The organism is Brucella sp. GW823-FHT04E01, from assembly GCF_058796175.1.
This window is the reverse complement of sequence record NZ_JBXAIK010000005.1, coordinates 1-55600: the sequence shown is the minus strand read 5'-3', so window position 1 is coordinate 55600 and position 55600 is coordinate 1. Positions and strand designations below refer to the sequence as shown.

Below are 55600 nucleotides of genomic sequence, written 5' to 3'. Positions count from 1 at the left end.
TCGGCATGACGCTTGAAAAGATGGACAATCGCGATGTCGCCTGCGCCACCTTCGCGCAGATTCCAGAACGTTACCCCAAGGCAGCGCCCGCGATATTGAAGCGCGTTGCCGATGAGCGCAGCCGCGCAAAGTGCTGATTGCGGAGTTATTTCGTGGGGCTTAGCCCAAGCAATATTTCCAAATTATTCGAGCCATTCGGATTTGAGCAGGCCAAGGCCGTCATAGCCGCCGTTTCGGGCGGCAGCGATTCTCTCGGCCTGCTTTTCCTCCTCCGGGATTATATGGCCATGCTCCAGAACCCACCCCGGCTGATTGCTGTGACGGTGGATCATCAACTGCGCGCCGAATCGAAGGCCGAAGCCGAAAATGTCGGGCTGCTTTGCCGGCAATACGGGATTGAACACCGCATTCTCGTCTGGGACGAGGCCAAGCCTACAAGCGGGCTTGCCGCTGCTGCGCGGACGGCGCGCTATCGGCTGCTGGTGCAGGCCGCGCGGGATGTTGGCGGAGCCTTCATTGTCACCGGCCATACGCAGGACGACCAGATCGAGACCTTTCTGATGCGCAAGGAGCGTAGCGCCCATGCTGAGGCTCGCGGGCTTGCGGCCATGTCGTCGCGCTCGTTGCTGGACGGTCTTGGGCTCGAAGGCTCGGTTGAACTTGATCGTCCTCTGCTTTCTGTTTCCCGGCAGACACTGCGCGATGAATTGCGGGGCAGGGGTATCAATTGGGTGGATGATCCCAGCAATGCGAACACTGAATATGAACGACCGAGAATTCGTCTGGGCATTGCCGCCGAGGCTGACAGACAGGTGGTTCTCGATCAGATTGCCGAGGCTGGAGCGGCGCGTGAGCGGGACAATGCTGCCTTGATTGCTGCGCTGGGCGACCCGGCGAGCTTGCGTGTAGATGCTACCGGGGCCTTGCTTATCGATCCGCAGCTCTACGCCGTGCTTCCTGACAATGTGAGACGTCTCTTCGCAGGATTGCTTGCGGCCATCGCTGGCGGACGCCGTTTCCTGCCGGGTGATAGCGAGCGGTCGCGCATTGAACGGGTTCTGTCCGGAGATGATGACACGCATCGCTTGACTGTATTTGGCGCCCTCATCGAGCGGGGCGACAGCGGCTCACCGCATCGGTTTCTTCGTGAAAAACGCAATCTGCCAAAGCTCCATCTGGAGCCGGACAAGCCAATTGTCTGGGACGGTCGATTCCGTTTCTTGAACGAAGGCATGATGGATTTTGAGCTCGCTGCACCGGGACGGCAGGAACTTGCCGACTTCCTGAAGTCGCAGAATATCGAAATCGAATCTCGAAAACGTGAGGCCTTGCTGGTTTCGCCGGCTCTTTACAGAGATGGCAGGCTTTTCGCTCTACCTTTCCTATCCGACGGAAACTTTCTGCAAGACATTCATATCGAACGGCATTTTGCGATCTTCGATCACGTGTTGCCGGGGCATGATTTCGACCTTGCAAGGGCCATGGAAGCCCGCATCGGACGTATCTGCGCGGAAATGTCCTAATTTTTGTAAACCAGAGTGAGAAGAATCGAGGATGTGGGGTCGAACGCGCCTTGGCAAGGCCATCCTTCGATCCTATGTTAGACCGAAACATCGTTCCGTGCCCGCGGAATGGCCGTGGTATCGATTGGACCCGATATGAATCCGAACTATCGCAACTTCGCCCTTTGGGCGATCATTGCTCTTCTTTTGATCGCGCTGTTCAACCTGTTCCAAAGCCCAGGTCAGCGCTCCAATTCCCGTGAAGTTTCCTATTCGCAGTTTATTGACGACGTTTCCAACGGTCGCGTGAAATCGGTCACGATTACCGGCCAGCGGATCAGCGGTACGTTTGCTGATAATGGCTCGACCTTCCAGACCTATTCGCCGGGCGATACGGGTCTTGTTTCGCGCCTTGAAAGCAAGGATGTCGCGATTACTGCGCGCCCTGAAACCGACGGTTCCAGCTCGCTGATCGGCATTCTCCTGTCGTGGCTTCCGATGATCCTGATCCTCGGCGTATGGATTTTCTTCATGCGCCAGATGCAGGGTGGCTCGCGCGGTGCGATGGGCTTCGGCAAGTCCAAGGCCAAGCTTCTGACGGAAGCACATGGCCGCGTGACTTTCCAGGACGTCGCCGGTGTTGACGAAGCCAAGCAGGATCTTGAGGAAATCGTCGAATTCCTGCGCGATCCGCAGAAGTTCCAGCGCCTGGGCGGCAAGATTCCGCGTGGCGTGCTGCTCGTGGGCCCTCCCGGCACCGGTAAGACGCTTCTGGCGCGCTCCGTAGCAGGCGAAGCCAATGTGCCATTCTTCACCATTTCCGGTTCGGACTTCGTTGAAATGTTCGTCGGTGTTGGTGCAAGCCGTGTCCGCGACATGTTCGAACAGGCCAAGAAGAATGCGCCTTGCATCATCTTCATCGACGAAATCGATGCCGTCGGTCGTCATCGCGGCGCTGGTCTCGGCGGCGGTAATGATGAACGCGAACAGACGCTCAATCAGCTTCTGGTCGAGATGGACGGCTTTGAAGCCAACGAATCGATCATCCTGATCGCGGCGACCAACCGCCCCGACGTTCTCGATCCCGCGCTCTTGCGTCCGGGCCGTTTCGACCGTCAGGTTGTGGTTCCGAATCCGGATATTGTCGGTCGCGAACAGATTCTCAAAGTGCATGTGCGCAATGTGCCGCTTGCACCCAATGTCGATCTCAGGGTTGTCGCACGTGGCACGCCGGGCTTCTCCGGTGCCGATCTCGCCAACCTCGTCAACGAAGCTGCCCTCATGGCCGCGCGCCGCAACAAGCGCCTTGTGACCATGCAGGAATTCGAAGACGCCAAGGACAAGATCATGATGGGTGCGGAACGCCGCTCCGCCATGACGCAGGAAGAAAAGGCCAATACGGCCTATCATGAAGCCGGTCATGCCATCGTTGCGATCAACGTGCCGAAGGCTGATCCGGTCCACAAGGCAACGATCATTCCGCGCGGTCGTGCGCTCGGCATGGTGATGCAGCTTCCGGAAGGCGACCGTTATTCGGCGACCTATACCTGGATGGTATCGCGTCTTGCCATCATGATGGGCGGTCGTGTGGCCGAAGAGCTGAAGTTCGGCAAGGAAAACATCACTTCCGGTGCTTCCTCCGATATTCAGCAGGCCACCAAGCTTGCCCGCTCGATGGTGACCCAGTGGGGCTATTCCGACAAGCTTGGCCGTGTGGCCTATGGCGACAATCAGGAAGAAGTCTTCCTTGGCCATTCGGTGTCCCGCACGCAGAATATTTCGGAAGAAACCGCGCAGATCATCGACGCCGAAGTGCGTCGCCTGATCGACGAGGCCTATGCCGAGGCGACCCGCATCCTGACCAAGAAGAAGAAGGACTGGATCGCGCTTGCCGAGGGTCTGCTCGAATATGAAACGCTCTCCGGCGACGAGATCAAGGAACTGATTGCGGGCAACAAGCCGTCGCGCGATCAGGGCAACGATACGCCGTCGCGTGGTTCGGGTGTGCCGAAGGCTGGAAGCCCGCGCAAGCGCAAGGGCAGCGAGCCTGGCAACGAACCGGGTATGGAGCCGCAGCCGCAATAAGCTGCCTGAAAGCGAAACCAAGAAAGCCGGGCTTGTCCCGGCTTTCTTGTTATCTGGCTTTGTTTGGGCTTACCGCAAAGGCTCATTAAGGATTTCGGCGCATCATATTGCGTCAGATTACGACTTAGGACGTGGGAACGTTAAACCTGCCGCAAAAGGCGAAATTGCATTTGTGGGTGTTTTCGCGTTAAGAACAGCGAAAATCTGCTGTCCGGCAACCGGCAGCCATTGCTCGCCGATCAATTCAGGCGGCATATATTTGAAGACATAGAGAGCGGTTCATGGCTCAGCGCAAGGCGAAACAGATGACACGGAAATATTTTGGAACCGATGGCATTCGCGGACAGGCAAACAGCTTCCCGATGACACCGGAAGTTGCCATGAAAGTCGGTATGGCTGTCGGTCACATCTTCCGCCGCAAGGGCCAGACTTCGCGCGTTGTGATCGGCAAGGATACGCGCCGTTCGGGCTATATGCTTGAAAACGCGCTGGTGGCCGGTTTTACCGCTGCCGGTATGGATGTTTTCCTGCTTGGCCCGATCCCGACGCCTGCCGTTGCAATGCTCTGCCGCTCGCTGCGTGCCGATATCGGCGTCATGATTTCCGCATCGCACAATCCATTCTATGACAATGGCATCAAGCTTTTTGGTCCGGATGGTTTCAAGCTTTCTGACGAGATCGAGCTGAAGATCGAGGCGATGATCGATGGTGATCTGACCCCTTATCTGGCCAGCCACGGTGATGTCGGCCGCGCCAAGCGCGTCGACGGCGATATCTATCGCTATATCGAATTCGCGAAGCGTACACTGCCGCGCAATATCGACCTGAACGGCCTGCGCATTGTTGTCGATTGTGCCAATGGTGCGGGTTACAAGGTTGCCCCTGCCGCCCTGTGGGAGCTGGGTGCGGAAGTCATCACCATCAACAACGAGCCAAACGGCATCAACATCAACGAGGATTGCGGTTCGACGCATCCGATCGGCCTGATGAAGAAGGTTCACGAAGTGCGCGCCGATGTCGGCATCGCGCTGGATGGCGATGCGGACCGTGTGCTGTTGGTCGATGAAAACGGTACCGTCATCGATGGCGACCAGCTGATGGCCGTGATCGCTGAAAGCTGGGCTGCAAGTGATCGTCTCGAAGGCGGCGGCATCGTGGCAACCGTCATGTCCAACCTTGGACTGGAGCGCTTCCTTGCCGACCGTCATCTGACGCTGGCCCGCACCAAGGTGGGCGACCGCTATGTGGTCGAACATATGCGCGAACATGGCTTCAATGTCGGTGGCGAGCAGTCCGGCCATATCGTTCTGTCCGATTATGCGACGACTGGCGATGGTCTCATTTCGGCATTGCAGATCCTTGCTGTCGCGCAGGAGCAGGGCAAGCCAATCAGCGAAATCTGCCGCAAGTTTGATCCGGTGCCGCAGCTTTTGAAGAACGTTCGTACCTCGGGCGGCAAGCCGCTGGAGAACAAGCGCGTGAAGAGCGCAATTGACGAAGCTACCGAGCGTCTTGGCGTTCAGGGCCGTCTGGTTATCCGCCCATCCGGCACGGAGCCACTTATCCGCGTCATGGCAGAAGGTGATGATCGTGGTCTGGTGGAAAAGGTCGTCAACGATATCATCGACGTGATCTCGTCCGAGGGCAGCGCTGCGGCCTGATGCCTTTAAAGATAATGCGAGCAAAGGCGCGGGTTTTGTCCCGCGCCTTTTGCGTTTGGAATGCATTTTGTACATTAGCGAGTGTTAATGAACTTGGTAAAAAAACAAGGTTAAGTTGTATTTAACTTTTGCCGAATAGTCTCCCCTCAAACATCCGTACCCGTCGCTTTCAGCGGCGCGATTCTCCGATGGGGCAGACATATGAAAAGTTTTACGAAAGCTCTTTTTGCCGGTGTGGCGGCATCGGTTGCCCTGATGGCTGCAGCGCCCGTCGCTTCTGCGGCCGACATACTGGAGCCAGTTCCAGAAGTTCCGGAAGTCGTTGTCGCTCCGCCCGCCGTTGGTGGCTGGTATTTGCGCGGCGATATCGGTTACTCCAAGGCCAAGTTCAAGGACGCTGATTACGCGACCATCGATAATTGCGCGACCTGCGGCGGCGGCTCGCCGACCTTCGGCAGCAACACGCTTTATGGCGATCTCAAGGGGTCGTTCCTCGTGGGCGGCGGTGTCGGTTATCAGGTGACGGATTATTTCCGTACCGATCTGACGGTAGACTACATGACCCGCGCCAAGTTTGATGGCCACACTTATGGTTCGGCCTGTAACGGTGACATCAACTGCGCTTCCGACGAGCGCGGTCGCTTCTCGGCTCTCTCCATTCTGGCCAATGCCTATGTTGATCTCGGCAATTTTGCCGGCTTCACGCCTTATGTCGGCGCTGGCATTGGTGGAACGCGGGTGAAGTGGGGCGATCTGGACGATGTTCGCTATGGTGGTACGCAGGAAGGCGCTGCCAACTGGCGCTTTACCTACGCGCTCATGGCCGGTGCGTCGGTCGATCTCACACAGAACCTCAAGCTCGATGCGGGCTATCGCTATCGCCATATCAATGGCGGCAAGATGTTTGAAGGCAATCAGTGGATCGGTGACGGATACGACAACGGCATGAACGTGCATGATGTGCGCGTCGGCCTGCGCTATATGTTCGGCGGTGCAGGCCCGGCCTATGCTCCGCAGCAGGTTTCGACCATCGTAGACGGTCCCGTTTACAAGTAATTGCAAATCGCGCGATGAAAATAAGGCCCGGTCATCCGGGCCTTATTTGTTTAGAAGTACAGTAAACATATCCCTATATTTATGCGATCTTAACCATGTTCATTCATACATGATGATACATTCATAAGCGGGGATATCATCATGTCTATGCAATGGCGTGCTTTCTGTTCGTCGGCTGCTTTGCTGGCCGGATTATGCGTCGCATCGCAGTCTTTTGCCGCCGATCTCGATATGATCAGCTACGAACCGGGCGCTCCGGTGCAGCAGCCGGTCGAGGTCGGGTCCGGTTGGTATCTGCGCGGCGATATCGGCTACAATCTCTCCTCCAAGGTCAAGGTTCAGACAGAGACATCTTTCTGGAGCGCATCGCAAAGCTATGATCTGGACAAGAATGTCGTGCCGTCCGTCGGTGTCGGTTATCAGTTCACGGATAATCTGCGCGGCGACGTGACGCTCGGCTATTCCAAGCAGAGCTTCGACGACTTGGACGTCGATGTTCGTAGCTGGGACATGATGGCCAACGCCTATGTCGATCTCGGCAATTATTACGGCTTCACACCTTATCTCGGTGCAGGCCTTGGCTTCGCCAATGTGCGCTATTCCATTGATACGGCCTATGGTAACTACAAGACCGACGATGAATATCGTCTCGCCTGGGCGCTGATGGCGGGTGTGGGCATCGACGTGGCATCCAACATCAAGCTTGATATCGGCTATCGTTATGGGGTCATCGAGGGTGCTGATATTGCAAGTGCTGCAGGCCTCACGCTCAGCGACAAGGATATTCAGTCCCATCAGCTGCGCGCCGGTGTGCGCTTCACGACATGGTAATACCAAGTCTCATTGAGTTTGACTCATCGAGACCTGGTTAAGCCCGTGCGGTAATTGAGCATTTTCAGGGTGTGATGCGTTAGCATCTTAGCGCCCTGCTATAATTGCAGCGGGTCTTTCGGCCCGCTTTGCAGTTTATTGTTTTAGTTGTGTCGAATTTTTCGTTTTCATATGCGACCCGAATCCTTACAGGTGAAAGAACGCGTCGAGCGCGTTTCCTGAAAAGGGGAGGGTTATGAAAGCAATTGCAGCATTTTCAGATTTCGTAGGCCGGACTTTTGCCATCTGGGTCATTGTCTTTGCCATTCTCGGCTTTGTTCTGCCGTCTACGTTCAGCGTATTTGCGCCATGGATCGTGGTTCTGCTCGGCATCATCATGTTCGGGATGGGCCTGACCATTTCCGGCAAGGATTTTGCGGAAGTCGCCAAACGACCTTTCGAGGTCGCCATCGGTGTGCTGGCCCAGTTCATCATCATGCCGCTTCTCGCCGTGTTGCTGACGCGTATCATCCCGATGTCACCGGAAGTGGCTGCGGGCGTTATTCTGGTCGGTTGCTGCCCCGGTGGAACGGCCAGCAACGTCATGACCTATCTGTCGAAGGGCGACGTGGCACTAAGCGTGGCCTGCACGAGCGTCACGACCTTGCTGGCGCCTCTCGTGACGCCTTTCCTGGTCTGGTTCTTCGCCAGCCAATATCTGCCGGTCGATGCGATGAGCATGTTCATCAGCATCGTGAAGGTGATTCTCCTGCCTCTGGCGCTGGGTTTCATCCTGCAAAAGCTGGTGCCGGGTTTGGTCAAGGCGGCTGTGCCCATGTTGCCGCTCGTGTCAGTCATCGGCATTGTGCTCATCGTTTCCGCCGTCGTGGCTGTCAACAAGGCCGCTATCGCCCAGTCTGGCCTGCTGATCTTCGCGGTTGTCGTTCTGCATAACAGCTTCGGTCTGGTTCTAGGCTACTTCGCAGCGCGCTTCGCGGGTCTGTCGCTTGCCAAGCGCAAGGCGATCAGCATCGAGGTCGGGATGCAGAACAGCGGCCTTGGCGCGGCGCTCGCCAATGCGCATTTCTCGCCGCTGGCGGCTGTGCCGAGCGCCGTTTTCAGTGTCTGGCACAATATCTCCGGTGCGCTGATTGCGAGCTATTATGCGCGCATGGAAGAAGAGCTGTCTGAAACGAAGACAGCGACCCGATAACGAAATTCTACCCGCCCGAAGCAATTCGGGCGGGTTGGGTAAAAATATTCCCAGAAAGGCGTATTGATGAAAAATGCGCTTTCAGCTATCCCAGTAAGTGGGCCACGTCTCCCCAACGAGACGCGTGCTATCTGAGAGGATAGAAACAACATGACGACGATTGCGAAGCCGGCAGTTCGCCCGGCTAATCCTAATTTTTCATCCGGTCCCTGTGCAAAACGTCCCGGCTGGTCGCTGAATGCGCTGGTCGATGCGGCGCTTGGCCGTTCGCACCGTGCGAAAATCGGCAAGACAAAGCTCAAAGAGGCCATTGATCTTACCCGCGAAGTGCTGCAGGTGCCTGCCGATTACCGTATCGGTATCGTGCCTGCTTCCGACACCGGCGCTGTCGAGATGGCGCTGTGGTCCATGCTCGGCGCACGCGGCGTCGATATGGTCGCGTGGGAAAGCTTCGGTTCGGGCTGGGTCACGGATGTGACCAAACAGCTCAAGCTCGAAGATGTTCGCACCTTCGACGCGCCTTATGGTGAGATTGTCGATTTTTCGCAGGTCGATTTCGACCGCGATGTGGTCTTCACCTGGAACGGCACCACGTCCGGTGCGCGCGTCCCGAATGGCGATTTCATTCCGGCAGACCGCAAGGGCCTGACCTTCTGCGATGCAACATCTGCCGCTTTCGCGCAACGCCTCGATTTTCCGAAACTCGACGTCGTAACCTTCTCCTGGCAGAAGGTTCTGGGCGGTGAGGGTGCACACGGCATCCTGATCCTCAGCCCGCGTGCTGTCGAACGTCTGGAAAGCTACAAGCCTGCTTGGCCGTTGCCGAAGATTTTCCGCATGACCAAGGGCGGCAAGCTGATCGAAGGCATCTTCGTCGGCGAAACCATCAACACGCCGTCCATGCTCTGTGTGGAAGACTATCTCGATGCGCTGAAATGGGCGAAATCGCTCGGCGGTCTCGATGCGCTGGTTGCGCGTGCCGATGCGAATTTTGCAGTTCTCGACGGCTTTGTCGCAAAGACGCCGTGGATTGCCAATCTGGCGGTGAAGCCGGAAACGCGCTCGAACACCTCCGTCTGCCTTACGATTGTCGATCCGGAAGTGACGGCCTTGTCTGCCGACGAGCAGGCCGCTTTCGCCAAGGGCATTGTCACTGCGCTCGACAAGGAGGGCGTTGCCTATGACATCGGCGCTTATCGCGATGCACCTTCGGGTCTGCGCATCTGGGCCGGTGCCACGGTGGAAACTTCCGATCTGGAAGCGCTGACGCATTGGCTGGATTGGGCTTTTGCAACGCAAAAGGCTGCGCTGAAAGCTGCTGCCTGAGCATTTCGTGCATGACGCCGTGGTCCGCGTTGGGGCGGCCACGGTCCGCATCCCCCATTATTCATAGCATTTCCTGAAGCAGATCGGTCTGTGTTTACGGGAAATGTTTGGTCTGAAAATGTTTGAAGGAGGCCTCCATGGCACCTCGCGTTCTCGTATCCGATAAGCTTTCGCCCACTGCCGTCCAGATTTTCAAGGATCGCGGCGTGGAAGTCGATTACCTGCCTGATCTCGGCAAGGACAAGGAAAAGCTTCTCGAAGTCATCGGCGATTATGATGGTCTGGCGATCCGTTCGGCCACCAAGGTCACGGAAAAGCTGATTGCAGCTGCCAAGAAGCTCAAGGTCGTTGGTCGCGCCGGTATCGGCGTGGACAATGTCGATATTCCGGCGGCTTCGCGCCGCGGTATCATTGTCATGAATACGCCGTTCGGCAACTCGATCACCACTGCCGAACATGCCATTGCGCTGATGTTCGCCGTGGCGCGGCAATTGCCGGAGGCAGACACCTCCACCCGCGCAGGCAAGTGGGAAAAGAACCGCTTCATGGGCGTGGAAATCACCGGCAAGACGCTGGGTGTCGTCGGTTGCGGCAATATCGGTTCGATTGTCGCGACCCGGGCCATCGGCCTGAAGATGCATGTGGTGGCTTTCGATCCGTTCCTGTCCGAATCTCGTGCGCAGGAACTGGGCGTTGAAAAGGTTGAGCTTGACGAACTGCTTGCCCGCGCCGATTTCATCACGCTGCACACGCCATTGACCGACAAGACCCGCAATATCATCAATGCGGAAAACCTTGCCAAGACAAAGCCGGGTGTGCGTATCGTCAATTGCGCCCGCGGTGGCCTGATCGTGGAAAAGGATCTGGTGGCAGCGCTGAAATCCGGCCATGTGGCCGGTGCCGGTATAGACGTTTACGAAACGGAACCGGCGACGGAAAACGAACTTTTTTCGCTGCCCAATGTCGTCTGCACGCCGCATCTCGGTGCATCGACCTCGGAAGCGCAGGAAAATGTTGCGCTTCAGGTGGCCGAACAGATGTCGGACTATCTCGTGAAGGGCGCCGTTTCCAACGCGATCAACATGCCGTCGATCACGGCGGAAGAAGCGCCGCGCCTCAAGCCGTTCGTAAAACTTGCCGATGTGCTTGGCGCTTTCGTCGGTCAGGTCACGGATGAGCCGATCCAGGAAGTGGAAGTGCTGTTCGACGGTTCCACCGCCACGATGAACACGCGCGCATTGTTGAGTGCGGCTCTGGCCGGTCTCATCCGTCCGCAGGTCGCCGACGTCAACATGGTTTCCGCACCGATCATGGTGAAGGAACGCGGCATCATCGTTTCGGAAGTCAAGCGCGACAAGTCCGGTATCTTCGACGGTTATATCAAGCTGACGGTGAAGACCACCTTGCGTGAACGCTCCATCGCCGGAACCTGCTTCTCGGACGGCAAGGCGCGTTTCATCCAGATCAAGGGAATCAATCTCGATGCCGAGGTCGGCCCGCACATGCTTTACGTCACCAACAAGGACGTTCCGGGCATGATCGGCCTGCTTGGCACGATCTGCGGCAAGCACAATATCAACATCGCAAACTTCTCGCTCGGACGTGACCATCCGGGTGGCGATGCGATCGCCATGCTCTATGTGGATGAACAGATTCCACAGGCAGCACTTGACGAACTGACGGCTCAAGAGGCAATCAAGGCGGCAACACCGCTTGAGTTCAACGTCGGAGAAGTTTGAGAAAATGGTTGAAGAGATGGTACAGCCGGAATGGCGGCGCATGCACGAGCAGGATATTGCGGGCGTGACTGCGGTTGCTAATGTTGTCCATCTCGACTTCTTTGAAGATGAGGCGGTCTTCCGGGACCGCTTCAAACTCTATCCGGCGGGCTGCTTCGTGCTCGCCCGTGATACTGAAATCCTTGGTTATGGCATCAGCCATCCGTGGAAGCTCGATACGGTTCCGGCTCTCAACGCCGTTCTGGGCGAACTGCCGGATGATACCAACACCTACTATATCCACGATATCGCGCTTCTGCCTGATGCCCGTTCCAGCGGTGCTGCCACACGTGTCGTGGAACTGATGGCCACGCAAGCCGAACGCGACGGCTTCGTTACCATGTCTCTCGTTGCAGTCAACGGCTCGCAAGGCTTCTGGGAAAAGAAGGGCTTTGTCGTCCGCGATCTTCCGGCGCTTGAGGAAAAGCTCAAGAGCTATTCGGATGATGCACTCTATATGGTCCGCGCCGGCTAGGTCGCGGATATTCCGTTTCTGACGGTCTGCAAATGGCGTGATTTTTCGCTTCCGGTGCTCATGTACATCTCCTGGACGCATAGTCTTGTCCGAAAAATCTGCAACTTTTCGGGACTATGCTTGAATGTACATTCCGCTCCGGGTCTCAAATCCCACCATTTTCGCCACGCAATAAACGGAATCTCAAGCGACCTAAGCGCCCTCCGTTTCCGACGGCTGTTCAAAAATAGCAAATTCTTGCACGAAAGAGTCGCGCAATCCCGTTTCAATCTGTATAGAGACGAGGGATCAGCACCCTGTAGCCTCAACTGGCGATGACCGGGCCGCTTCGATCCTTGGATTTTCAAATAGAAGCCAAGGAGTTTCTTCAATGGCAAATGTGGTTGTCGTCGGATCGCAATGGGGCGATGAGGGCAAGGGTAAGATCGTTGACTGGCTGTCCGAACGCGCCGATGTCATCGTGCGCTACCAGGGTGGTCATAACGCAGGTCATACGCTTGTTATCGACGGCGTCAGCTACAAGCTTTCGCTGCTGCCATCCGGCCTCGTGCGCGGCAAGCTGAGCGTCATTGGCAACGGTGTCGTTGTCGATCCGCATCATTTCGTTGCTGAAACCGAGAAGCTGCGCGCACAAGGTATCGACATCAACCCGGATGTGCTGCGTATTGCTGAAAACGCTCCGCTCATCCTTTCCATCCATCGCGATCTCGACGCCATGCGCGAAGGCTCCAATTCGGGTCTCAAGATCGGCACGACCAAGCGCGGCATTGGCCCAGCCTACGAAGACAAGGTCGGCCGTCGCGCCATCCGCGTGATCGATCTGGCCGAGCCGGAAACGCTGCAGCCAAAGGTCGAACGTCTGCTGGCGCACCACAATCTGCTGCGTCGCGGCATGGGGCTTGAGGAAATTGCGGTCGAAACCATTTTGACCGAACTGACCTCGGTTGCCGATCAGATTCTGCCCTATATCGATCAGGTCTGGCGCGTTCTCGACGAACGTCGCAAGGCGGGCGACCGTATCCTGTTCGAAGGCGCGCAGGGCGCACTGCTCGACAACGACCACGGCACGTATCCGTTCGTGACGTCCTCCAACACGGTTGCCGGTCAGGCTGCCGCCGGTTCGGGCCTCGGCCCGACGGCCATCGGTTATGTGCTTGGCATCACCAAGGCCTATACGACCCGCGTTGGCGAAGGTCCGTTCCCGACCGAGCTGAACGACGAGATCGGCGAATTCCTCGGCACCAAGGGCCATGAATTCGGCGTGGTAACGGGTCGCAAGCGCCGCTGCGGCTGGTTCGATGCCGTCATTGTGCGCCAGACGGTTCGTACTTCCGGTATCACCGGCATTGCGCTCACCAAGCTCGATGTTCTCGATGGTCTGGACGAAATCAAGATCTGCGTCGCCTATGAACTCGACGGCAAGCGCATCGACTATCTGCCGTCCTCCATGGGCGCGCAGGCACGCGTCAAGCCGATCTATGAAACGCTGCCGGGCTGGTCCGAAACGACCGCCGGTGCGCGTTCGTGGAATGATCTTCCGGCGCAGGCTGTCAAATACGTCCGTCACATCGAAGAACTGATCGGTGCGCCGGTGGCGATGCTCTCCACCAGCCCGGAACGCGAGGACACGATCCTCGTCACTGATCCGTTCCACGACTGATTGTTTGCAGTCAATGAGCGATATGTTCGGAGCAGCTTTTCCGGAAGCTGCTCCGATTTTGTTTCGACCGTTGTACAAAGAACGCAATGGGCCGTACAAAGCTTCGCATCAGGGTGAATTTTGCCACTATTTCACCGCATCATTTTGAAAGTCTTCGCTAAATCGTAGCCAGAGACTTTGCTTTCCCTTGATTATTGTGATTATTGGGACATTTATTGCATCCTGTGCTTATTGTTCATCTGGACGGGCGGAAACCGGGTAAGACGGAATGGCGGATTTTGTAGCGGTACTGAAAAAGACGATCGATGCGCAGGCGGACAAATCGCCCGAATTGCGCCAGCGCGTTTACGCGAAAGCGCGCGCAACGATCGAGCAAAAGCTTGTTACGGCAAATGCCTCGCAGGCTGTAGCTGTCCGCCAGCGCAATATTCTCGAAGATGCCATTGCCGAGGTTGAAGCCTTTTATGCGCCGCCAGCCGCCGTACCGGAAGAGCCGGTTGAGGATGCGCTGGAAGATTTCCTGCAGGAGGCGAATCAGGACGCAGCAGAGCGCGCGCAGGCGCATGAAGATGATGACGAACCCGCATTCTCCAGTGCACCGCGCGACGAGCGTCGCGACAATTTCTCCAGTGAAGATGATGACGCACCGGCCTTTGCAGCCGAGCGCAGCGACGACTGGAAACTGGACCGCGCCAAGGAAAAGGCGCAGGCCCGCCGCAGCGAATATATCGAACGCACCTCCAAGAAGGAGCAGCGTTCCTATAAGGGGCTGATTGCAGCTCTGGTCGCCGTTCTGGTTCTCGGCGGTGCTGGCTATGCGGTCTGGGCCAACAAGGACAAGATTCAGGAACTGGCGTCGAGCCTTGGACGCAGCGATGCGCCTGTGACCGGTTCCGATACCGGGACGCATCCCGAAGATTCGACGACTCCGCCAGCCGACACCAACACGGCGACAACGGGTGGCGAGCAGACACCGGAACAGCCGCAGCAGCCTGCAGGCGAACCGAAAATGACGCAGCGGCTGATGCCGGATGGCAGCGAAACCGATAGTGGATCTGCCGGTGCTGCAAACGGAATCGGCGAGGGTACGTCGACCGCTGCTTCCACGCCTGCGCCCGCTGAAACGAATACGCAGAACGGAGCGCAGCCCGGACAGAACCAGACCGTTGCCGTCGGCCAGCAGGCGCTTCTTTATGAAGAACGCGGTGGCGCCGGTTCGGATTCGGTCGAGCGTGGCAATGTGGTCTGGTCGACGATCGAGGAAAGCCCGGAAGACGGCAAGCCTGCTGAACCGGCAGTCCGCGCGACCGTTACAATGCCGACCAGCAAGGTCGAGCTGAAGATGACCATCCGCAAGAATACGGATCAGTCCATCCCGGCGAGCCATCTGATCGAGCTGGTCTTCACCGTGCCAGAAGGGTTTACCGGTGGCGTCGTGGACAATGTACAGCGCATTACCTTCAAGGACACGGAACAGGCGGCAGGCAATCCGCTGATCGCCGTGCCGTCGAAGATCGGCGACAACTTCTTTATCGTGTGGCTGAACGACGCCCGCACGGCGCAGGACACCAATCTTTCACTGATGCGCCGCCTGCAGTGGATCGATATTCCGATCTCCTACCGCAACGGTCGCCGCGCCCTTATCAGCCTTGAAAAGGGCGTGCCGGGCGAGAAGGCGTTCAACGACGTGCTCGGCACGAACTAGTCTTACATATCAAAACAGAAAAAGGCCGCTTTGAGCGGCCTTTTTTATTTTGACGCGAGCCGAGATAGTGCCGGTTACTTCTTTTCAGCGAAAGCCTTGATGGCCTTGGCGATTTCGTTTCGGGCTGCTTCGGCGCTGTCGAAACCGCCCAGTTCAACGACCTTACGGCCTTCCGGCAACTGCTTGTAGACGCGGAAGAAAGCTTCGAGACGCTGCTGTTCGATCTTCGGCAGATCGGTGATTTCCTTGATGTTGTCATAGGTCGGATCGATGTCCGTGGTCGGGACGGCGACGATCTTGTCGTCCTGGTCGCCACCATCGATCATCTTCAGGACGCCGATGGGACGAACCTTGATAATCGCACCCGGAACAATCGGCTCACGCGTATAGATGAGCGCGTCGAGCGGATCGCCGTCGCCAGCAAGCGTGCTGGTGATCGAGCCGTAATTGGCCGGATAGATCACAGGCATGGACTGGTAGCGATCGACGACGATGTGACCGGTCTTGTCATCGATTTCGTATTTGGTGAAGCTGCCTTGCGGGATTTCGATGGCTGTGAAGAACTCCGTCCCGTCCTGTTCCTTCTGCGGATAATCGAGGAAGGAGACATATTCGGAAGCAGATGCGGCGGTGGCAGCGGTAAGCGCAAGAGCTGCGGCGAGCAGGAGCTTTTTCATGGGATGACCTTCGGGCTGGAGCATGTCTCCCGAAAGTGGGAACCGGTTTCGGGACAAGACATGCGTAAAAACAAAAGGCTGGAGCGGTTCCGACGAATCCGTTTCAACTGGCCCGCTCCAGGGTGAAACACACCCTCGTCCCTAAAGCCAATCCATTACAGTTGTTTGACGGTTTTATATTGCTTGGATGACAGTTTCCGTGAGGAACCGCCTGCGATATTCCGCCGGACTGATCCCGATCTTCTGACGGAAATGATGGCGAAGCGTGTGCGCGCTTCCAAAGCCGACTGAAGCAGCAACATCGTCAATACTTGCCTGTCCCTGAGAGAGCAATTCCCTGGCAGCCGCGATACGCTCCATGGTGAGCCAGTCGCCGGGCGTGGCGCCGGTTGCCTCAGTAAAGCGCCGCAGGAATGTGCGTGGGCTCATCCGGCACGCAGCCGCCATGCGCTCGATTGTCCATTCCGCGGCAAGATCGGCACGCATCCTGTCCAGAACCGGGCTGATTGTGGTGCCTTCGCGCCTTGTGACCGGACGTTCGAGAAACTGTGCCTGTCCACCCGTGCGGTGAGCGGGCATGACCAGCCGCCGGGCAACGGAATTTGCGGCGGCGGCTCCGAAATCCTGTCGAACGATTTCGATGAGGAGGTCTATTCCGGCTGCGCTGCCGGCCGAAGTGAAGATGCGATCATGTTCGCGATAGAGCGACGCATCATCGACATCTATTGCGGGATGTTTGTTACGCAGCGCGTCGGCATAGCGCCAGTGCGTGGTGGCGGTGCCACCGTCGAGCAGTCCCGTCGCAGCCAGGACGAAAGCCCCTGAACAGATGGAGGCGAGGCGCGCTCCGCGCTGGTGCGCGTGTCGCAGCCTTTCGCTGATGGCTTCCGGCACCGGAACGTCTGCACCTTTCCAGCCCGGAATAATGATGATGTCGGCCTCGTCAATGAGATCGGGACCGCCATCGGGCGTGATGACGAACCCGCCATGTGCACGCAACGGGCCGTCTTCAATCGGGCAACTGGCGAAGCGATACCATCCCGGTCCCATTTCCGGGCGGGGCAGGCCAAAGATTTCGGCGACTATGCCGAATTCAAAGGTGCAAAGCCGGTCATAGAGAAGCGCTACGACGAGTGGGCCTTTAAGGTCTGGTATCTGGTTTGTCATTATCTTTACGTATATTGTCAATCACGCCAATTGCAAGTGAATTGGAAAATGGGCGACAATCTTTCCGAAGACAAAGGAGATCGCCCATGGATAGTGTGACAAAGACCGACAGGAAATCAGCCGTAACTGCCATCCCGCCAGCGCCTAGCGCATTGGCGTGGGATCATTTCGCAGCCGAATTCACATTCGAGACGGATTGCTGGGACGTGCACGATGCCTTGTCCAAAGGAGCCGATTTCGTGCTTCTCGACGTGCGTAGCCCTGTGCATTTTGCAGAGGCGCATATTCCGGGCGCAATCAATCTGCCGCACGGCAAGATTATCGCGTCCAAGATGGCGGAATGGTCGCAGGAAACGATTTTCGTCACTTATTGTGCAGGACCGCATTGCAATGGCGCGGCGCGTGGCGCCTTGCGGCTCGCCAATCTCGACCGGCCGGTCAAGATCATGGCGGGCGGGCTGACAGGCTGGATAGATGAAGGATTTGAACTCGCCAAAGGCGAGGGGGCTCAGTAACGCCCAAATAATTCTGCCGCAGAACGGTTGTCCGTCTGCGGCAGAAAGAACTTGTCAGCGTCGGTTTGGTGCCTTGTGACTTTAGGCGTGCGCTTCCTCGACATGGTTCAGCGCCTTCTGCTGCTTGTAGGCAGCGGCCTTCACCGCAGCCTGCACCTTTTCAAACGCACGCACTTCGATCTGGCGCACGCGTTCGCGGCTGATACCGAACTCGCTGGAAAGGTCTTCCAGCGTCATCGGGTCGTCCGAGAGGCGGCGCGCCTCGAAAATGCGGCGTTCACGGTCATTCAGCGTATCCATCGCCTGTTCGAGCATGGAGCGGCGGTTTTCCAGCTCGTCCTGCTCGATCAGAACCTGCTCCTGGCTGCTGCTGTCATCGACCAGCCAGTCCTGCCATTCGCCGGATTCGCCTTCCGAAGCGCGTAGGGGCGCATTCAGCGACGCGTCACCGGACAGACGGCGGTTCATGGAAACCACTTCGTCTTCGCTGACCTTGAGCTTGGTCGCGATCTGCTTGACCTGATCCGGGTTAAGATCGCCATCATCGAGCGCCTGAATCTTGCTCTTCATCTTGCGCAGATTGAAGAACAGGCGCTTCTGATTGGCGGTCGTGCCCATCTTCACAAGGCTCCACGAGCGCAGGATATATTCCTGGATCGAGGCCTTGATCCACCACATGGCATAGGTGGCAAGACGGAAACCGCGTTCAGGTTCGAAACGCTTCACGGCCTGCATGAGGCCGACATTGCCTTCGGAAATTACTTCACCAATCGGCAGGCCGTAGCCGCGATAGCCCATGGCGATCTTGGCCACGAGACGCAGGTGGCTTGTCACCAGCCTGTGGGCGGCCTTGGGATCGGTATGTTCGTGGTAGCGCTTGGCCAGCATGTATTCTTCCTGCGGCTCAAGCATGGGAAAGCGACGAATTTCTTCCAGATAACGGGTAAGGCCACCGTCACCGGACGTGATGCTTGGGAGATTCATCTGGGCCATAGAGCACCCTCCTTTATAATTTCAGGTTCCCGTTTGGCGAACCTGTCGCGGGGGCTGCCTCCTGCACTTCCCTCTCGCGAGCCCTCATATATAGGCATGATTTTGGCGAAAACACGATCCTTTAACTCATGAAACAATCTGTCACTACAATGTGAACGCTGCTCGGGGCCAAAGGTTGCGTGGCTGGAGTATCTTCTGCATTTCCCGAAACACAGAAAATACCCTGTCTTTTTATTTTGCGCGCATCTTGTCCCGAAAACCGGTTCCCACTTTTCGGGATGCGCTTTGGTCTGAAATGAATTGTTTTTTGCGGCAAGAGAGCGGCTTTCACTGCAGCCGCGCCCCCGATCTTGATGATGGAAACAGCCTGTTGTTTATCAGCTATCCATCCTTTCGGCCAACCACGATAGTTGCCAGTATTATATAGAATGCTTCCGGAAATTTTCCAGAAGGTGCTCCATATCTTCCGGTACCGGCGCTTCGAAACGCATCAGTTCCTCCGTGGCCGGATGGGTGAAGGCGAGCAGCCAGGCATGCAGTGCCTGCCGGTGGAAACCGCGCACGGCCTCTTTCAACGGTTCCGGCAGCTTGTTGGCCTTGGTCTTGTAGGCGCTGCCATAGTCCATGTCGCCGACAAGCGGATGGCCGATATGCGCCATGTGCACGCGGATCTGGTGGGTGCGACCGGTCTCAAGGCGGCATTCGACGAGCGAGGCCAGTGCGGTTGCATCTTCAAGGGGGGCGAATTTTTCGACCGTCACATAATGGGTGATGGCGTGTCGGGCATCCTCGCGCTCTTCATTGACCACGGCCTGCTTGGTGCGGTCGCGATGCGAGCGTCCAAGATGTGCATCGATGAAGCCCTGCGGGCGCTCTGTCATGCCCCAGACGAGTGCGAGATAGGCGCGTTCCAGATCGCCGGTGCGGCCATGGTCGGCAAATTGTTCGCTCAAATGCCGATGCGAACGGTCATTCTTGGCCACGACCATGACGCCGCTCGTATCCTTGTCGAGACGATGAACGATGCCGGGGCGGCGAATTCCACCGATGCCCGACAAGCTATCGCCACAATGATATATAAGGGCATTGACGAGTGTTCCCGTCCAGTTGCCGTTGCCTGGGTGAACGACAAGCCCGGCGGGTTTGTTGATCACGATGAGATCATCATCCTCGTAAAGAATATCGAGCGGTATGTTCTCGGCGATCGGTTCGGCTGGTTCCGGCTCAGGCAGTACGATGGCGATTGTCATGCCTTCGCGCAGCTTCTGCTTGGTTTCACGGGCGGGCGCGCCGTCGATGGTCACATGGCCATCGGCAATAAGGGATTGAACGCGGCTGCGCGAGAGTTCCGGCCCCAATGCTGCGGCCAGCCACTGGTCGAGACGCTTGCCTGTGGCGTCGGAGTCGGTCGTAAGCTCTTTCAATCGTGTCTTTCCTTTAAGAGAATGGGCCTCTATGAGAGCGAGCCTGTTTTAACGAAATCGTCAGAACTGCTCTATCTCTTGGTTTTACCGCATTATGCGACGTCAAATGTTTCCATTTGGCTGCAAAATGCTCTATCACGCGCCACACGCCATAACATGGCGAAGTTCGAACCGGAGTCGTTGAATGCAGGATCCACACTATCCGAGATACCAGAATCATCAGGATTCAGGCTATCAGGACTATCAGCAGGGCTATTACCCGGATGAACAGGCTGAGCCCGCGCTTGATCCAGCCATGGAACGTGTGCGCCGCAAAATGATCCGGCTTCTGGCCGTCTCCATCGGTGTCATGCTGATCGGTCTTATGGCCGTGCTTGTCGCCGTTGTCTACAAGATCAATCGCGCGCCGGAAACCCCGCCAGCGGAAGAAGCCCGTTCCGATATTCCCGGACAGGCCGCTTCCGCTCCGGTAAAGCCGGAACCGCCGAAGCTGATCGAATCGCAGATCAACCTGACGCCGGGCACCCGTCTTCTCTCGCAAAGCCTTTCCGGCAATGAACTTTCGCTGGAAACCCTGCTGCCGGATGGCGGTACGGAACTCATCATCTATGACTATCGCGAGTCGCGCATCATCGGGCGCATCAAGCTCGGCAATGTCGAATAATACCAAGTCGCGTTGAGTTTGACTCACCGAGACTTGGTTAAGCCCGTGCGGCGATTGAGCATTTTCAGGGCGTGGATAGCGTTAGCATCTTAGCGCCCTGCTATGAAGCGGATAGAGGCTGATCAGGGCGGCATGATTGCCGCCTTGTTTGTTTCTCCCTTCGAGGATTGCACTTTTTCTCTTTGGCGATTATATCAGCGACATGGCTTAAGCGCCCATCGTCTAGCGGTCAGGACGGCGCCCTCTCACGGCGCAAACAGGGGTTCGATTCCCCTTGGGCGTACCATCACTTCTTCCGGAGACAGTATTTTACACTTTCGCGGATGCGCGTTAGGGTCGATCCCGACAAGAGATCAATCAGGCGCGGAGGAACGATGAGCGTTTCAATCAAGACCGGATCGGCGAACCTCATCTGTGATGGTATCGATAAAGGTGCGGTGGAATATAGCGTCGCTATTCCCGATGACGGCGTGGACCTCACAAAGCGCGGCAAGTTCTGGGGCAGCAAGGATGCAATATCCGATGCGATGGGGGCATCGACGGTCGGCCTCCAATCACATGAAGGCGACATCTATCCGGTAGCAGTCGAAGAGCTGGATCGCGACGGAGCAGCGCTCTTTACCGTGCTTGCTCCAGCCGACTGACAATCACTGGCAATGGCTCTGAATAAAGCGGGTACGCACCGATTAGTGCGCAAGCGGGACTGGTGTTTTTCTGCTGTGGTGTCGCTGGCTTTTGGTGCTGCGACGGCACTCATATTCTTCTATATCGTGCTTTTCGGCGTCGGCGATGATGGATATCTTGTCATATTCAGCATCTATACTGCGCCTGTGGCGATAGTCTTCGGCCTTTGGGGTCTGTTTTATCGGCGCAGTTTTGTTGCGTTCATCGCCCTCTTCCTCTGTCTGTCCCCGCTCATCTATCTGAGCATTTTCTGATTTTTCCATGCCCTTCATTCGTGGATTTGGGAGAAGAGTTCCGCAATGGCGGAACTCTAAACAGGGGATCACTTCTTGCGGGGAGGCGGATCAAATTTAGTACATGCGTAATAGCCATTCTTGCATTTCACACACATGCCCATGTCACATTGCTTTGTGCAGTCAGAACCGCTGGTATAATAGCATTGGCCGGACTGCCCGGGTGCTATCAGCAGACTTGCGGTCTTGTATGGTGTCGGCAATTTCGTTTGGTTTTGAGTGATACTGTCGTTGGATTGGGCCATCGCACCGAAAGACGTGAGAGCTGCAATTGCCATTCCAAAGAATAAGATTTTTGCTTTCATGAATTTCTCCATAGTTACCGGATAAGCGTATTTCACAATCCGAAACAGCGCATTCGCAATAGAACGGGAGACAAAAAGTAGCGCTAGATCACAGATGATTACATGAGCGTTTTGGCGGCGAAGTCTGGACGTTACATTCGAAAAATCTGCAATTATCCCGTGTTCGCGGGATATGAATGTTGCGTGTGCTGGTGATAAAGTTAATGCATGTGGAAAAATGGATCGAATATTTATCCTCAAATCCATAATGCTGTCCGGGTGAAAGGTATTCTTTCCGAACCTTTCTCGCCTAGAGATGTGCGCCGGGTTGCTCCAGGCTGGCCTTATTCCAGATACTTCTCGTTCCTTGCCGAAAACTGCACAGACAACCAACCGGAAGGCAACGCGCTTTTCGTGCGGGTGGGCAGGGGACAATACCATCTGAACGACAAGGCTGTCGGGTTCGATTTCGAACGGTTAGTGGATCTTAGTCACTAAAGTACATTCACAGGAATGGGTTGGGGAGATCGCGGTCGGTCCAGTTGCAAAAATTTGCAACTGGCGGTGCGACGGTGCATAATCGGGGCATGAGTGAATCATACAAGAAACCCGATTATGAACAGGAACTGCGCCAGGCAGGTGTCCGCATCACGCGACCACGCCGGATCATCCTGAACATATTGACCGAGACGGAAGATCATCCCGACGCGCTGGAGATTTTTCGCCGCGCGGTCGAGATCGACAGCAGCATCTCGCTTTCGACTGTCTATCGCACGATGAAGCTTCTCGAAGAGCGCGGTGCCATCCACCGGCACGCCTTCGCCGGAGGGCCTTCGCGTTTCGAACAGGCGAGTGGCGCGCATCATGATCACATCATCGATATGGATTCCGGCGATGTGGTGGAATTCCGCTCCGACAAGATCGAAAAACTGCAGGAAGAGATCGCCCGATCGCTCGGTTACGAGATTGTGCATCACCGGCTGGAACTTTATTGCAAAAAAATACGAAACTGACGGAACCAAGTTTCTTCTGCGGCGTTAAGCGCGCATGAAGGTCGTGACCCCGCCCCCACAACGCGGCCTTCAGAGTTCGCCTCAACCTCCCCGCACGAGGCGAGCGGCGAGAATGCCGCGCTAACCGTCAAACGTTATGCAGCTGGCGTTCCGCAAATTCAGAGCAAGCCGCCGTGGTTCAGGCTCAGGTCTGACCATGGCGGCTTTTTTTGTGGCTGTTGAGGAGCTACCGCCTGATCAGGCGTCGAACTGTTCGGTCGGGATGACGAGCGAATAAACGGCCCCGGTTCCGTCGATACGATAATCGGCGTGACCATTGACGGAGGCGGGGACGATGCGTTGCAGCACCGCGCTGCCGAAGCGCGGATCGTGCTCGAAAACCTCGGGCATCGCCGGATTGGTTTCTTCCCAGCGGAATTCCAGCCTGTCATCGCCGCTGGCGACATGGATGACCTTCGCCGAAATCTTTACCCGGCCATAAGGGATCGAAAGACCGCCGAAGGAGGTCGCATTGACCACCAGCTCATGCAGCGCAAGGCCGACATGCAGTGCGGCACCGGGGAAAAGATAGGGATTGTCGCCATCGATGCTCAGGCGTTCGTCGCTGACGTCGATATATTTTTCGACCTGTGAATGCACGAGATCGCGAAACAGTGCGCCGCGCCAGTTCGAATCGGTCACCAGATCCTGTGAATAGGATAGGGACTGGATGCGTCCGCGGAACTTCAACAGAAAGTCGTCGATGGAATCGGTGAAGCGTGCCGTCTGGCTGGCAATGCTTTGCACGATGGCCAGAAGGTTCTTGGAGCGATGACTGACTTCACGCAAGAGGGTTTTCAGCACCTGCTCGCGTCGCTTCAGTTCGCTGATTTCAATAGCCGTGGTGACAAGGCCCAGTATATTGCCGTTATCGTCACGATCGCAGTCGATGTGAAATTCGATCCAGCGCAGCTTGTCGCCATCATTGATGGCGATCTCCACATTCTGCGCTTCGCCGGTATCCAGCGCCGCGCGCTTCGCGCCGTCGAGTTTGTGCAAGGTGACGGAGAAAATGAAATCGCAGTCACTTCCACCGATTTTCCACTTTTCCTGCCAGTAGAGCGGAATGTTCTCCCCCCAGGAATAGATCAGATCGGGTGTCTGGTAGAGAACGCAGACATTGCTGTTGCGCACGGCCCTCAGCAAGGCTCGCAGCCGGGCTGCGTCAGGTTCCGTTTCTTGCAGGGTAACTTTTGCGCCAGCGGTCATGTCTGCCCCGATTATCCCGCAACCGAATTCAGAGCATTTCCAGCAAAAGTGCGAAGCGGTTTTGCGTAGGAGAATGCGACGAAACAAATATTTGGGTCGCGCATTGGCAAAGCGGCAAAAGCTCCGGAAAAGTTATGCGGAAATTTGCGTGCCATGGCATCCATTTCATCGACTGGTCGGCGGGTCTCGATCGAGTGATCGTCTTGTGATCCTTGAACTGGCCCGAATTCTGGAACCGATAAACCGCCGCATGACGTGATGCGGCGGCGAATTTCATTAAGAAGCAATATAGGCTGGTGAGTCAGAAGGTCAAAAACAGCCTTTGATTTTATATCTGTTACGCCTTGCGGATCGCCGAAGCGATGAGCGAAATAACGAGCAGAGCAAGGAACACGAAGAACAGAATCTGCGCTATACCGGCTGACGCACCAGCGATGCCGCCGAAACCGAGCGCACCTGCTACGAGTGCCACCACAAGAAATACGAGCGCATAATAAAGCATGTCCGGTCTCCTTTTTATTGTGTGAAGGAGAAACGACATCCAGGCCAGGTTGGTTCCGTGCTTCCGGGGAAATTAAGGCGCTCACAACTCTAAATACTCATGTCAGGACCTAAGGCGGTGTGATTTGGCGGTGTATTGAAGCGCCAACATTAAACTCCCGAAAGCTGTCGCTTTTCGGGAGTTTATGACCTTTGGATTTAAGCTGCGACCTGCGAGGCTTCTTCGAAGAAGAGTGCCTGGCTGATCAGCGCCTTCACCATATCCGGATTGAACGGCTTGGTGACGAGGAAGGTCGGTTCCGGGCGCTCGCCCGTCAGCAGACGTTCCGGGAAAGCGGTGATGAAAATGACCGGGATCGTGTCGTTCTGCAGGATTTCATTCACTGCATCGATGCCCGAGCTTCCATCGGCCAGCTGGATATCAGCCAGAACCATACGCGGCTTTTCCTGTTTGTAGAGCGCCAGGGCCTCATCCTTGGTGCGCGCAATGCCGACGACTTCATGGCCGAGACTTTCTACCATCTGCTCGATATCCATCGCGATCAGCGGTTCGTCCTCGATAATCATGATGCGCGTTGCCACCTGACGCGAAATCTCGGTCGATGCAGCCGAGAGAACACGGCTCAGTTCAACATCGTCCAGTTCGAGAATTTCGGCGGCTTCCTTGTCGGAAAAACCTTCCACCGCCACAAGCAGGAATGCCTGTCGCGGAAGGGGCGCGATATGCGAAAGATTTCTTGCAGCCTGCTGTTCCCATGCAAATTCCGATGCTGGTTCCGGTACGCGAACCGAGGCCGTCTTATAAAGATCGCAGAAAAGGCGATAGAGGCCGATCCGGTCGGACGAGGCGTCCGGAAAAATGCTCACATCGGCAATCAGGGCTTCAAGGGCAGCCGCAACATAAGCGTCGCCGGAAGCCTGGGAGCCGGTAAGAGCACGAGAAAAACGACGGAGATAGGGAAGATGCGGCGCGATACGCGTCGATAACGTCATGGTATTGGAACTCCTCAACTGCCGCTTTCGTTCATTGAATGCACATTGGCGGACACGGTTCTAGAACCCTCCCGCCCATGCTTTGAGCGCAGCATTATGGTACTCTAAACGGGGCGTTTTGAAAAAAGTTCCGAGATTGGGAGATATATTAGGGAACTTTTTGGTAAGCCGCGCATTTCCCGGACAAGCAGGGGCTTAGATTAATAGGGTAGGGCATTTAGCCCGGAACGATCAAGATATGGCAGAAAAAGAGAACCTTCACATGAACGGAGCCGGGGTCAGGTCGTCTCGTCGCGTTCAGAAGGATATACTAGGACCAAATTGTGAAGTCGGATTGAAACTAAAGGCACTGTACACCTCGATACAGGATGAGACGATCCCGGATCGCTTCCTCGATCTTCTCCAAAAACTCGATCAGGCTGAACAGGAGAGTATGCGTGAACACAGCACCCGGTCCGTCGGTTGAGAGTAATGCACAGTTCAAGCGAGAGCTTCTGTCATCGCTGCCGAGCCTGCGCGCCTTTGCGGTGTCGCTGATTGGACAGCACGACAAGGCGGATGATCTCGTACAAGATACGATCATGAAAGCATGGGCCAAGCAGGAGTCCTTTGAAATGGGGACCAATATGAAGGCTTGGCTTTTCACCATCCTGCGCAATGAATTCTACACGCAGATGCGCAAGCGTGGCCGCGAAGTGCAGGACACGGATGGCGTGTTCAGCGAACAGCTCGCCGTGCATCCTTCGCAATATGGCACGCTTGATCTGCAGGATTTCCGCGCAGCATTAGAGCAATTGCCCGACGATCAGCGCGAAGCGATCATTCTGATCGGCGCTTCGGGCTTTGCCTATGAGGAAGCTGCGGAAATCTGCGGCTGTGCTGTCGGCACGATCAAGAGCCGTGTCAGCCGTGCTCGCACGCGCTTGCAGGAAATCCTCAAGATCGAAGGCGAAGGCGACTACGGTCCGGATGCCGATTCATCGCGGGCGACCTTGAGAAGCTTTGCATAACACTTGATCAATTGCCCCTCTTTCCCATGAAAGGGGGGCTTATCACGCTAAAACCTCAAACCTTCGCCTGTTTTCGCCCACAACGATTGCTTTTTATCCTGCCACTTGTAGGTTAGCAGCTGCTGATATTTCCTGTCGGCAAAGTGATCGTTTGTTTGTGGGTTGCGTTCTTGCCATCAGCCTTGTTGCAAAAACTGCTTCAATCGTCATCGAAGCCGGTTGCGGTTATCGTTTCGCTCGGCCTTGTGCTGCTGTCGGCCATCATGACGTTGTTTCTGTCGTCCGGGGTCAATCATCAGGTCGTCGATATTTCCCGCAATTATGCCTTGCGCCAGCAGGTCGACAAGGTTGCGCGCCTTGCCAGCAATATCGAGATGAGCCGTCGCGGCTATCTTCTGACGCTGGATGAGACTTATCTTGATCTGTATCGCAACACGATTCTGAGCGTCGACAAGACGCTTGCCGACCTCGAAGCCCTGACAGACCAGAGCCCGCTGCAGGATGCGCGGGTTCAGCAGATCCGCGCGCTGGTCGAACGCGAACAGGAAGATGTGCGCGAGACGGTCAATCTTGCCCAGTCGGGTGATGTGGCGGCGGCGGTTGAAAAAGTGCGCGGCGATGAGGGCAAGGTGCTGATGGATCAGCTTGCCAATACAGTCACGCAATTCATCGATGCGGAAGAACAACAGCTTCTTGAACGCAACAAGCGGATCAACCGCATGCGCTACTGGATGACGGCGACGTCTATCGTGGCGCTGGCTTCCGCTGCCATGCTGGCGCTTCTGCTGTTCAGCCGGGTTCAGCGTTATGCGCGGTCGATGTTCGAGGGGCAAACGGCGCTGCGTTCGGAAAAGCAATTGCTGGAACAGCGTGTGCAGGAACGGACCGCCGAGCTTGAGCACGAGCGCCGCATCGCCGAGCGGGAGCGCCAGCGGGTCGAGCTTCTGCTGCAGGACACCAATCATCGCATCGGCAATTCATTGGCCACCGTTTCATCCCTGCTTGGCCTTCAGATGCGGCAGACGCGCAGCGAGGATGCTCGCGCGGCTCTCGCCGCCGCTCGCGATCGCGTCCAGACGGTATCGACAGCGCACCGGCGCTTGCGTCTCGGCGAGGATATGGAATCGGCCCGCGTCGACGATTTTCTCGGAACCGTCATCAACGATATCCGAACCGCTATCGGTCAGGATCGCAAGATCGAATTTTCGACCGATTTCGCGCCGCTTGATCTGAAGGCGCGCGATGTGACGACAATTGGCATCATTCTGGGCGAGCTTGTCACCAACGCGATCAAGCATGCTTTCAAGGGACGTCCGGAAGGGCATATCCGGATCAGCCTGAAGCCGGGTGAAGATGCTATCCCGGTGCTGGTCGTGGAAGATGACGGTGTGGGCTTCGACAAGGACCAGCAGAAATCCGGCGAGAAGAACGGTCTCGGTACGCTGGTGATCGAACAGCTTTGTATGCAGTTCGGCGAAAAGCCCGTCTACTGCAAGACCGATGATGGTGTCGGAACCAGAGTGATTGTCCGCTTGTCGTCGCTAGTGGATTGAATTTGACGTTTGATACCCGTCCGATACGAATCTCGTTTCAAACGTCAAATTCGAAAAATCCACCAGAATCATAAGATTACTAGTGGTCTTTTTGATTCCGACATTTGCTCAGCGCTCATATCCGAGGAATTCAAATGTCGGAATCAGACCACTAGCCGAAGAAGGCGAAATGCCGGTTGGCAAATAAAGCTGGCGGTGAAGGGGAAAACAAAACGCCGGCTTGAAAGCCGGCGTGTTTGCGTTTGCGTGAAGCTATCAGCTCTGCGGCGGGCGCTTTTTCTTGTCAGAAAGCAGCGAGACCAGAGCAATGCCTGCAAGCGGCAGGGCGGCGGCGAGTATGGGCCGTTTGAGGATGGCAGGCACGGTCGCGATTGCTGCCGCTGCTACCATCGCTGATTTGTCCGCCTCCATTTTCTGCTTGCGCTTTTTGGCCTCGGACGCAGCCTGAATTTTCAGGACTGCGAGAATGAGAAGCGCCGCGATCAGCGACAATGCAGCCAGAATGAGAGCCGCCAGCGGCCCGCCATAGTTCTGCGCCAGTGCCAGAAAGGCGGCGACGCAGAAAAAGGTGATCGCGATGATTGCGAAGACGGCGATGGCCGCACCGAAAATCGCTGCACGTTTCGTTTGACCCGCGACGAATTTCAGTTCTTCGCCTGCCATCGCAGACAATAGGGGCATGAGAGCTTTCAGCATGATCCGCCTCAGCGGCGCGAGAGCAGGGCCAGCAAATAGCCGACGCCGAGTGCAGTGGCGAGTGCGGCAATCGGGCGTTCGCGCACCGTTGCCGTCAGCTGGGCTTCAACATCCTGCGCCTTGTTGCGCAAATCGTCGATGGCGTCCTCGCCCTGAATATAAGCGCTCTTGTAGGTTTCCTTCGCGCTGCGTTTTGCGTCGCGGACGGTCTGCGAACCGAGATTGGCAAGTGTTGCCGCAATGGCAGCGATATCTTCCTTCAGCTGCTCGACCTGGGCCTGCAGGTCTTCCGTGCTGGCATCGGTCAGCGCTTCCTCGATCTTTTCTTCGATCTTGCTCGTTTTCGCAGATGCACGCGCCATATCAGCTCTCCTGTTCAGTCTCTGGTTATCGTTTGGATAACGTGCGGCTGGCTTAATGGTTGCATGCCAAGCCATCAGCGGCAACAAGACCGGCCGGTTGTTGCAAGTCATGGTAAATGGCGGGGTAAATGGCGGGAAAGTGCGGAAGCACTACAGATAATGCCTCCGCAAATATCGTGAAGCCTTACTCCGCTTCGCCATGAAGGATCGTGCCTTCCGGGTCCTTCTTGTAGGCTTCGTCCGAATAGGCGGACTGTGCCTGCAGCTGTTCCTTGGTGAACTGCGTGAAGACGTTCAGCTTGTCGTCCTTGCCGGTCGCAACGTCGAGATTGGCGATGGAAACGGCCACCGGCTTGGAATTGATGCCAAGGAAACCGCCCACGTCGACAACGAATGCCTCTGTCTGCCCGTCGGCGGTCATCAGGACATCGCCGACCGTTCCGATCTTCGTTTCATCCGCACCGAAAACCGTGGCTCCGATGAGCTTGTCCGCACTTAGTCCCTCGGAGGGAACCGGCTTCATGCCATCAGGCATGATCCTGTCCGCCTTCTGCGTGGTAATGGTCTTTTCGGCGGCTGGCGGTTCGGCGCGCGGTACGCCATCTGCTTCGAAAGCTGCGCTGCGGTCGAATGCCGGTGCCTTTTCGAGCTGCTCCTTGGTGGCATCCACGATCAGCCAGCGCTTGCCGTCTTCGCGAACCACCCATGACACGTGATCGAAGCCGATTGCGACGTTCTTCTCCCCGACACCGAGAAAGCCGCCGACCCCGATCACCACCGCTTGCGGACTGCCATCGGCACCGAGGATCATGTCATTGACCGTCCCGATATTCGCGGCATCGTTGGATGGGCCGTTATAAACCGCCTGTCCGATGAAGCCCGACACCAGAAGCTGGCCGGGGGATGCCACGAAATATCCGTTCTCGCTGGCAATCGGCTTTTCCTGTTTCTCGTCGGAGAAGATCGGTGAACCACCCTGCGCGAAGGCGGGCAAGGCAATCAGCGCGGCAAGAGCCGTCGAGGCGAGAAGTCTTTTCATGGAAACTCCTGTCGGTAATTAAGGCAAACCGAAGGCGAGAGGCAATCTCACCGTCTACAGGAGAAAAAACGAGGGGAAACGGTTTCCGTTCCGCTCAAAATCTGTGTTATTCAAACGTCAAAATTGTGAAACCCGCGTCTTTTCAGTGGCAAAAATGGGGCAAACAACGCTTTTGAGTTGAAAATTTCTGGCTCAAGCAAGCATCAGGCCAGCATCAGGTAAGCAGCACCGGCCAGCATGATAAAGGCCAGTCCCACATGTGATGGCTTCAGCGAACGCTGTTGTACCGGCAGCGGATCATCATTTCCTGCCATGGCAGTACGGGCCGCATGTTCAAGTGTCTGGATATCCTTGAGCATCATAGGCATGTCCTCCGGATTCCGGCTTGGCCGGAATTGCATTTCCTCCCGAGCACCGGGAATTTGTTCTTAAATCCAATCCTCAAGCGCTGCGGTTAACCATATCAGGTCTGATTTGGCACGAATGTGCAACTGGCAAAAAGCCGAGAGACGAAAAATGTTCGCTAATCCTTGGATTGCAAGACGAAAATGCCCTTAAATTGAAAACATGACTTGCGCCATCATGTTATTGGGAGTTAAGAAGAGGCCCAACAAGCGGCGCGACGGCCTGCATGAGGGTTTAGTCATGTGCTCGCGGATTTGAACAATCAAAAGGCGATCAAAATGACTGGTTTCTGGCGAAAAGGCTTCATGGCTGCGGCGATGGGCATCGGCTTGCTGGGTGCGGCTTCTGCATTGGCCCAGGACGTAACCCCATCGACGAATGCCCCGGCCGCCCCCGCCGCAGAGGCGCCTTCCAGTTCTGCACCAGCCAATACAGCGCCTGTCGCTGCTCCGGCGCCTGCGAACGAACCGGGAGCGTCTGCCCCGGCCGCAACCACACCGGCTACGGCACCTTCGCCTGAATTGATCCAGTCCCAGACAGCTGCGCCTGCTGCTGCACCTGTCGAAAGCGAGAACGGTTTGATCCTCCCGCACGATCTTTCGCCATGGGGCATGTTCATGGCTGCCGACTGGGTCGTGAAGGCCGTGATGATTGGTCTCGCGATCGCTTCGCTTGCCACATGGACGGTCTGGGTCGCCAAGACGCTTGAACTGGCCGGTGCGCGCCGCCGTGCTACCAAGGCATTGAAAGTTATCGGTCATTCGGCAACGCTTGCCGAAGCAGTCCATGCGTTGGACGGTGCAAAGGGACCGGGTGCAGTTTTGGTCCGTGCTGCAGAAGATGAGGTGCGCTTGTCGGGTCCTGCGCTGGCGCGCGCCGGTGGCGAAGGCCTCAAGGAGCGTGTTTCCTCGCGCCTGTCGCGTATCGAGGCCAAGGCCGGACGCCGTCTTTCCAAGGGTACTGGCATTCTTGCGACCATCGGTTCGGTTGCGCCGTTTGTCGGTCTGTTCGGCACGGTCTGGGGCATCATGAATTCGTTCATCAATATCAGCCAGGCGCAGACGACGAACCTCGCCGTCGTGGCGCCGGGTATTGCCGAAGCCTTGCTTGCAACCGCCATCGGTCTCGTCGCAGCTATCCCTGCTGTGGTTATCTACAATGTGTTCGCCCGTTCCATCACCGGCTACCGGTCGCTGCTGGCCGATGCTTCGGCAGGGGTCGAGCGCCTTGTCAGCCGCGATCTCGATTTCAGAACGGCCGGTGTGCGTGAAGGCACGCTGCACGCAGCGGAGTAGGCACCATGGCTGGTAAAGTTCGCGAAGGCGGCGGTGACGATCTCGAGCTGAACCACGAGATCAATGTGACGCCATTCATCGACGTCATGTTGGTTCTGCTCATCATTTTCATGGTGGCAGCGCCTCTGGCGACTGTGGATGTGAAGGTGGATCTGCCTGCCTCGACGGCAGCGCCTGCACCCCGTCCCGACAAGCCGCTTTATGTGACCCTGAAGGACGATCTCAGCATCAGTGTCGGCAATGACACCGTTGCCCGCGAGCGCCTTGGTGTGGCGCTGGACGGTCTGTCCGAAAAAAACAAGGAAGCGCGTATCTTCCTGCGCGCCGACAAGAATGTCGGCTATGGCGAATTGATGCGTGTGATGAATCTTCTGCGGGAAGCCGGTTATCTGAAGATTGCACTGGTCGGTCTTGAAACCGTCGGTGCGGATCAGAGCGGAGCCGCACCTGCCAGTGTGCCTGCGCAACCGGCCCCCACCTCGCAAACTCCCGCAGCGCAGGGAGCAGCGCAATGAACGCACTTCCGCCCGACCATCCTCCTGTAAAGGTGGCTTCGGCTGACACTCATCATCATTCCTTTTGGCATGATGCGGGGCGCTGGCTCGGTGCGGGTATTCTCGTTCTGACCGTTCATGCTGCCGGTGCCTATGCCATCCATATGGCGCAGGAGCAGGATCAGCCTGACGGTTCGCAGGTTGCCGCCATGGTGGTGGAACTTGCGCCGGAGCCGGAAGCGCCGATGGAAGAACAGGTTGCGGAAGAAGCCCAGCCGGAAACGGCTGAAGCACCGCAGGAACAGGCAGAGCCGGAACCGGCCCCGCAGCCAGAACCGGTGCAGGAAGAACCGACACCACCTGAACCGGAAGAGGTGAAACCGCCCGAGCCTGAGCCGGAACCACAGGCCGTTCAGGAACCGGAAGAAGTCATTCCGGATGTGGTCGAGGCAGAAAAGCCCGAAGTGGCTGTTCCGTTGCCGGTCGAAAAGCCGGAAGTGAAACCGGAACCCAAGCCGGAGCCGAAGCCAGAACCGAAAAAGGTTGAGAAGCCGAAACCGGAAAAGCCGAAGCAACCCAAGGTCGAGAAGCCCAAGCCCAAGAAGGCCGAGAAGGCGCCAGAAACCCGTCAGGCTGCTGCGCCGCGCATGGATGCAGATGCGGGCGAGAAGGCTGCTGCGAATCGTCGTGGCGAGAATTCTGCGTCGGCGGGCGTCGCCTCCAACAAATGGCAGGCAAAGATGAATGCGCATATGGCGCGTAACACGCGTTTCATGCAGCGCAAGGCACGCAACGCCAAAGGACGCGTGGTCATCAACTTTGTGATTGATCCGTCTGGCAACGTGCTTTCGGTCAAGCTGGCCGGTTCGTCCGGTAATTCGGAGGTTGATCAGCTTGCACTTGAAGCAGCGCGTCGAGCTTCGCCTGTGCCTGCCCCGCCGGCAGCCATTGCCAAGGCGCGTATGCCAATCACCTTGCCGCTGCTGTTCAAGTAAGCAATGCAGAATGTGTTATCTGAAAGGCCGGTCTGAAAATCAGATCGGCCTTTGTTTTGTCCATGGCAAACTATGGATCGCATTGCCTTTGCCGCCCCACGGTCCTATCGATGGGACATGATGCATCCAGACCAACTTCATATTGATGCCGACCTCGTGCGTGTGCTGATCGCCGACCAGTTCCCACAATATGGTCGCGAGAAGGTGGAGAAGCTGGAGACGACGGGTACGGTCAACGCAATTTTCCGCGTCGGATCGAATATCGCTGCAAGATTTCCCCTACAGGCAACGAACCCGGCTGAATATGCAAAGATATTGCGGAACGAAGCTGCTGCCATGGCGGAATTTGCACAACATTCGCCCGTACCGGCGCCTCAGCCAATGGGCATCGGCCACCCCGCTCGCAACTATCCCATGCCCTGGATGATGCAGAGCTGGATTGAAGGGGATGTTGCCACGCCTGATGGGCTTTCCACTTCCAACAATTTTGCGCTGGATACTGCAAATCTCATTGCTTCACTTCGTCTGACTGATACCAAAGGCCGTTCTTTTTCAGGAACTGGCAGAGGCGGCTATCTGACGGATCATGATGAGTGGATCGAGACCTGTTTCAGGAACAGCGAAGACCTGCTGGATGTAGCGCGCCTTCGCTGGAAATGGGAGCAACTGCGCGCATTGCCATCCAGTGGTGCTGACGTAATGAGCCATTGCGATCTCATTCCGGGAAACCTCCTTGCGCGCGACGGACATTTGGTCGGTGTGCTCGATAACGGTGGCTTCGGACCCGCCGATCCGGCGCTGGACCTTGTCGCAGCCTGGCATCTTTTCGATAGGGAGCGACGCAATATTCTGCGCAGGCATCTTCAATCTGGTGATTTCGAATGGAAACGCGGCGCGGCCTGGGCGTTTCAACAGGCGATGGGGCTGGTCTGGTATTATCGTGTCAGCAATCCGGCCATGAGCATGCTCGGACGAAGCACGCTCTCCCGCATTCTTGATGATTCGGAAATTTGACCGCCCTCATTGAATCAACCCGAAGATCGGGCCGTAACCGCCGTGCCACGAGACATCATTCCGTCCCAGCGCTGGAACGTAGATGCCTGCACCGCCGCCGCCATCCAGAAACAGGGCATTGGGGCATTGGAGATGGTCTCGAAACAATTTTGCGAAATCGTGGAAATTGACCGCGTCTTCGCTGACCGCGAATCGGATCGCGCCGCCACTGCAAATGCCGACACCGCTGCGCCGGGTCTTGTCGGTTGAGCCGACGATGAAAATCGGATTGATCCGGTTGCGGATAACCAGCATCGGCCCGGACTGGGTGGCCAGTTGCGGCTTGATCTTTTGTTTCAGAAAACGGCCTGTCGGCAGGATTTCGGCACCCTTGTCGCCGAGGTAGAAGATGCCGTTCGGCTTCTTGTAAAAGTTCGGTACGGGCCCGGACCCACGAACAGGTGTCGTCTTGCTTGCCGGGCGAAGCTCACGGCCATTTTCGACGTAGAGACCCATCGGCGAAAAATCAGGCTGATACATTCCGGCATTGAGCGCGAAAACCAGTGTCTCACCGCGGCTTGCGGCAGCGTCGGCTATTTTCGAAAAATTGCGATAGGGCTCATCGTCGGAATTTTTCCAGAACAGATGCAAGCCTGTGCCGTCCGCCTTTGCATCGCAGATGATGTAGTTTGTACTTTCAAAGGTTTGGCGGTTGCAGGTCTCCGTGCGGCTGGGCTGCGTCAGTGCAGCTATAGCAGCAAGCGCTATGGCTGCGACGGAGAGGCCTCGCTTCAGGAGAATCATCGCTGCACTGCCTCCCAATCAGTGTTTTTCTATTCAGAAGACAGTGCCACAGCCGGGAGCAGGCGGGAAGCCTTGCGCGCAGGCAGGAAACCGAAGATCAGGCCAGTGGCGAAAGCACAGGCGAAGGCCAGCAGGACGGGTCCCAAGCTGTAGCCGACTGAGAGCCCGGCCCAGCCTGCGACGGCAGCAGCGCCCAGTCCGATCACGACGCCAAATGCACCGCCAATTGCCGAGACGGTCAGCGCTTCGGTAATGAACTGCAGCAGAATATCGCGCCGTCTTGCGCCGGTCGCCATCCGCACGCCGATCTCGCGGGTGCGCTCCGTCACGCTTACCAGCATGATGTTCATGACGCCGATGCCGCCGACCAGAAGCGAGATTGCTGCGACCGATCCCAGAAACAGCGTCATCGTATTGCCCATCGCCGTCGCATCCTCGCGGATGGAGGACATGTTGGTTATCATCGTGTCCTGCTTCTTGTGGCGCTGGTCGAGCAGGTCCTGAATCTGTTCCTGCGTCGTGTTGATGAGGTCGGAATCCTTCACCTGCACTGTGATGGTGCGCACGTATTTCTGGCCGAACAGCCGCAGATTGCCGGTGGAAAGCGGCGCGATCACCACGTCGTCCTGATCCGAGCCGCCAAAGCCTGCACCCTTTGGCTCCAGGGTTCCGATCACCTGAAATGGAATTTTCTGGATCAGGATATACTGCCCGATGGGATTACTGCCGTCGGGGAACAGGGTGTTGACGACCGTTTTACCCAGCACTGCGACCGGCGCATAGTTGTCCAGATCGCTCTGGCTGATGAAGTCGCCGGTGGCAACCTTCCACGATTTGGCTTCGGAAAAGGCAGGGACAGTGCCGTTTGCCTGTGACTGATAGTCGACATTGCCACGCCGCAGCGTCACGGTGCCGGTGACTTCGGGGACCGCGGTTCTGATGTTCGGCAGTTCCAGAATGGCAGTGGCATCTTCGGGAACCAGTGTCGCTATCGAGCCTGTTCCCCGGAAGCCCGCCATGGACGGACGTACCAGAATGAGATCGGTGCCCATCGCATTGATGCGGTCGAGAATCGAGTTTTGCGCACCGGTGCCGATGGCGAGCATCGTCACCACGGAACTGACGCCGATGATAATGCCGAGGAGGGTAAGGATCGTCCGGAAGATGTTGGCCCGCAAGGCGCGCATCGCCATCTTCACCGCTTCCGAAATATCGGCGATGCGGGCGGAACTGCCTTCAAGGCTCTCCCGCAACCGGAACGGCGCCTGCGTATCGGGAATAGCTCGTTTTACCGTATCCGAAAGGATCTGGCCGTCGCGGATTTCGATCAGCCGGTCGGCGCGTTCGGCCACTTCGCGGGCATGTGTGATGACGATGACGGTATGACCCTGCGCGTGCATGGAGCGCAGCAGTTCCATCACATCTTCGCCGCTCTGGCTGTCGAGTGCGCCTGTCGGCTCGTCGGCAAGAATGATGCGCCCGCCATTCATGAGTGCACGGGCGATGGAAACGCGCTGCTGCTGGCCGCCGGAAAGCTGGTTCGGGCGATGATCGAGGCGGTCACCGAGTTTCAGCGAGTTGAGCAGTTCGGCGGCACGCGCATGGCGCTCCGATGCGGGCAGGCCTGCATAGATCGCGGGCACTTCGACGTTTTCCTGCGCGGTCGAGGTCGAGATGAGGTTGTAGCTCTGGAAGACGAAGCCAAAGGTTCGGCGACGCAATGCTGCCAGCGCATCGGCATCCAGTGTCGAGACGTCTTCGCCGTCGAGCAGATATTGTCCGCCGCTCGGGCTGTCGAGACAGCCCAGAATGTTCATCAGCGTCGATTTACCGGAGCCCGACGCGCCCATGATCGCGACGAACTCTCCAGCCTGAATATCGAGCGTGATGCCGTGCAACACCTCAACAGCAAGGTCGCCATTGTGATAGGTCTTGCGGATATCATCCAGTCTGATGAGGGGCGTGTCAGTTACGGGATTTTCGTTCATGAGACGGCTCATCAGAACAGGCGCATGCCGGGCCTGCGACCACGCTGTCCTGCGGCGGCTTCAGCTCCGCTGGACGCGCTGGTGACGACGACCTTGTCACCTTCCTCGAGGCCGCTCTTGATCTCGGTCTGCACGCGATTGCGTACGCCGATCTGAACCTGACGTTCGGTGATCGAGCCGTTGTCGCTCACGACCTTGACCGAAATCTGCGGCTTGCCTCTCTGGTTCTGGGGGCCTTCGCGCTTGTAGTTCAGCGCCGACGAGGGGACGATCAACACGTCCTTCGCCTCATCGAGAATGAAATAGACCTGTGTGCTCATGTTGATCATCAGCTCGCCGGTCGGGTTCGGAACGTCGAACAGTGCATAATAGAGCACGACATTGTTCTCGGTCGCAGGCGTCGGCTTGATCTGGCGCAGCGTGCCGGTAAAGCGCTTCTCCGGCTGGCCAAGCAGGGTGAAATAGACCGGCATTCCGGGTTTCAGCCTGCCGATATCGGCTTCCGAAACCTGCGCTTCCACCGTCATGACCTTGAGATCGGCCACGGTAACAATGGTCGGCGCGCTCTGCACGGCATTCAGCGTTTCGCCTTCCTTGGCGGCCTGATCGACGACCGTGCCTTCCATGGGGCTGTAAATCTTGGTGTAGCCGAGATCGACCTTGTCGCTGGCAAGTTGGGCTTCCTGCTGGCGGATTTGCGCGCCGAGCGCCTTCACATCCGCATCGGCCATGGCGAGGTCGGCATCAGCCTGATCGACGGTGGATTGCGATACGCCGCGTGTGGCCAGAAGCGAGCGCTGGCGTGCCGCATTGGCCTTTTTCAGGGTAAGCTGAGCTTGCTTGCTGAGAAGCTGTGCCTTGAGATTGTCGAGCTGGGCGCTTGATATCTCCACCTTCTTCTCAAAGGGCGATGGATCGATTTCGGCGATAAGCTCGCCCTGCTTGACCTGATCGCCGACTTCGACTTTCACGCTTTTGAGCTGGCCCGAAACCTGCGCACCGACATTGATGCTGCGCAGCGCGCTGAGTGTGCCGACAGCGGTAATCGCGTTTTCGATATCGCCGCGCGTGACCGTTTCGGCGAGATAGCTCGTTTTCTGGCCTCCAGCTTCACCAGAGCCGTAAAAATACCAGCCCGCGCCGGCCACGATTGCCGCGACGGGAAGCCAGAGCCACCAGCGGCGCGCCTTGCTGCGCGCGCGCTTCTGCGAAGGTGCTGTTCGCTGCCCGGTTTTGGAAGAATCGGAAGATGTAAGCACCGTCAAACCCTCTAACTTTCAGAACCTCCGATCTCCGGAGATTTATCAATATGTCCCGCCAATTCTCTGTCGCATACAACCAAAGCGAGACAATACTTGCCCACTATGGATTGCTAACGGGATATCTATGCTTCTCCGCTCAGGATTTCATCTTAATTATTTGTCATGCAATAATTGTTGGTGACACAAAGGGATGGATGCCTCTGGTTCCTTCCGGTCATGGTGCGAAAGCAAGCGATGAAGAGAACCAAGTTGGCACCAATATACAACTTGCAGTTATTCTTTTGGAAGTCGCAAAATAAAACAGGATTCTTAAAGTAATTAAGTGTTCTTAAATTATCTCCTGATTAAATAAGATCGGGAAATCACATCTGAAAGTAGATGGAAGAATTTAAAACGTGACCTGTCCGCAAAGGCGGATGGTCGGCGCATGCATGATGCATGTTGCTTCGAATTGACATGGGAATAAGGTTTCAATGCTCTTTGACGGGAGGGCAAATGGCTTACCTTATTATGGGGCGAAAAAGGTTTTTATTCATATCGGACAGGTTTTCAAACCTGCATCGAAGAATACCTTCATTGTTATTTTTCAAGCGAAATAAAAGCGGCACGGCAGCGGTCGAATTCGCAATATTGGCGCCGGTTTTTCTTCTGATCCTGATGGGTATGATCGCCTTCGGCCTTTATCTGGGCGTGGCGAATGCCGTCCAGCAGCTTGCGGCAGATGCCACGCGGACGGCGCTGGCGGGTATCGATCCCCCGGAGCGGTTGACGCTGGCGACAACCTACATCCAGAAAAACGCGGCAAAATATTCACTGATCGATCCAGCCAAGATGCAGGTGAGTGTCGACAATGCCCAGTCCGATCCGAACCAGTTCACGGTGACGATCCGCTACAATGCGCAAAACCTGCCGATCTGGAACCTGATGACGGGGCTGCCGCTTCCAGACACGACCATTACAAGGGCATCGACGATAAGGCTTGGCGGAATCTGACACAGGGTGGGGGTATTCGATATGCGGGGTCTGGTATCGCGTTTCCTGCGTGCGCGGGGCGGCAATCTGGCGACAATGGCGGCGCTGGTATCCCCCATATTTCTGGCGGTGGCGGCTTTCAGCGTGGACACAAGTTCGCTGTTTCTGGAGCGGCGCCAGCTGCAGAGCATGGCGGATTTTGCCGCCGTTGCCGGTGCGGCTTCCCTTTCGCAAGCTAATGATGCGGTACTGCGGCAATTACGGGCGAACGGTCTTGATCCGGTGCTGATGACCGGCGCTTACGATCCGTCCGTCGTCAACGGAAAGACCGACAACAAGACGCGTGTCTGGGTGGAGAAGGGCAATTATTTCCCCGATAAAAGTCGTGCGGTTGAGAAGCGTTTTGTCGCCGGCGGCACCAGTCCCGATGCGGTTCGCGTCCGGCTGGCGCGTCCGGGCAATCTCTATTTCGGACAGGCATTCATCAATCGGCCCGCACTTGGCGCGACCGGCATGGCGGCGACAAAGGCGGAGGCGGCATTTTCGATCGGTTCGCGACTGTTGAGCCTGAATACCGATCAGAGTGTGTTGAACGGACTTCTCGGTGGCTTGTTGGGGACCACCCTCAATCTGAAGCTTGTTGATTACAATGCACTCGCGGCAACCGATATCAATCTGCTCGGCTTTCTGGACAAGCTGGCTCCAAAGGTGGGATTGACGGCCGGGACCTATAACCAGCTGCTAAACACGGATGTTTCAGTCGGGATGCTGGCAAGCGTTATGGCGGAGGTCACAACGAGTAATCCAGCAGCAAAGGCTGCTCTGACCCTTCTCGGGAAGAACGCCGGTGCGCTTAACACGAAGCTACCGGTTGGAAAATTGCTAGGCCTTGGATCAATAGCCGACGCATCGCTCGGATCATCTAATAACTACAATATCACCGCTAACGTGCTGCAGATGATAACCGCAGCGGCAATGTTGGGGGGAAACAATCAAATCAAGCTTGGTCCTGGGCTAAGCTTGCCTGGTGTGCTTACGCTTAAACTGGACATTGCCGTTGGAGAGCCAGCACAAAAGACCCCGTTCTTCACTGTTGGAGGGGTAGGTGCTTTGGTCCGCACTGCACAGATACGCCTGCTTCTGGAACTTGAGGTCGGCAATAACGGTATTGTTTCCTATCTGGCCAATGTTCACGTGCCGATCTTTATTGACGTGGCGAGCGGTGAAGCCGAACTCAAAAGTATAAGCTGCCCGCAGGGACCCGGAAGTGCCACGGTAAAACTTGGTGTTAAACCGGGCGTGGCCGGTGTCTATCTTGGCGATACCGATATCGATTTGATGAAGAATTTCAGCAAAACGCCGACCGTCAAGAAGACGGCGATCGCCGTAGTGAAATTGGGACCTCTGGACATAGCCGAGCTTCGCGGACGTGTTGAATTGCCGCTTGGCAATCCTAAGCAGGAAATTGTGACCTTTACTCCTGCCGATATTGCCGCCAAACGGATCAAAACCGTGGGGACCAACCAGCTCGTGGGGTCGCTTTTTGTCGGGCTGGTAAAGGGGCTTGATCTCGAGGTCGTTTTGATAGGATTGCTGCCTTTGCCTCTGCCCTTGAGTGGGCTTACCCAGCTCCTAGGCACCTTGCTAACGCCTTTGGGCCCGGTGGTGGATGGCCTGCTTTTCGGGGTGCTGGATATGCTCGGGGTCAAGATTGGACAAGCCGACGTTCAGGTTACTGGCGTACTTTGCCAGCGCGCGGCTCTGACGCAATAAGAAATCGGCAATAAAAAAGCCCGGCTGAGCCGGGCTTTTTCGTGCGATTTGTCCGTTTATGCCGTGCCGGTCGAACCGAAGCCGCCAGCGCCGCGCGCCGTCTCGGTTACTTGGGCGCGCTCTTCAATCTTCGGCTGGACGACTGGTGCGAAAACAGCCTGTGCAATACGCATACCGCGTTCGATGCGGAAATCGTCATCGCCCAGATTGATGAGAAGAACCTTCACCTCGCCACGATAATCGGAATCGATGGTGCCGGGCGTATTGAGGCAGGTGATGCCGTTCTTGAAGGCAAGGCCCGAGCGCGGACGAATCTGCACTTCAAAACCTTCGGGAATTTCGAAGATCAGCCCTGTCGGCACCAGCGTGCGACGTCCCGGCAGGAGAACGATCTGGCGATCTTCGGCAACGGCTGCCCGCAGGTCCATGCCAGCCGAACCCGTTGTCTCATAGGCCGGGAGTTCGAGGCCTTTCGCATGTTCGAGGCGGATGATGCCGAGCGTTGGCGCTTGTGCGGATGCTACGGTCATGAGGGGGCCTTTCTTGCGGAACATTGTTTCATCGCGCATCTTGTCTGAAACCGTTTCACACTTTTCAGGATGCGCTCTAAATTGGCGACGCTCATACGTGAAAACCAATGAAAGGTGTACCGTCTATTTGCTGTTTTGCAATGATAGTGCGGCACAGGATCATGCTTTTACACGATGAGTTGCCCTCCGCGAGGGATTTAATCCCGCTCCAACGGCACGGCGGTCGTTTCCTTGATCTCTTCCATGACGAATGAAGCCGAAACATCTGACAGGGGAACGCTGGCAATCAGTCGCTGATAAAGCCGGTCATAGGCCTTGACGTCGGAAACACGCGCCTTCAGCACGTAGTCCAGATCGCCGGTCATGCGATAAACTCCGACGATCTCCGGAAAGCGCCCCATGGCACCGCGAAATTTCGTCAGCCAGTCGGGATCGTGGCTCGACGTGCGTACGAGAATGAAGACGGACAGGCCGCAACCGGCCATCTCGGCATCGACCAAAGCGACGCGCGCCTTGATGATCCCCTCATCCTCCATGCGCTTGACCCGGCGCCAGCAGGCATTGCGCGATAAGTGTACCCGCTCGGAGAGAGAATCAACGGACAGGGTGCCATCGATTTGCAGCTGATCCAGGATTCTTCGATCAATTTCGTCCAGTGATGGTTTCATGATGGGATGATTGTCCCAATAGATAGTAATTATCAAGGATATTTTGAGATTTCATCTCAGATGCATTTGCTAGAATGATTTTCCAGAAAGGCGCGATATGCGCCGTATAACGGGAACAACTTACTCATTGACGGGAGTATTTCCAATGACCACTCGCATCACGCGCCTCTTCACCGAACACCCTCAGTCGGTTGACGAGACCTATTTCGAACATATGGCCTTTGCCGGACGTTTTTCGTTCAAGCTTTTTTGTGCGGCCTTTGCGGCACTGATCCATGCAATTTTGCCATTTTTGTTCGAGAAGACGGCGAGCACAATCGTTCGCCAGCTTTATGAGCGGACGCATAACCGGGGCCGGTAAGTACCGGATCGCAAATGTGTCGTTGGGCCGCCTATCTCGGACCTGAAACCTATCTGGAAGACATCATATCGTCTCCCTGCCATTCGCTCGTGGCGCAAAGCCACGATGCGCATGAAGCCAAAACACGTACCAATGGCGACGGCTTCGGCGTTGCCTGGTATGGCAATCGCGATGAACCGGGCCTTTATCGGGATATTCTGCCCGCATGGTCCGACCAGAATCTTCGCAGCCTTGCGCGGCAAATTCAGTCGCGCCTTTTCCTTGCGCATGTGCGGGCCTCGACCGGCGGGCTGACCAGCCGTTCCAACTGCCATCCCTTCGTTTCCGGACGCTGGAGCTTCATGCATAACGGCCAGATCGGTCATTTCGACCGGCTGCGTCGCAGGCTGGAAAGCCATCTGAGCGACGACGTCTATGGCCAGAAGCATGGCGCAACCGATTCGGAACTGATCTTCCTGCTGATGCTGGAATTCGGCCTCGACACTGATCCAGTGCTGGCCATGAAGCGCATGGTGGCAACGGTTGTCGAGGAAGCAGTTCGCGGCGGTGTGCCGCCATTTCTGCGGCTGACTGCGGCGTTTTCCGACGGGAATCAGCTTTACGCGATCCGCTATGCCACCGATGCTTTCGCGCCGACGCTTTATACCGCGACACTTGGCGGATCGTCCGGCATATGCGTGGTGTCGGAGCCGCTGGACGGTGAAGCCGCCAACTGGATGGCGGTGCCGGCAAACAGTTTTGTCACCGTTTCCCGGCAAGGCCGCATTGCGATCGAGACTTTCGAAGAACCGATTTCCCGACCGCAGGATGCTGTGACGGTTTAGGCGTTCCCGATCAATATACCTGCCGCCAGCACGAGGCCACCGCCCAGAACCACTTGAAGCACAGAGCGGAGGAACGGTGTTTCCATATAGCGGTTCTGGATGAAGGCGATGGCCCAGAGTTCGAAGAAGACCAGAATCGCTGCGATGCTTGTGGCGGTCCAGAAATCCTTGATCAGATAGGGCAGGGTATGGCCAAGGCCGCCCAGCGTCGTCATGATGCCGCAGGACAGGCCGCGCTTGATCGGCGAGCCTCGGCCCGAGAGCTTGCCGTCATCGTGGATGGCTTCGGTGAAGCCCATCGAAATACCGGCACCGACCGAGGCGGACAGGCCGACCAGAAAGGTCTGCCAGGTATCCTGGGTCGCAAAGGCGGCGGCGAAGATCGGGGCAAGCGTTGAAACCGATCCGTCCATCAGGCCAGCAAGCCCGGGTTGGACATAGGTGAGGATGAACTGCTTGCGCTCGGCGGCGCGCTCCTCATCCTGCACATCGTCCGGCGTCAGTGTGTGTTCCAGTGACTCGGCCTTGGCTTCATGCTGCTTTTCCTGCTGGGCAAGGTCGCCCAGCAATTTGCGGGTGTCTGCATCGCTGACGCGCTTGGCCGCCTCGACATAGAATCGATAGGCCTGTTCCTCCATTTCCGATGCAGCTTCACGCACCTTGTCGATGCCAAGCGGACGCACCAGCCAGTCCGGCTTGCGATCGTAATAGCCGCTGACATGCTCGCGGCGGATCAGCGGAATCCGGTCGCCAAAGCGGGCTTTGTGGCGTTCGATCAGCGCATCGCGATGTCCGTGTTCTTCTGCCGCCATCTGTTCGAAGATTTTCGCCGATTGCGGAAACTCGTCACGCAAGCCGTCGGCATAGGCGAGATAGATGCGTGCATCGTCCTCTTCGGAAGATATGGCAAGCGCCAGAATTTCCTGTTCGGAAAGCGAATCGAAAGGGCGACGGTCGTTGCGGAAGAATCGGCTGAGCATTTCGGGAATCCAAAGTTTAGAATAGTTCTAAAATAGGCTTCGACATCTGGAAGTCAAGCCTTGCAGTGCATGCACAATTGGCGCATTAAAACCCACCCGAAAAGATCGGCCCCACTGCGTAAACCACCAGAAAAGAATCGAATCGATGGCATCGACGAATCTCCACGCAAGCAACAGTCCCCGTCCGCTTAACCGGCAGGATTTCCGCACGCTCGGCCTTTCGGCCCTTGGCGGTGCGCTGGAGTTTTATGATTTCATCATTTTCGTGTTCTTTGCGAGCGTCATCGGCCATCTGTTTTTTCCACCTGATATGCCCGACTGGCTGGTGCTGATCCAGACGTTCGGTATTTTCGCAGCCGGTTATCTGGTGCGGCCCATCGGTGGCATTGTACTGGCGCATTTCGGTGACAAGTTCGGCCGCAAGCGCGTCTTCGCCTTCTCGGTGTTTCTGATGTCGATCTCGACACTGGCCATGGCCTGCCTGCCGACCTATGCAACGCTGGGCGTTGGCGCGCCGATCCTGCTGATCGTCTTCCGCATGTTGCAGGGTGCCGCCATTGGCGGTGAAGTTCCGGGCGCATGGACCTTCGTGGCCGAGCATGTGCCTGCCAATCGTGTCGGCATGGCGTGCGGTTTCCTGTGCTCTGGCCTCACGCTTGGCATCATGATCGGCTCGCTTATTGCGACCGCCATCAACTGGATTTTCACGCCGGAAGAACTGGCGGCTTATGCATGGCGCATTCCGTTTTTCATTGGCGGTATCTTCGGCCTGTTTGCCGTTTATCTGCGCCGCTGGCTGGCTGAAACGCCGATCTTCACCGAGATGAAGAACAGCCATCTGCTCAAGGATAAGCTGCCGCTCGGCACTGTTCTGCGCAACCACATGCATGGCGTTATCATTTCGGTGCTGCTGACATGGATATTGTCGGCAGGCATCGTGGTCACCACGCTGATGACCGCAACTTTCCTGCAGAAACTTTATGGCTACACGCCTTTGCAGTCGCTTGCTGCCACAAGCTTCGGCACACTGTTCCTGATGTTTGGAACTGTGAGCGCAGGTGCGATTGTCGATCGCATTGGCAGCGGGCGCTTCTTTGCTGTTGCAGGCATTTTCTTCGGTGTTGCGACTTTCGTGTTCTACACCTATGCGGCGGTTTCCCTGCCGGTCCTGTTTGCACTTTACGCGGTGATGGGGCTTTCGGTCGGCATGGTTGGTGCAGTGCCTTATGTGATGGTACGCGCATTCCCGGCGCCGGTTCGCTTCTCGGGTCTGTCGTTTTCCTACAATGTTTCCTATGCGGTCTTTGGTGGTCTGACGCCGGTGATCGTGACGTCGCTTCTGGCGGTCAATCCGATGGCACACGCCTGGTATCTGGTGTTCATCGCTGCCCTGACCTGTGGCCTTGGTCTTTACCTGATGGCTCGCAGCGATCAGGTCGAAGGCGAAATCGGTCTGACGGAGCTGTCAGTCGGAAATGCCGTTCCACAGCCGAACTGATAAAAATGGCCGCGAAAGCGGCCCTTTTTCAATCAGAGTATCTTCTGCATGAAGGTAAGATCGAGCCAGCGTCCGAATTTCTGGCCGACCTGTTTCAGCGTGCCGCAATCCTCAAAGCCCTGCGATTTATGCAGCGCGATGGAAGCGGCATTGCCCGCTTCGATACCGGCAATCAGTACATGCACCTTTCGCTCGCGTGCTTCTTCCACAAGCTCGGTCAGGAGGGCGCGTCCGATGCCGCCGCCGCGTGCATCGCTTGCCACATAGATCGAAAGTTCGGAGGAATGGCGGAAACCCTCGAACGGGCGAAACGGGCCATAGCTCGCATAGCCGACGACCTGTCCCTCACGCTCGGCAACCAGCACCGGAAAGCCATCGCGATTACGGGCTTTGAGCCATTCACGACGGTTTTCCAGATCGACGAGCGTTTCATTCCAGATGGCGAGCGTGTTCTCTACCGCATCATTATAGATGGCGAGCAGGGCAGGGAGATCGGTTTCCGTCGCATGGCGGATGAGGAGGGTCATTTCAGAACCTTATTGAACAAGAAAACGGCGGGATTTCTCCCGCCGTCTTCGATCATTTGCAAGTGAAAAGAATCACCCTTGAGCTTTCAGTTCCAAACGGCGGCGATGCAGGACTGGTTCGGTGTAGCCGTTCGGCTGCTCGCGGCCCTTGAAGACCAGATCGCATGCGGCCTGGAAGGCAATCGACTTGTCGAAGTCAGCGGCCATCGGGCGATAGAGGGCATCGCCTTCGTTCTGCTTGTCGACGACGGCTGCCATGCGCTTCATGGTTTCCATCACTTGGGCTTCCGAAACGACGCCATGATAGAGCCAGTTGGCGATGTGCTGTGCGGAGATGCGCAGCGTTGCGCGGTCTTCCATCAGGCCGACATTGTTGATGTCCGGAACCTTCGAGCAGCCAACGCCCTGATCGACCCAGCGTACGACGTAACCCAGAATGCCCTGCGCGTTATTGTCGATTTCGTGCTGGATGTCTTCCGGCGTCCAGTTCGGGCGGGTTGCAACCGGCACCGACAGAATGTCGTCGAGCTTGGCGCGCGGACGGCTCTTCAGCTTTGCCTGAACGGCAGCAACATCCACCTGATGATAGTGGGTCGCGTGGAGGGTGGCAGCCGTCGGCGACGGCACCCATGCGGTATTCGCTCCGGCCTTCGGATGGGCGATTTTCTGTTCCAGCATGGCTGCCATCAGGTCCGGCATGGCCCACATGCCCTTGCCAATCTGCGCATGGCCGGAAAGGCCGCATTCGAGACCGATATCGACATTCCACTGTTCATAAGCGCCGATCCAGGCAGCCTGCTTCATATCGCCCTTGCGGATCATCGGGCCAGCTTCCATCGAGGTATGGATTTCGTCGCCGGTGCGATCAAGGAAGCCGGTATTGATGAAGACGACGCGTTCCTTGGCGGCGCGGATCGCTTCCTTGAGGTTAACCGTGGTGCGGCGTTCCTCATCCATGATGCCGATTTTGAGCGTGTTCGGCTTCATGCCAAGAAGCTCTTCGGTGCGGGTGAAGATTTCATTGGCGAATGCCACTTCTTCCGGCCCGTGCATCTTTGGCTTGACGATATAGACCGAACCTTCGCGCGAATTCATGTGGCGACCATTGGGGCCGATATCGTGCAGCGCGATCAGGCTGGTGAAGGCTGCATCCATGATACCTTCCGGCACTTCATGGCCGTCGGCATCAATGATCGCCGGGTTGGTCATGAGATGGCCGACATTGCGCACCAGCATCAGGGAGCGGCCCTTGAGCGACAGCGTGGAACCGTCCGCAGCCTTGTAGCTGCGGTCGCCATTGAGGCGGCGGGTCATCTGCTTGCCGTTCTTCTCGAACGTGTCTTCCAGCTTGCCGTTCATCAGGCCGAGCCAGTTGCGATAAACCGCAACCTTGTCTTCGGCATCGACGGCAGCAATCGAATCTTCGCAATCCTGAATCGTGCTGACGGCAGATTCCAGAACCACATCGGCAATATGGGCCGGATCGGTCTTGCCGATCGGATGGTCCGCATTGACGACGATGTCGACATGCATGTTGTTCTTGGCCAGCAGTACATTGGTCGGGGCGGCTGCGTCGCCATTATAACCCTTGAACTGGTTGGCATCCTTCAGCGCCGTTGCCGAACCGTCGGTCAGCTTGATTTCAAGTTTGCCGTCCTTGACGGCGAGACCGGCGACATTGGCCCAGTTGCCGGTGGCAAGCGGTGCGCTTTCATCGAGGAAGTTTTTCGCCCAGGCGATGACCTTTTCGCCACGCTTCGGATTGTAGCCCTTGCCCTTTTCCGCGCCGTCGGCATCGGAAATCGCGTCGGTGCCGTAGAGCGCATCATAGAGCGAACCCCAGCGCGCATTAGCGGCGTTGAGCGCGTAGCGGGCATTCATCACCGGAACGACAAGCTGCGGGCCAGCGATATGGGTGATTTCCGGATCGACATTGGTGGTCGAAACCGAGAACTCTCCGCCTTCCGGCAGGAGATAGTCAATATCCTTCAGGAACTGCTGGTAATCGGCCTGGCTGTAGCCCTTGTCGCGGTTCTGCTTGTACCAGGCATCGATCTTGGCCTGCAGGTCGTCACGCTTGGCAAGGAGGGCGCGGTTCTTCGGTGCGAGATCGCGGATGATGGCGGCAAAGCCCTTCCAGAACTTTTCCGGCTCCACACCGGTTCCGGGAGCAGCTTCCTTGGCCAGAAATTCCACCAGTTCAGGGGCAACGCGCAAGCCTTCTATCTCAACGTAATTACCGGCTTTCTGAGAAACCATGGCTATGCCTCCTTCAAAATAAACAAATCTACCGCCGGCACTCTTCAGTGCCAGCTATCATGTTGCCTTTGAACCGCTTTGGTGTGCTTTCGTCAATCGGTGCGTGGGCACATCATCTGTGACGCTGCGGCGAAAATAGCTTTTATAGGGACAACTTGGCGCGAATATCGTCGGGCGTAAAGCCTTGTTCGCGCAATGATGCGAGCGCTGTATCCTGGCGGCTTTTCGACAGTTTCATCCCGTCGTCGCCCAGCACCAGATCGTGATGGTGATAAAGAGGCTCGGGCAGGCCGAGCAGCTTCTGCAGCAGCCGGTGCACGGATGTCGCGTGAAACAGATCGTGCCCGCGCACAACGTGGGTGATGCCCTGCAAGGCATCGTCCACGACAACGGAGAGGTGATAGCTGGTTGGCGTGTCCTTGCGGGCAATCACCACGTCGCCCCATTGCGCTGGATCGGCGTTCACGCGTCCGGTCTCGCCATCCGGCCCCGCGCCGCTTTCGTTCCAGAACAATGATTCACCTGCGGCGACAAGCGCCCCAAGCGCTTTCTCCATATTGAGCCGCCAGGCATAGGACATGCCCGAGGCGATACGCTCCATTTGTTCCTTTTCGGTCAGATCGCGCTCGCTTTGCGGATAGAGCGGTGTTCCATCCGGGTCGGAAGGCCAGTCCTTGCCCTTGGCGAAAGCTTCGCCGATCCGCTCGCGAACTTCGCCCCGGCTGAGGAAGGCCGGATAGACAAGGCCCTTGTCGGCAAGTTTGGTCAGGGCGTTGCGATATTCGCCGAAATGTTCCGACTGGCGGCGCACAGGGGTTTCCCATGTCAGGCCAAGCCAGCGGAGATCGTCGTAAATGCCTTGTTCCAGCGCAGGCGTACAGCGTGCTGTGTCGATATCTTCCATGCGCAGCAGGAAGCGCCCGTTGCTCTTTTTGGCCATATCTGCGTTCAGAAGAGCGGAATAGGCATGGCCAAGGTGAAGCTGGCCATTGGGACTCGGAGCAAAGCGGAACACAGGTGCGGTCATGGTGTTTTCAATGTCAGTTGCCGGTGTCAGTTGAATGTCATCTGATTCCATTGGTACGTTGTGCGCCGAGAGAATGAAAGGCTGTGCGATGCGGCGGATCGATACATTGAGCGATATTGAGGCGGGGCTGGAGGCTCTGGTTCTCGCTGATATTCGGCTGGCCGATATTCGCAGCCGGTCCCATGCGGTGCCGCTGCGCCGGTCCGAACCCGGATTTGAAAGCCTGGCATCCATCATTGTCGCACAACAGGTTTCGACGGCCAGTGCCGCCGCGATCTGGGCCCGGCTGAAACAGGCCATCGATCCGCTGACGCCCGAAACCTACATTGCGGGCGGAGAGGAGGCTTGGCGTTTTGCTGGTCTCTCGCGTCCCAAGCAGAGAACGCTGTTTGCCTTGAGTGAAGCTTTGGCAGAAGGGGCAATCGACCTGCATGGGCTTTGCGATCTGCCTGCCGAAGAGGCGATCGCGGCACTGACGGCCATCAAGGGCATCGGCCCGTGGACGGCGGAGGTCTATCTTCTGTTTGCTGCCGGTCATCCAGACGTGTTTCCGGCGGGTGATGTGGCGTTGCAGACGGCTGTTGGCCACGCCTTTGCCCATGAGATCCGGCCCGATGCTGTTGCCCTTCGCAAGCTGGCGGAAGACTGGGCGCCATGGCGCGGCGTGGCAGCGCGATTGTTCTGGGCTTATTATGCGGCGATCAAGGGACGTGAAGCGGCGCCACTTTTATAGATGCTGCTGTAAAACTTGCGTGTTTCCCGAAGCATAAATGCGTTTCCGCTTCACAATCCTGTCACGTCGGGCTTACATTATCCGCATCGGCTGATGACGGAATTTCGATTCGCGGAAGCTTGATTTTCTGCTGATTGCAGTCCCGTCCTTAGAGCGCCGTGCGCCCTATGGGGCGCACAAAGGTGCTCTAATTATTTGAGAATACGCATCGGGCTTTTCAAAAATCGATTTCGATTTTTGGACCGATGCGTGGAAGGTTGGAGCGTCGTTGTTGCGCCCAAATGGACGCGCGGCGCTTCGATGAAAGCGCAATTCCGCATGGAGAGCCATTTCGCCCTTTTTCGGAGTTGCTCTGAAGGAGGTGCGCCCTTGACTGTTGCCGTCTCGCCCAGAACCGTCTCGACCAGTGGCTTGCCCGCGCTGGTTCTGAACGCTGATTACCGTCCGCTCAGCTATTATCCCCTGTCGCTCTGGTCTTGGCAGGATGCGATCAAGGCGGTGTTTCTCGAACGCGTGAACATTGTGGCGGAATACGATCACATCGTTTCCTCACCATCGTTCTCCATGCGCGTTCCGAGCGTGATTTGCCTGAAGGATTATGTGAAGCCGCCGCGCTATCCTGCGTTCACGCGCTTCAACGTCTTTTTGCGTGATCGTTTCGAGTGCCAGTATTGCGGCTCGCCGCATGACCTGACTTTCGATCACGTTACCCCGCGTTGCCATGGCGGCGAGACGACGTGGGAAAATGTGGTCGCCGCCTGTTCACCATGCAATCTGCGCAAGGGCGGCATGATGCCTGCCGTCGCGCATATGTGGCCGCGCCAGAAGCCAGCCATGCCGACTGTGCAGGACCTGCACAATAACGGCCGCCTTTTCCCACCCAACCATCTGCACGATAGCTGGCTCGATTTTCTGTACTGGGATGTCGAACTGGAGCCCTAATCCCTATAGTTTCCCGCTTTTACTTCCCACTTTTCGCAAAAGCGCCGTAGTAGCCGATAGCTGCAAAGAGCAGGCTTGCGACGACGTTCCATCCGGCAAAGGACAGGCCGAGGAAGTGGCCCGGCGCGCTGTCGCATGCGGGCGGACGCGTCGAATTGAGGTCGCTCAGGAGATTGCCTGCATCCAGCGTGACTTTCATTGTCGCGGCACTGCAATCAATCGGTCCCGGCCAGTATTTCAGTTCAACGCCGGTATGATAGATGGCAAGCGCCAGCCCGAAGGTCATCAAGAGTGCGCTGATCAGGATAAGACCGCGCGTCAGGATCGGGGGCCATTTCAGGCCGTAGGAGACCCAAGCTGCAGCCAGAACCGGAACGCCGATATAGTAAGGCGTGCGCTGTTCGAGACAGAGCTTGCAGGGCATGAAGCCAGCCAGATGCTCGAAGCCCAGTGCCGTGCCGACAGTAGCGGCAAGACCGATGGTCATGATGCCTGCGGTCCATGCCTGTGTTTTGCCGACCGGATTATTGAGTGCAAACGCCATATGGGATTCCCTGAAAAGGCTCTCTTATTCTTAAGGCAAACTGCTTGCTTGTCTCCAAGCAATTTATTTTGACCGAGTTTGGGCGAACCGCTCAGGCGTGAAGATATTTCACAGCAAAAAAGAGCGCGATCAGGACGACAGCCACGAGACTTGCGATCAGGCCAAGGCGCTTTTCGATGAAATCGCGGATTGGTTCGCCATAACGGCGCAGCAGCCAGGCGAGGAAATAGAAACGCGCACCGCGCGCAACGATGGCCGATGCGATGAAGAGCCAGATATTGATGCCAGCTGCACCGGACAGGATCGTCACCACCTTGATCGGCGGCAGATGTGCAAGGCCGGAGGTGATCAGCATCAATAGAATGGTGTCGGCGCTGGTTGTACCGCGCAATTGCTCGAATGTGTCGAGCTTGCCGTACATCTCGAGTACCGGTTTGGCGATCTGCTCATAGGCATGATAGCCGAGATACCAGCCCGCAATGCCGCCAAGGACGGAAGCCACTGTTGCGATGAAGGCATAACGCCAGGCGCGTTCGGGGCGGGCAAGCGCCATGGGCAGAAACAGGACGTCGGCGGGGACAAGAAAGACCGAGCTTTCTACAAAGGCGATGATGGCGAGCCACCATTCGGCGGATTTTCTTGCGGCAAGCGAAATCGTCCAGTCGTAAAGGCGGCGCAGCATATATTTTCCGGATTATCTTTGGCGGAAGCCATATTAGTAGTTGCACCGTCTATAAATAAAAAAGATGGCGCGAACAATGCGCGCCATCTTTTTTGACACTGCTTTCCAGGGAACGGTATGGAAAACAGCGGTTTTTAACGCTTGTAGGCGCTGCAGATATATTTGGTCTCGAGATATTCCTCGATGCCGTATTTGGAGCCTTCACGACCGAGGCCTGACTGCTTCACGCCGCCAAAGGGCGCGACTTCGTTGGAAATGAGCCCGGTATTGTGACCAACCATGCCGTATTCCAGTCCTTCGCTGACGCGGATCGCGCGGCTGAAATTCTCCGTATAGAAATAAGCCGCCAGACCGAAGATCGTATCATTGGCCATGGCGATGACTTCTTCTTCCGTGTCGAAGGCGAAGAGGGGGGCCAGCGGGCCGAAAGTTTCTTCCTTGGCTACGATCATGTCAGGCGTTACGCCCGTCAGCACGCCTGGTTCGAAGAACAGGCCGCCCAGTTCTTTACCGCCGGTGATGAGCTTCGCGCCCTTGGATACGGCATCGTCAATATGTGCCTTGACCTTGGTGATGGCCTTCGGTTCGATCATTGGGCCGATGACGACGCCTGGTTCTGTGCCATTGCCGACCTTGAGTTCCTTGACCTTGGCCGCGAGCTTCTCAGCGAACTTGTCGTAGATCCCGCGCTGCACATAGATGCGGTTGGCGCAGACACAGGTCTGGCCCGCATTGCGGTATTTGGAAATCATGGCACCGTCGACGGCGGCGTCCAGATCAGCATCGTCGAACACGATGAACGGCGCATTGCCGCCAAGTTCCAGCGAGATGCGCTTGATGGTCGGGGCGCATTGCGCCATCAGCAGGCGTCCGACTTCCGTCGAGCCGGTGAAGGAGAGCTTGCGCACAATATCATTGCTTGTCAGTTCGGCACCAATTTCACGCGCCTTGCCGGTAACGATCTGGAGAACGCCAGCCGGAATGCCTGCCTTTTCGGCAAGAACGCCAAGCGCCAGTGCCGTCAGCGGCGTGAGGTCGGCGGGGCGCACGATCATGGTGCAACCGGCCGCAAGGGCAGGGGCTGCCTTGCGGGTAATCATCGCTGCCGGGAAGTTCCATGGCGTGATTGCAGCGGTGACGCCGACCGGCTGGCGGATGACCGTCAGGCGCTGTCCCGCCTGCGGGGCAGGGATAGTGTCTCCATAGACGCGCTTTGCCTCTTCGGCGAACCATTCGATGAATGATGCCGCATAGAGAACTTCGCCGCGTGCCTCAGCAAGCGGCTTGCCCTGTTCCGACGTCATGATAAGAGCGATATCGTCGGCATTGGCAACGATGAGATCGAACCATTTACGCAGGATCGCTGTGCGCTCCTTGGCGGTCTTGGCGGCCCATGCCGGGAAAGCCTTTGCGGAAGCGTCGATAGCTTCCTTGATGGTCGCGACAGAAAGAGAGGGAACTGTGCCGATGACCGAACCGTCTGCCGGATTGGTCACGTCGATCTTGGTGCCGTCCGTGGCGTCTATCCAGCGCCCGTCAACAAGGCATTGCGATTTGAGCAGCGAGGGGTCTTTCAAAGCGAGCATATTGATGTTCCATCCCAGTCTTGCAGAGAAAGCTCGTTCAGTATATTGAACGGCTTACGATATTTTGAATTAAACAGCCCGTAATAACCAAAGTCAAACGGTTAATCAGGCGTCGATCAGGTGAACGCAAAGCTATGACGAAAACGGTGAGCGACGAAGAGAGTTCCCAGAAACTGGTGCCGGCAGTTATGCGTGCGGCACAAATTCTGGATCAGATCGCGAAATCCACGCAGGAAGGCGGCAAGGGGTCTGCGGACGGGCTCAAGCTTTCCGATCTGGCCCGTCGGACTGGCTTGCCGAAGAGCAGTGTGCACGGGCTTTGCCAGACACTGGTTCATCTCAAGCTGCTGAAGCTCAACAGTGACGGAAGCTTCACAATGGGATCGCAATCGGTACGCTGGGCCAATGTGTTCATGGCTGGCAGCGACATTGTCGATGCATTTCATGAGGCGGTTGCGGATGCCGATGGGCTTGGCGCGCATACATTGACGCTTTCGCATCTGGAAGGACCAGATGTCATTTATCTTTCGTGCCGCAACTCGACCGCGCCATTGGGAATCACATTCCGCATCGGTATGCGCGTTCCCGCTGTCTTTACCGCGACTGGCAAGGCCATGCTGGCAGCGATGTCGCCGCAGGAGTTGGTCCGTCACCTGCCGCCCGAATGGCCCGAGCTGATCACGCCGACCAGCGCGCCTTCGCTCAAGGCGTTGGAGGCCGAGATGGCAGAGGCGAAAGCAAGAGGCTATTCGCTGGATAACGGCCAGTTGCGCGAAGGCATGTTCTGCATCGGCGCTGCGATCTGTGACCGGCCTTTCCACCCAACGGCCGGTATCGCTCTGTCCATGATGGCGGCTGAGGCTCGTCCTGACATTATAGAAGATATGGGCAAGCGTGTGCGCGCCCTTGCGAATGATGTGGCGGATCGCATGGGATGGCTCTCTGCCTAGGGCGGAATAGTCCTTTATATAAAGGGCCGCTTTGAGCGGGCTTATTTTCAAGTTGGCCTGTGGAAAGAAAATTCCTTCTTTTTTACGAAACTGCGTTGACAGTTTGGAATGATGGGGTCTA

Annotated in this window: 58 protein-coding genes and 1 tRNA gene (1 of these 59 cut by a window edge); 35 read left to right on the top strand and 24 right to left on the bottom strand. The window is 56.8% G+C overall.

The annotated features are described in order from the left end of the window. The 12 genes from ybgF to AC1RHM_RS19985 form a co-directional block, all read left to right on the top strand. Positions 1-137, top strand: the final stretch of a protein-coding gene (gene ybgF, locus AC1RHM_RS20040) for a tol-pal system protein YbgF (RefSeq protein ID WP_010661370.1). It extends 1381 nt beyond the left edge of the window; only the last 137 of its 1518 coding nucleotides appear in the window; its start codon lies off the left edge, out of view; the stop codon is at positions 135-137. Positions 138-152: 15 nt separating this feature from the next. Beyond that, positions 153-1523 (top strand): tRNA lysidine(34) synthetase TilS, encoded by a 1371-nt coding sequence (gene tilS, locus AC1RHM_RS20035; protein WP_010661369.1) that lies wholly within the window; start codon positions 153-155, stop codon positions 1521-1523. 135 nt (positions 1524-1658) lie between these two features. Further along, positions 1659-3587, top strand: coding sequence for an ATP-dependent zinc metalloprotease FtsH (gene ftsH / locus AC1RHM_RS20030; protein WP_010661368.1), 1929 nt, complete (start codon positions 1659-1661; stop codon positions 3585-3587). A 305-nt stretch (positions 3588-3892) separates the two neighbouring features. Beyond that, on the top strand, positions 3893-5248 hold the full coding sequence (gene glmM / locus AC1RHM_RS20025; protein WP_010661367.1) for a phosphoglucosamine mutase: 1356 nt from the start codon (positions 3893-3895) through the stop codon (positions 5246-5248). 201 nt (positions 5249-5449) lie between these two features. Next, entirely contained in the window at positions 5450-6304 is an 855-nt protein-coding gene (locus AC1RHM_RS20020; RefSeq protein WP_010661366.1) for an outer membrane protein, read from the top strand. A gap of 141 nt (positions 6305-6445) precedes the next feature. Continuing rightward, positions 6446-7135 (top strand): outer membrane protein, encoded by a 690-nt coding sequence (locus AC1RHM_RS20015; protein WP_029376271.1) that lies wholly within the window; start codon positions 6446-6448, stop codon positions 7133-7135. 235 nt (positions 7136-7370) lie between these two features. After that, entirely contained in the window at positions 7371-8327 is a 957-nt protein-coding gene (locus AC1RHM_RS20010) for a bile acid:sodium symporter family protein (RefSeq protein ID WP_010661364.1), read from the top strand. Positions 8328-8477: 150 nt separating this feature from the next. Beyond that, entirely contained in the window at positions 8478-9653 is a 1176-nt protein-coding gene (locus tag AC1RHM_RS20005; RefSeq protein ID WP_010661363.1) for a phosphoserine transaminase, read from the top strand. A 137-nt stretch (positions 9654-9790) separates the two neighbouring features. Further along, positions 9791-11392 (top strand): phosphoglycerate dehydrogenase, encoded by a 1602-nt coding sequence (gene serA, locus AC1RHM_RS20000; protein ID WP_010661362.1) that lies wholly within the window; start codon positions 9791-9793, stop codon positions 11390-11392. A gap of 4 nt (positions 11393-11396) precedes the next feature. Then, on the top strand, positions 11397-11906 hold the full coding sequence (locus AC1RHM_RS19995; RefSeq protein WP_010661361.1) for a GNAT family N-acetyltransferase: 510 nt from the start codon (positions 11397-11399) through the stop codon (positions 11904-11906). A gap of 370 nt (positions 11907-12276) precedes the next feature. Continuing rightward, the gene (locus AC1RHM_RS19990; RefSeq protein WP_010661360.1) at positions 12277-13566 is read left to right on the top strand and encodes an adenylosuccinate synthase; all 1290 of its coding nucleotides are present in this window, start codon (positions 12277-12279) and stop codon (positions 13564-13566) included. A gap of 268 nt (positions 13567-13834) precedes the next feature. Beyond that, positions 13835-15271: a hypothetical protein gene (locus AC1RHM_RS19985; RefSeq protein WP_010661359.1), complete on the top strand. Its 1437-nt coding sequence runs from the start codon at positions 13835-13837 to the stop codon at positions 15269-15271. Between the two features lie 74 nt (positions 15272-15345). Here AC1RHM_RS19985 and AC1RHM_RS19980 read toward each other — a convergent pair whose 3' ends face one another. After that, a complete protein-coding gene (locus AC1RHM_RS19980) occupies positions 15346-15948 on the bottom strand; it encodes an inorganic diphosphatase (protein ID WP_029376270.1) in 603 nt (200 codons plus the stop codon). A 174-nt stretch (positions 15949-16122) separates the two neighbouring features. Continuing rightward, positions 16123-17115 (bottom strand): transcriptional regulator FtrA, encoded by a 993-nt coding sequence (gene ftrA / locus AC1RHM_RS19975; RefSeq protein WP_010661357.1) that lies wholly within the window; start codon positions 17113-17115, stop codon positions 16123-16125. A gap of 86 nt (positions 17116-17201) precedes the next feature. Here ftrA and AC1RHM_RS19970 point away from each other — a divergent pair, with 86 nt between their 5' ends. Beyond that, positions 17202-17630 carry a rhodanese-like domain-containing protein gene (locus tag AC1RHM_RS19970; protein WP_010661356.1) on the top strand — a complete coding sequence of 143 codons (429 nt, stop codon included), beginning with the start codon at positions 17202-17204 and terminating at the stop codon, positions 17628-17630. An 81-nt stretch (positions 17631-17711) separates the two neighbouring features. Here the strand turns inward: AC1RHM_RS19970 and rpoH are convergent, their stop codons facing one another. Together rpoH and AC1RHM_RS19960 are read right to left on the bottom strand one after the other, a co-directional pair. Next, positions 17712-18623, bottom strand: a complete 912-nt coding sequence (gene rpoH, locus AC1RHM_RS19965) for an RNA polymerase sigma factor RpoH (RefSeq protein ID WP_010661355.1) — start codon at positions 18621-18623, stop codon at positions 17712-17714. Positions 18624-19042: 419 nt separating this feature from the next. Continuing rightward, complete coding sequence (locus AC1RHM_RS19960; protein ID WP_010661354.1) at positions 19043-20047, bottom strand: RluA family pseudouridine synthase; 1005 nt, start codon at positions 20045-20047, stop codon at positions 19043-19045. 184 nt (positions 20048-20231) lie between these two features. Here AC1RHM_RS19960 and AC1RHM_RS19955 point away from each other — a divergent pair, with 184 nt between their 5' ends. From AC1RHM_RS19955 to AC1RHM_RS19940, 4 genes are all read left to right on the top strand, one after another. Then, the gene (locus tag AC1RHM_RS19955) at positions 20232-20711 is read left to right on the top strand and encodes a hypothetical protein (protein ID WP_010661353.1); all 480 of its coding nucleotides are present in this window, start codon (positions 20232-20234) and stop codon (positions 20709-20711) included. A 211-nt stretch (positions 20712-20922) separates the two neighbouring features. After that, positions 20923-20997 (top strand) — tRNA-Glu (locus AC1RHM_RS19950). A gap of 88 nt (positions 20998-21085) precedes the next feature. Then, the gene (locus AC1RHM_RS19945) at positions 21086-21355 is read left to right on the top strand and encodes a hypothetical protein (protein WP_010661352.1); all 270 of its coding nucleotides are present in this window, start codon (positions 21086-21088) and stop codon (positions 21353-21355) included. Between the two features lie 12 nt (positions 21356-21367). Beyond that, positions 21368-21649 carry a hypothetical protein gene (locus AC1RHM_RS19940; protein ID WP_029929574.1) on the top strand — a complete coding sequence of 94 codons (282 nt, stop codon included), beginning with the start codon at positions 21368-21370 and terminating at the stop codon, positions 21647-21649. A 68-nt stretch (positions 21650-21717) separates the two neighbouring features. Here the strand turns inward: AC1RHM_RS19940 and AC1RHM_RS19935 are convergent, their stop codons facing one another. Continuing rightward, positions 21718-21993, bottom strand: a complete 276-nt coding sequence (locus tag AC1RHM_RS19935) for a hypothetical protein (RefSeq protein WP_010661350.1) — start codon at positions 21991-21993, stop codon at positions 21718-21720. A gap of 207 nt (positions 21994-22200) precedes the next feature. Here AC1RHM_RS19935 and AC1RHM_RS19930 point away from each other — a divergent pair, with 207 nt between their 5' ends. Both AC1RHM_RS19930 and AC1RHM_RS19925 read left to right on the top strand, forming a co-directional pair. Further along, positions 22201-22470, top strand: coding sequence for a hypothetical protein (locus AC1RHM_RS19930; RefSeq protein ID WP_071634167.1), 270 nt, complete (start codon positions 22201-22203; stop codon positions 22468-22470). An 89-nt stretch (positions 22471-22559) separates the two neighbouring features. Then, positions 22560-22985: a ferric uptake regulation protein gene (locus AC1RHM_RS19925; protein ID WP_010661349.1), complete on the top strand. Its 426-nt coding sequence runs from the start codon at positions 22560-22562 to the stop codon at positions 22983-22985. A gap of 237 nt (positions 22986-23222) precedes the next feature. Here AC1RHM_RS19925 and AC1RHM_RS19920 read toward each other — a convergent pair whose 3' ends face one another. The 3 genes from AC1RHM_RS19920 to AC1RHM_RS19910 all read right to left on the bottom strand — a co-directional run bounded on the left by AC1RHM_RS19920 (position 23223) and on the right by AC1RHM_RS19910 (position 25727). Continuing rightward, positions 23223-24233 (bottom strand): sensor histidine kinase, encoded by a 1011-nt coding sequence (locus tag AC1RHM_RS19920; RefSeq protein WP_012091357.1) that lies wholly within the window; start codon positions 24231-24233, stop codon positions 23223-23225. Between the two features lie 337 nt (positions 24234-24570). Next, positions 24571-24735, bottom strand: coding sequence for a DUF1328 domain-containing protein (locus AC1RHM_RS19915; RefSeq protein ID WP_006473348.1), 165 nt, complete (start codon positions 24733-24735; stop codon positions 24571-24573). Between the two features lie 197 nt (positions 24736-24932). Next, the gene (locus AC1RHM_RS19910) at positions 24933-25727 is read right to left on the bottom strand and encodes a response regulator (protein WP_010661347.1); all 795 of its coding nucleotides are present in this window, start codon (positions 25725-25727) and stop codon (positions 24933-24935) included. 238 nt (positions 25728-25965) lie between these two features. Between AC1RHM_RS19910 and AC1RHM_RS19905 the strand changes: the two genes are divergently transcribed. From AC1RHM_RS19905 to AC1RHM_RS19895, 3 genes are all read left to right on the top strand, one after another. Beyond that, positions 25966-26193: a NepR family anti-sigma factor gene (locus tag AC1RHM_RS19905; RefSeq protein WP_012091358.1), complete on the top strand. Its 228-nt coding sequence runs from the start codon at positions 25966-25968 to the stop codon at positions 26191-26193. Then, entirely contained in the window at positions 26165-26737 is a 573-nt protein-coding gene (locus tag AC1RHM_RS19900; protein WP_010661345.1) for an RNA polymerase sigma factor, read from the top strand. The genes AC1RHM_RS19905 and AC1RHM_RS19900 overlap by 29 nt, the downstream gene beginning before the upstream one ends. A gap of 170 nt (positions 26738-26907) precedes the next feature. Further along, the gene (locus AC1RHM_RS19895; protein ID WP_029376267.1) at positions 26908-28290 is read left to right on the top strand and encodes a sensor histidine kinase; all 1383 of its coding nucleotides are present in this window, start codon (positions 26908-26910) and stop codon (positions 28288-28290) included. 255 nt (positions 28291-28545) lie between these two features. Here AC1RHM_RS19895 and AC1RHM_RS19890 read toward each other — a convergent pair whose 3' ends face one another. The 4 genes from AC1RHM_RS19890 to AC1RHM_RS19875 all read right to left on the bottom strand — a co-directional run bounded on the left by AC1RHM_RS19890 (position 28546) and on the right by AC1RHM_RS19875 (position 30749). Next, positions 28546-28986, bottom strand: a complete 441-nt coding sequence (locus AC1RHM_RS19890) for a hypothetical protein (protein ID WP_010661343.1) — start codon at positions 28984-28986, stop codon at positions 28546-28548. A gap of 8 nt (positions 28987-28994) precedes the next feature. Next, on the bottom strand, positions 28995-29348 hold the full coding sequence (locus AC1RHM_RS19885) for an ElaB/YgaM/YqjD family protein (protein ID WP_010661342.1): 354 nt from the start codon (positions 29346-29348) through the stop codon (positions 28995-28997). Between the two features lie 184 nt (positions 29349-29532). Next, a complete protein-coding gene (locus AC1RHM_RS19880; protein ID WP_010661341.1) occupies positions 29533-30387 on the bottom strand; it encodes a PRC-barrel domain-containing protein in 855 nt (284 codons plus the stop codon). Positions 30388-30590: 203 nt separating this feature from the next. Further along, positions 30591-30749 (bottom strand): hypothetical protein, encoded by a 159-nt coding sequence (locus tag AC1RHM_RS19875; RefSeq protein WP_010661340.1) that lies wholly within the window; start codon positions 30747-30749, stop codon positions 30591-30593. Positions 30750-31070: 321 nt separating this feature from the next. Between AC1RHM_RS19875 and exbB the strand changes: the two genes are divergently transcribed. The 4 genes from exbB to AC1RHM_RS19855 all read left to right on the top strand — a co-directional run bounded on the left by exbB (position 31071) and on the right by AC1RHM_RS19855 (position 34590). Beyond that, positions 31071-32087, top strand: coding sequence for a tonB-system energizer ExbB (gene exbB, locus AC1RHM_RS19870; RefSeq protein WP_012091362.1), 1017 nt, complete (start codon positions 31071-31073; stop codon positions 32085-32087). Positions 32088-32092: 5 nt separating this feature from the next. Further along, positions 32093-32602: a TonB system transport protein ExbD gene (gene exbD, locus AC1RHM_RS19865; protein ID WP_010661338.1), complete on the top strand. Its 510-nt coding sequence runs from the start codon at positions 32093-32095 to the stop codon at positions 32600-32602. Then, positions 32599-33576 carry an energy transducer TonB family protein gene (locus tag AC1RHM_RS19860; protein WP_010661337.1) on the top strand — a complete coding sequence of 326 codons (978 nt, stop codon included), beginning with the start codon at positions 32599-32601 and terminating at the stop codon, positions 33574-33576. The genes exbD and AC1RHM_RS19860 overlap by 4 nt, the downstream gene beginning before the upstream one ends. 117 nt (positions 33577-33693) lie before the next feature. Next, entirely contained in the window at positions 33694-34590 is an 897-nt protein-coding gene (locus AC1RHM_RS19855; RefSeq protein ID WP_182506001.1) for an aminoglycoside phosphotransferase family protein, read from the top strand. A gap of 6 nt (positions 34591-34596) precedes the next feature. Here AC1RHM_RS19855 and AC1RHM_RS19850 read toward each other — a convergent pair whose 3' ends face one another. From AC1RHM_RS19850 to AC1RHM_RS19840, 3 genes are read right to left on the bottom strand one after another with little or no spacing between them, the layout of a single operon-like run. Beyond that, positions 34597-35373, bottom strand: coding sequence for a phosphodiester glycosidase family protein (locus tag AC1RHM_RS19850; RefSeq protein ID WP_010661335.1), 777 nt, complete (start codon positions 35371-35373; stop codon positions 34597-34599). A 29-nt stretch (positions 35374-35402) separates the two neighbouring features. Further along, positions 35403-37373: a MacB family efflux pump subunit gene (locus AC1RHM_RS19845; RefSeq protein WP_010661334.1), complete on the bottom strand. Its 1971-nt coding sequence runs from the start codon at positions 37371-37373 to the stop codon at positions 35403-35405. Beyond that, entirely contained in the window at positions 37373-38620 is a 1248-nt protein-coding gene (locus tag AC1RHM_RS19840; RefSeq protein ID WP_010661333.1) for an efflux RND transporter periplasmic adaptor subunit, read from the bottom strand. The genes AC1RHM_RS19845 and AC1RHM_RS19840 overlap by 1 nt, the downstream gene beginning before the upstream one ends. Before the next feature lie 50 nt (positions 38621-38670). Between AC1RHM_RS19840 and AC1RHM_RS19835 the strand changes: the two genes are divergently transcribed. The 3 genes from AC1RHM_RS19835 (at position 38671) to AC1RHM_RS19825 (ending at position 41368) form a co-directional block, all read left to right on the top strand. Continuing rightward, entirely contained in the window at positions 38671-38922 is a 252-nt protein-coding gene (locus AC1RHM_RS19835; RefSeq protein ID WP_010661332.1) for a hypothetical protein, read from the top strand. 277 nt (positions 38923-39199) lie between these two features. Next, on the top strand, positions 39200-39616 hold the full coding sequence (locus AC1RHM_RS19830; protein ID WP_010661331.1) for a TadE/TadG family type IV pilus assembly protein: 417 nt from the start codon (positions 39200-39202) through the stop codon (positions 39614-39616). A 21-nt stretch (positions 39617-39637) separates the two neighbouring features. Beyond that, complete coding sequence (locus AC1RHM_RS19825) at positions 39638-41368, top strand: TadG family pilus assembly protein (RefSeq protein WP_010661330.1); 1731 nt, start codon at positions 39638-39640, stop codon at positions 41366-41368. A 56-nt stretch (positions 41369-41424) separates the two neighbouring features. On the opposite strand, the gene dut is transcribed toward AC1RHM_RS19825, so the two are convergent. Next, the gene (dut, locus tag AC1RHM_RS19820; protein ID WP_010661329.1) at positions 41425-41898 is read right to left on the bottom strand and encodes a dUTP diphosphatase; all 474 of its coding nucleotides are present in this window, start codon (positions 41896-41898) and stop codon (positions 41425-41427) included. A gap of 197 nt (positions 41899-42095) precedes the next feature. Next, a complete protein-coding gene (locus tag AC1RHM_RS19815; RefSeq protein WP_010661328.1) occupies positions 42096-42566 on the bottom strand; it encodes an Lrp/AsnC family transcriptional regulator in 471 nt (156 codons plus the stop codon). A 145-nt stretch (positions 42567-42711) separates the two neighbouring features. Here AC1RHM_RS19815 and AC1RHM_RS19810 point away from each other — a divergent pair, with 145 nt between their 5' ends. Together AC1RHM_RS19810 and AC1RHM_RS19805 are read left to right on the top strand one after the other, a co-directional pair. Next, positions 42712-42927, top strand: a complete 216-nt coding sequence (locus AC1RHM_RS19810; RefSeq protein WP_006473246.1) for a DUF6356 family protein — start codon at positions 42712-42714, stop codon at positions 42925-42927. Between the two features lie 14 nt (positions 42928-42941). Next, entirely contained in the window at positions 42942-43751 is an 810-nt protein-coding gene (locus AC1RHM_RS19805; RefSeq protein ID WP_010661327.1) for a class II glutamine amidotransferase, read from the top strand. Here the strand turns inward: AC1RHM_RS19805 and mbfA are convergent. Continuing rightward, positions 43748-44731 carry an iron exporter MbfA gene (mbfA, locus tag AC1RHM_RS19800; protein WP_010661326.1) on the bottom strand — a complete coding sequence of 328 codons (984 nt, stop codon included), beginning with the start codon at positions 44729-44731 and terminating at the stop codon, positions 43748-43750. The two genes, AC1RHM_RS19805 and mbfA, sit on opposite strands and share 4 nt — an antisense overlap. Positions 44732-44876: 145 nt before the next feature. Here mbfA and AC1RHM_RS19795 point away from each other — a divergent pair, with 145 nt between their 5' ends. Next, positions 44877-46229 (top strand): MFS transporter, encoded by a 1353-nt coding sequence (locus AC1RHM_RS19795; RefSeq protein ID WP_010661325.1) that lies wholly within the window; start codon positions 44877-44879, stop codon positions 46227-46229. 32 nt (positions 46230-46261) lie between these two features. On the opposite strand, the gene AC1RHM_RS19790 is transcribed toward AC1RHM_RS19795, so the two are convergent. The 3 genes from AC1RHM_RS19790 to gluQRS all read right to left on the bottom strand — a co-directional run bounded on the left by AC1RHM_RS19790 (position 46262) and on the right by gluQRS (position 50042). Continuing rightward, complete coding sequence (locus AC1RHM_RS19790; RefSeq protein WP_010661324.1) at positions 46262-46756, bottom strand: GNAT family N-acetyltransferase; 495 nt, start codon at positions 46754-46756, stop codon at positions 46262-46264. A 72-nt stretch (positions 46757-46828) separates the two neighbouring features. Further along, the gene (locus tag AC1RHM_RS19785) at positions 46829-49015 is read right to left on the bottom strand and encodes a malate synthase G (RefSeq protein WP_010661323.1); all 2187 of its coding nucleotides are present in this window, start codon (positions 49013-49015) and stop codon (positions 46829-46831) included. Positions 49016-49157: 142 nt separating this feature from the next. Beyond that, positions 49158-50042 (bottom strand): tRNA glutamyl-Q(34) synthetase GluQRS, encoded by an 885-nt coding sequence (gene gluQRS / locus AC1RHM_RS19780; protein WP_010661322.1) that lies wholly within the window; start codon positions 50040-50042, stop codon positions 49158-49160. An 88-nt stretch (positions 50043-50130) separates the two neighbouring features. On the opposite strand from gluQRS, the gene AC1RHM_RS19775 reads away from it, so the two are divergent. Both AC1RHM_RS19775 and AC1RHM_RS19770 read left to right on the top strand, forming a co-directional pair. Beyond that, positions 50131-50775, top strand: a complete 645-nt coding sequence (locus AC1RHM_RS19775; protein WP_029376263.1) for a DNA-3-methyladenine glycosylase family protein — start codon at positions 50131-50133, stop codon at positions 50773-50775. Between the two features lie 369 nt (positions 50776-51144). Further along, positions 51145-51717 carry an HNH endonuclease gene (locus AC1RHM_RS19770; RefSeq protein ID WP_010661320.1) on the top strand — a complete coding sequence of 191 codons (573 nt, stop codon included), beginning with the start codon at positions 51145-51147 and terminating at the stop codon, positions 51715-51717. Between the two features lie 19 nt (positions 51718-51736). On the opposite strand, the gene AC1RHM_RS19765 is transcribed toward AC1RHM_RS19770, so the two are convergent. The 3 genes from AC1RHM_RS19765 to AC1RHM_RS19755 form a co-directional block, all read right to left on the bottom strand. Beyond that, the gene (locus AC1RHM_RS19765; protein ID WP_010661319.1) at positions 51737-52261 is read right to left on the bottom strand and encodes a disulfide bond formation protein B; all 525 of its coding nucleotides are present in this window, start codon (positions 52259-52261) and stop codon (positions 51737-51739) included. A gap of 91 nt (positions 52262-52352) precedes the next feature. Continuing rightward, complete coding sequence (locus tag AC1RHM_RS19760) at positions 52353-52943, bottom strand: YqaA family protein (protein ID WP_010661318.1); 591 nt, start codon at positions 52941-52943, stop codon at positions 52353-52355. Positions 52944-53077: 134 nt separating this feature from the next. After that, complete coding sequence (locus AC1RHM_RS19755) at positions 53078-54529, bottom strand: NAD-dependent succinate-semialdehyde dehydrogenase (protein ID WP_010661317.1); 1452 nt, start codon at positions 54527-54529, stop codon at positions 53078-53080. 134 nt (positions 54530-54663) lie between these two features. On the opposite strand from AC1RHM_RS19755, the gene AC1RHM_RS19750 reads away from it, so the two are divergent. Continuing rightward, positions 54664-55479, top strand: a complete 816-nt coding sequence (locus tag AC1RHM_RS19750) for an IclR family transcriptional regulator (protein ID WP_010661316.1) — start codon at positions 54664-54666, stop codon at positions 55477-55479. The last annotated feature ends 121 nt before the right edge of the window (positions 55480-55600 follow it).

Bases quoted from the DNA above. Each gene is read 5' to 3' on its own strand.
- ftsH (WP_010661368.1), top strand. From the start codon at position 1,659: ATGAATCCGAACTATCGCAACTTCGCCCTTTGGGCGATCATTGCTCTT.
- glmM (WP_010661367.1), top strand. From the start codon at position 3,893: ATGACACGGAAATATTTTGGAACCGATGGCATTCGCGGACAGGCAAAC.
- AC1RHM_RS20020 (WP_010661366.1), top strand. From the start codon at position 5,450: ATGAAAAGTTTTACGAAAGCTCTTTTTGCCGGTGTGGCGGCATCGGTT.
- AC1RHM_RS20015 (WP_029376271.1), top strand. From the start codon at position 6,446: ATGTCTATGCAATGGCGTGCTTTCTGTTCGTCGGCTGCTTTGCTGGCC.
- AC1RHM_RS20010 (WP_010661364.1), top strand. From the start codon at position 7,371: ATGAAAGCAATTGCAGCATTTTCAGATTTCGTAGGCCGGACTTTTGCC.
- AC1RHM_RS20005 (WP_010661363.1), top strand. From the start codon at position 8,478: ATGACGACGATTGCGAAGCCGGCAGTTCGCCCGGCTAATCCTAATTTT.
- serA (WP_010661362.1), top strand. From the start codon at position 9,791: ATGGCACCTCGCGTTCTCGTATCCGATAAGCTTTCGCCCACTGCCGTC.
- AC1RHM_RS19995 (WP_010661361.1), top strand. From the start codon at position 11,397: ATGGTTGAAGAGATGGTACAGCCGGAATGGCGGCGCATGCACGAGCAG.
- AC1RHM_RS19990 (WP_010661360.1), top strand. From the start codon at position 12,277: ATGGCAAATGTGGTTGTCGTCGGATCGCAATGGGGCGATGAGGGCAAG.
- AC1RHM_RS19985 (WP_010661359.1), top strand. From the start codon at position 13,835: ATGGCGGATTTTGTAGCGGTACTGAAAAAGACGATCGATGCGCAGGCG.
- AC1RHM_RS19980 (WP_029376270.1), bottom strand. From the start codon at position 15,948: ATGAAAAAGCTCCTGCTCGCCGCAGCTCTTGCGCTTACCGCTGCCACC.
- ftrA (WP_010661357.1), bottom strand. From the start codon at position 17,115: ATGACAAACCAGATACCAGACCTTAAAGGCCCACTCGTCGTAGCGCTT.
- AC1RHM_RS19970 (WP_010661356.1), top strand. From the start codon at position 17,202: ATGGATAGTGTGACAAAGACCGACAGGAAATCAGCCGTAACTGCCATC.
- rpoH (WP_010661355.1), bottom strand. From the start codon at position 18,623: ATGGCCCAGATGAATCTCCCAAGCATCACGTCCGGTGACGGTGGCCTT.
- AC1RHM_RS19955 (WP_010661353.1), top strand. From the start codon at position 20,232: ATGCAGGATCCACACTATCCGAGATACCAGAATCATCAGGATTCAGGC.
- AC1RHM_RS19945 (WP_010661352.1), top strand. From the start codon at position 21,086: ATGAGCGTTTCAATCAAGACCGGATCGGCGAACCTCATCTGTGATGGT.
- AC1RHM_RS19940 (WP_029929574.1), top strand. From the start codon at position 21,368: ATGGCTCTGAATAAAGCGGGTACGCACCGATTAGTGCGCAAGCGGGAC.
- AC1RHM_RS19935 (WP_010661350.1), bottom strand. From the start codon at position 21,993: ATGAAAGCAAAAATCTTATTCTTTGGAATGGCAATTGCAGCTCTCACG.
- AC1RHM_RS19930 (WP_071634167.1), top strand. From the start codon at position 22,201: ATGTGGAAAAATGGATCGAATATTTATCCTCAAATCCATAATGCTGTC.
- AC1RHM_RS19925 (WP_010661349.1), top strand. From the start codon at position 22,560: ATGAGTGAATCATACAAGAAACCCGATTATGAACAGGAACTGCGCCAG.
- AC1RHM_RS19920 (WP_012091357.1), bottom strand. From the start codon at position 24,233: ATGACCGCTGGCGCAAAAGTTACCCTGCAAGAAACGGAACCTGACGCA.
- AC1RHM_RS19915 (WP_006473348.1), bottom strand. From the start codon at position 24,735: ATGCTTTATTATGCGCTCGTATTTCTTGTGGTGGCACTCGTAGCAGGT.
- AC1RHM_RS19910 (WP_010661347.1), bottom strand. From the start codon at position 25,727: ATGACGTTATCGACGCGTATCGCGCCGCATCTTCCCTATCTCCGTCGT.
- AC1RHM_RS19905 (WP_012091358.1), top strand. From the start codon at position 25,966: ATGGCAGAAAAAGAGAACCTTCACATGAACGGAGCCGGGGTCAGGTCG.
- AC1RHM_RS19890 (WP_010661343.1), bottom strand. From the start codon at position 28,986: ATGCTGAAAGCTCTCATGCCCCTATTGTCTGCGATGGCAGGCGAAGAA.
- AC1RHM_RS19885 (WP_010661342.1), bottom strand. From the start codon at position 29,348: ATGGCGCGTGCATCTGCGAAAACGAGCAAGATCGAAGAAAAGATCGAG.
- AC1RHM_RS19880 (WP_010661341.1), bottom strand. From the start codon at position 30,387: ATGAAAAGACTTCTCGCCTCGACGGCTCTTGCCGCGCTGATTGCCTTG.
- AC1RHM_RS19875 (WP_010661340.1), bottom strand. From the start codon at position 30,749: ATGATGCTCAAGGATATCCAGACACTTGAACATGCGGCCCGTACTGCC.
- exbB (WP_012091362.1), top strand. From the start codon at position 31,071: ATGACTGGTTTCTGGCGAAAAGGCTTCATGGCTGCGGCGATGGGCATC.
- exbD (WP_010661338.1), top strand. From the start codon at position 32,093: ATGGCTGGTAAAGTTCGCGAAGGCGGCGGTGACGATCTCGAGCTGAAC.
- AC1RHM_RS19860 (WP_010661337.1), top strand. From the start codon at position 32,599: ATGAACGCACTTCCGCCCGACCATCCTCCTGTAAAGGTGGCTTCGGCT.
- AC1RHM_RS19855 (WP_182506001.1), top strand. From the start codon at position 33,694: ATGATGCATCCAGACCAACTTCATATTGATGCCGACCTCGTGCGTGTG.
- AC1RHM_RS19850 (WP_010661335.1), bottom strand. From the start codon at position 35,373: ATGATTCTCCTGAAGCGAGGCCTCTCCGTCGCAGCCATAGCGCTTGCT.
- AC1RHM_RS19845 (WP_010661334.1), bottom strand. From the start codon at position 37,373: ATGAGCCGTCTCATGAACGAAAATCCCGTAACTGACACGCCCCTCATC.
- AC1RHM_RS19835 (WP_010661332.1), top strand. From the start codon at position 38,671: ATGTCCCGCCAATTCTCTGTCGCATACAACCAAAGCGAGACAATACTT.
- AC1RHM_RS19825 (WP_010661330.1), top strand. From the start codon at position 39,638: ATGCGGGGTCTGGTATCGCGTTTCCTGCGTGCGCGGGGCGGCAATCTG.
- dut (WP_010661329.1), bottom strand. From the start codon at position 41,898: ATGACCGTAGCATCCGCACAAGCGCCAACGCTCGGCATCATCCGCCTC.
- AC1RHM_RS19815 (WP_010661328.1), bottom strand. From the start codon at position 42,566: ATGAAACCATCACTGGACGAAATTGATCGAAGAATCCTGGATCAGCTG.
- AC1RHM_RS19810 (WP_006473246.1), top strand. From the start codon at position 42,712: ATGACCACTCGCATCACGCGCCTCTTCACCGAACACCCTCAGTCGGTT.
- AC1RHM_RS19805 (WP_010661327.1), top strand. From the start codon at position 42,942: ATGTGTCGTTGGGCCGCCTATCTCGGACCTGAAACCTATCTGGAAGAC.
- mbfA (WP_010661326.1), bottom strand. From the start codon at position 44,731: ATGCTCAGCCGATTCTTCCGCAACGACCGTCGCCCTTTCGATTCGCTT.
- AC1RHM_RS19795 (WP_010661325.1), top strand. From the start codon at position 44,877: ATGGCATCGACGAATCTCCACGCAAGCAACAGTCCCCGTCCGCTTAAC.
- AC1RHM_RS19790 (WP_010661324.1), bottom strand. From the start codon at position 46,756: ATGACCCTCCTCATCCGCCATGCGACGGAAACCGATCTCCCTGCCCTG.
- AC1RHM_RS19785 (WP_010661323.1), bottom strand. From the start codon at position 49,015: ATGGTTTCTCAGAAAGCCGGTAATTACGTTGAGATAGAAGGCTTGCGC.
- gluQRS (WP_010661322.1), bottom strand. From the start codon at position 50,042: ATGACCGCACCTGTGTTCCGCTTTGCTCCGAGTCCCAATGGCCAGCTT.
- AC1RHM_RS19775 (WP_029376263.1), top strand. From the start codon at position 50,131: ATGCGGCGGATCGATACATTGAGCGATATTGAGGCGGGGCTGGAGGCT.
- AC1RHM_RS19765 (WP_010661319.1), bottom strand. From the start codon at position 52,261: ATGGCGTTTGCACTCAATAATCCGGTCGGCAAAACACAGGCATGGACC.
- AC1RHM_RS19760 (WP_010661318.1), bottom strand. From the start codon at position 52,943: ATGCTGCGCCGCCTTTACGACTGGACGATTTCGCTTGCCGCAAGAAAA.
- AC1RHM_RS19755 (WP_010661317.1), bottom strand. From the start codon at position 54,529: ATGCTCGCTTTGAAAGACCCCTCGCTGCTCAAATCGCAATGCCTTGTT.
- AC1RHM_RS19750 (WP_010661316.1), top strand. From the start codon at position 54,664: ATGACGAAAACGGTGAGCGACGAAGAGAGTTCCCAGAAACTGGTGCCG.